Origin of the sequence: Bradyrhizobium sp. AZCC 2262 (genome assembly GCF_036924535.1) — a bacterium.
Lineage (GTDB): Bacteria > Pseudomonadota > Alphaproteobacteria > Rhizobiales > Xanthobacteraceae > Bradyrhizobium.
This window is the reverse complement of sequence record NZ_JAZHRT010000001.1, coordinates 8054288-8111164: the sequence shown is the minus strand read 5'-3', so window position 1 is coordinate 8111164 and position 56877 is coordinate 8054288. Positions and strand designations below refer to the sequence as shown.

Genomic DNA, 56877 nt, shown 5'->3' with positions numbered 1-56877 from the left:
GCAGCTCGCGATGAAGGCATCGGCCTCGCCGGGTGCGACGCCGGCCTTCTGCGGCTCTTCGCCAGTGTTCACTTGAATGAACAATTCCGGCCGTCTGTTCTGGGAATTAATTTCCTTGGCTAACGCTTCGCAAATGCTGGGGCGGTCGACCGAATGGATGGCGTCGAACAGCGCCACGGCCTCCTTCGCCTTGTTGGATTGCAGCGGTCCGATCAAGTGCAACGCAATTCCGGGACAGGCCGACACCAGCGCCGGCCATTTCGCCTTGGCTTCCTGCACACGATTTTCGCCGAACACGCGTTGCCCGGCATCGATGACAGGCGAAATGGCCGCGGCGTCGAACGTTTTCGACACCGCGATCAACGTCACCGACGCGCGCTCGCGGCGCGCTTCCTTGCACGCGCGCGCGATGGCCTGCTCCACCTGAGCCAGACCGTTTGGTAAAGACTTGGTTAGCGGTGTCGCCATTTCTCTCGCGTCATGTCCTGATCTCAGTTGGAAATTTTGCGGCATTTCCTCGAATTTTACCAAGTTCGGGAAAGGCTTTTTGAAACCTTCGCTCTACCCTCCGGTATTGGGGGGCAGGATGTCTGGCGTTACTTTCAACCGCAATCGGGTCAAACTCAAGAAGCTTCTGGGAATCCGGGCGCGACTTGCGATGCTGGCCTTGATGCTGGTGGCGCCCTTGATGCTGGAGCGCGTCCGCTCGCTCGAAGACACCCGCACCAGGCAGATCGCGATCGCTTCCGAAGAATACGCCAATATCACCCACCACAGCGCCGAGACCCAGCGCGAGGTGATCTCCTCCGTCGAGACGATGCTGAAATCGGCCGCCTATATCCGCGCTTCCAGCGGCATCGGGCGAAGTTGCGAAATCCTGCGCGCCAGCCTGCCCGCCAATTTGCCCTGGATCCGCAGCATCATGCTCGTGAGCAAGGAAGGCGTGGTGCAGTGTTCCACCCTGAACATTCAGGTCGGCCTCAACATCGGCGATCGCGACTATTTCAGGAAGGCGCAGGAAACCCGGAATTTCGTCTTCAGCGACTATCTGTTCGGCAAGACCAACAACCGGCCCATCATGATGGCGGCCTATCCGGTCGTCGCGATCAATCCGGAGGAAGAATCGGTAGCCGTCGCCGGCATCAATCTCGACTGGCTGTCGAAGATCATGGCCAACCTCGGCGGACGGCCGGGCATTTCATCGCTGCTGATCGACAGCACCGGCGTGGTGCTGGCGGCGCCACCCGACCAGGCCAGCATGATCGGCCGGCCGCTCGACAACGTGCCGCTGCTGTCGGCCATCACCTACAAGGCGCTCAGCTCCAACTCCGATACCGGCTCGATTGGCTTTACCGCCACCGACGGCTCCAAGCGTACCATCAGTTTCGCGCGCATTCCCGGAACGCAATCGCGCCTGATCGTCAGCGTCGACGAGGCCAAGGTGACGGCCGCGATCAATCGCGACATCCGCACCGCCTATCTTCAATTGGGATTCGTCTGCTTGTTCGTGCTGCTCGGCGCGCTGATCGGGGCGGAGAAGCTCATCATCAATCCGATCGAGGTCATGACCGGCATGGCCAGGCGGTTCGGCGAAGGCGACTGGTCGGCCCGCGTCGCGCGCAGCAAGCTGCCGTTGGAATTCATGCCGCTGGCGCGCGCCTTCAACGCGATGGCCGCCCAGCTCAGCCAGCGCGAGCGCGAACTGGTCGCCACCAACGACCGCCTGACCGTGATGGCTTCGATGGACATGCTGTCGGGTCTCGCCAACCGCCGCGGCTTCCAGAGCCGGCTCGATTTCGAATGGATAAAGGCGCAGCAGCATCGTTGCGAGCTGTCGCTGTTGATGATCGATGTCGATCACTTCAAGCTCTACAACGACACTTACGGCCATCCCGAAGGCGACGCCTGCCTGACCCGGATCGGCGAGACGCTGGCCGGCATCGCCGGCCACACGATGGGCTTTGCCGGCCGCTACGGCGGTGAGGAGTTCTGCCTGCTACTGCCGAACACGAGCCCCCAGAGAGCGCTCGAGATCGGCGAAACGGTGCGCGCGACCGTGCAAGACCTCGGCCTGCCGCATATCACGTCCAGCTACTGCACCGTCACCGTCAGCGTCGGCGTGGCGGCAACGCTGCCGAGCGACACCCAAACCCCCGGCGACCTGATCGAGGCCGCGGATGCCGCCCTCTACGCCGCCAAACACCGCGGCCGCAACACCGTGGTCGAGCACGGCTTTGCCAAACTGGTCGACGAGGCCGGGATGGCGATGGCGGGGTGAGCGGACGCTTCGCGCCTCCGATCAAATAGCCACCTCCCCAACCCGTTGACCCCGCAGCCGCTTTTGTGGCCTAGTCCGCCGTCCTCTGGACCGGACCCGAATCCACAAAAAGCGCTTACGATTCCATGACCTCCGAACGTTACAACGCCCGTGATTCCGAGCCGCGCTGGCAACGCCAGTGGGACGAAAAGGCGATCTTCGCCTCGAAAAACGACGATTCCCGGCCGAAATACTACGTGCTCGAGATGTTCCCCTACCCGTCCGGGCGCATCCATATCGGGCATGTCCGCAATTACACGCTGGGCGACGTGCTGGCCCGCTTCATGCGCGCTAAGGGTTTCAACGTCCTGCACCCGATGGGCTGGGACGCCTTCGGGCTGCCGGCCGAGAACGCCGCGATCGAGCGCAAGGTCGCGCCAAAGGCCTGGACCTACGACAACATCGCCGCGATGAAGAAGCAGTTGCGGTCGATCGGGCTGTCGCTGGACTGGTCGCGCGAATTCGCGACCTGCGATCCCAGCTATTACAAGCATCAGCAGAAGATGTTTCTGGATTTTCTGCGCGCGGGCCTGGCCGAACGCGAGAAGCGCAAGATCAACTGGGATCCGGTCGACATGACCGTGCTCGCCAACGAGCAGGTGATCGACGGCCGCGGCTGGCGCTCCGGCGCCGTCGTCGAGCAGCGCGAGATGAACCAGTGGGTCTTCAAGATCACAAAATATTCGCAGGAACTGCTGGACGCGCTGGATGGGCTGGACCGCTGGCCGGACAAGGTCCGGCTGATGCAGCGCAACTGGATCGGCCGTTCCGAGGGCTTGCTGTTGCGGTTCGCGCTCGACCCTGCGACGACGCCCGCGGGCGAAACCGAGCTGAAGATTTTCACGACGCGGCCCGACACGCTGTTCGGCGTAAAATTCATGGCGATCGCGGCCGACCATCCGCTGGCGCAGGCTGCGGCTGCGAAGAATCCTGATCTGGCCGAGTTCATCGCGGACGTGAAAAAGATCGGCACCGCCCAGGAGATCATCGACACCGCCGAGAAGCAGGGTTTTGATACCGGCATCAAGGCCGTTCACCCGTTCGATCCGAACTGGAAGCTGCCGGTTTACGTGGCGAATTTCGTCCTGATGGAATACGGCACCGGCGCCATCTTCGGCTGCCCGGCGCACGACCAGCGCGACCTCGACTTCGTCAACAAGTACAACCTCGGCAACATTCCGGTGGTCTGCCCCGAAGGCCAGGATCCCAAGACGTTCGTCATCACGGACACCGCTTATGACGGCGATGGCCGCATGATCAATTCCCGCTTCCTCGATGGCATGACCATCGAACAAGCGAAGGAAGACGTCGCAAAGCGGCTTGAAAATGAGATGCGCGGCAACGCGCCCGTCGGCGAGCGGCAGGTGAACTTCCGCCTGCGCGACTGGGGCATTTCACGGCAGCGCTATTGGGGCTGTCCGATCCCGGTGATCCACTGCCCGAAATGCGATGTCGTGCCGGTGCCCGACGATCAGTTGCCCGTGGTGCTGCCGGAGGATGCCACCTTCGACAAGCCCGGCAATGCGCTCGATCATCATCCGACCTGGAAGCACGTCACCTGTCCCAAATGCGGCAGCAAGGCCCAGCGTGAAACCGACACCATGGACACCTTCGTGGACTCGTCCTGGTATTTTGCGCGCTTCACCGACCCCTGGAACGAGAACGCGCCGACCACGCGGGCGGTCGTCGATCGGCTGATGCCGGTCGACCAGTATATCGGCGGCGTCGAGCATGCGATCCTGCACCTGCTGTACGCGCGCTTCTTCACCCGCGCGATGAAGGCCACGGGTCATATCGCTTTCGACGAGCCCTTCGCCGGCCAATACACCCAGGGCATGGTCGTCCATGAGACCTACCGCAAGGCCGACGGCAACTATGTGACGCCGGCCGAGGTGAAGGTCGAAGTCATCGGCGGCGAACGCCGCGCCACCATGATCTATGGCGACGAGGAAGTCTCGATCGGCCCTATCGAGAAGATGTCGAAGTCCAAGAAGAACACCGTCGACCCCGACGACATCATCGCGACCTATGGCGCCGATGTCGCGCGCTGGTTCATGCTGTCGGACTCGCCGCCCGACCGCGACGTGATCTGGAGCGACGAGCGCGTGCAGGGCGCATCGCGCTTCGTGCAGCGGCTGTGGCGGCTGGTCAACGAATCAGCTGAGATCGCCAAAATCGCTCCGGCCGACCGGCCGGCCTCGTTCGGCGCCGACGCGCTCGGCTTGCGCAAGGCCGCCCATGGCGCGCTGGACAAGGTGTCATCCGGGATCGAGCGGCTGCATTTCAACGTCTGTCTCGCCCATATCCGGGAATTCACCAATGCGCTGGCCGAGGTGCTGGGCCGCGACGGTAAGCCGGCGCCGGACCTGGGCCTGGTCGGCCCGGGAGGCCGCCCTCATCCTGGTTCAATTGTTCGCGCCGATGATGCCGCATCTGGCCGAGGAGTGCTGGCAGGTTCTGGGGCAGTCCGGGCTGATTTCGGAGGCCGATTGGCCCCAAATCGAACGCGATTTGCTGGTTGAAGACACCGTGACGCTGGTGGTCCAGGTCAACGGCAAGAAGCGGGGTGATGTTACCGTGCCACGGGTCGCCCAAAATCCGGAAATTGAGGCTGCCGTTTTGGCGCTCGATGCGGTAAAAGTCGCTCTCGGCGGCAAGGCCGTCCGCAAGGTAATCGTTGTTCCCATGAGGATCGTGAATGTCGTTGGCTAGAACCCGGATCGCCGTTCGGCTCATCGCCGTCGCCGCTCTGGCGGCGCTCACGGCCGGCTGTTTCCAGCCGATGTACACCGAACGTAATGACGGCAAGCCCGGCCTGCGGGAAAAGCTGATGGGCGTGGAAATCCCGCCGGTCGACAAGCCCAACGCGTCGCGGGAAGCCCGAATCCAGGTGGAGATCCGCAACGCGCTGGCGTTCAAGCTCTACGGCAACGCCACCGGCATGCCGCCGACGCATCGGCTGGTGTTGCGCTTTGGGACCTCGCGTTCGTCGCTGATGCTCGATCCCGCCACGGCGCTGCCGTCGAGCGAAAACTACGGCATCGACGCGCAGTACAATCTGATCGACCTCGCCACCAACAAGTCGGTCATGACGGGCACGACCTTCTCGCGCGTGTCCTATGACATTCCCGGCCAGTTGCAGCGCTTCGCCCGTGCCCGCGCCTTCCGCGACGCCGAGGATCGCGCCGCCAACGAGATTGCGGAAAACATCCAGACCCGGCTGGCGTCGTTCTTCTACGCCGGCACCTGATCCCGTTGGTCGCGCTCCGCGGAAAAGACATCGACGCTTTTCTCGCCCGGCCCGATGCCGGCCGCCCTATCATCCTGCTTTATGGCCCGGATGCCGGACTGGTCCGCGAGCGCGCTGACGCGCTGATCGCCTCCGCCGTCGACGACCCCAACGATCCCTTCTCGCTGGTGCGACTGGACGGCGACGAACTGTCGGCCGAACCATCGCGGCTGGTCGATGAAGCCATGACGATCCCGATGTTCGGCGGCCGTCGCGCCATTCGCGTGCGCGCCGGCTCGCGCAGTTTCGCCAGCGGCGTCGATACGCTGGCCGATATGCCCTTGAAGGATTGCCGTATCGTGATCGAGGCGGGTGAGCTGCGGCCGGAATCGCCGCTGCGCAAGGCCTGCGAGCGTGCCAAGACCGCGGTCGCCATCGCCTGCTATCCCGATACTGAGCGCGACCTTGCCAGACTGATCGACGAGGAATTGCGGACTTCCAATTTACGGATCGCCGCGGACGCGCGCGCCGTACTGATGTCGTTGCTCGGCGGCGACCGCCAGGCCTCGCGCAATGAACTTCGCAAGCTGGCGCTCTATGCCCACGGCAAGGGCGAGATCGCGCTCGACGATGTCATGACCGTCGTCTCCGATGCGTCCGAGCTGAAGCTGGATCCGATCGTGGATGGCGCCTTTGCCGGCAAGCCGGACCTGGTCGAAAGCGAGTTTGCAAAGGCGATGGTCGCCGGCACCTATCCCGGCGTGATCATCTCCGCCGCGCAGCGCCAGGCGGCATGGCTGCACAAATCGGCACTCGCGGTGGCCGAAGGCACTCCCGTCTCGACCTTGCTCGAAAGCGGCTATCCGCGCCTGCATTTCTCGCGCAAGGGCGCCGTCGAAATCGCGCTGCGTAATTTCAACGCAACACGGCTGGCCGCCATCATCGATCAGCTCGGAACGGCCGCGCTCGACATGCGCAAACAGGCCTCGCTGGCGTCGGCCATCGGGCTTCGGACGCTGCTCTCGATCGCGGCGAACGCGAAGCGGCGGGGGTGAAGCTCGCGACCGCTACTAGCCGTCATTGCGAGGGAGCGCTAGCGAGTCGCCCGTGAAGAATCCTGGATTTTCAGGCTGGATTGACCCCGGGGAAGGTGGCGATGATTTGCCACAACAAGAGCCTGAGCCAGCAGATCAGGCGGCGGAAGTTATAGCCGACGGCGGCGAGGACGGCGTTGATGGCGTCGCCTTCACGATGCCAGAGGTAGTTGCGGCCCATGCGGTGCTCGGATTTGAGGTGGCCGATGACCGGCTCGACGGCGGAACGCCGTCGCAGCTGGCGCTTGATCTGTGGCGTCACCCGCCGTTTCTGTCCTGAGATGAACACCCTGAACTTGTAATCGGGCGGGGCGTTGTGGCCGCGATAGCCCTTGTCGAGGAGCGCGCGCTCGATGGTGTTGCCGATCAGCGCCTCCATCTCGGGGATGACGGTTGCAAGTGTGTGGCCGTCATAGGGGTTGCCGGGCAGCGCCTTCACATGGCTCACGAACTGCCCGCCCTTGGCGTGCGCCAGCGTAGTGGCGACCGAGACCTTGACGCCGAACTCGTAAGGCCGGTGCGCCTTGCCCTTGCCGATGCATTCCACCTCCGGCGCGTGCAGCGAGTAGAGCTTCGGGCCACGCTGGCGCTGCTTCTGCTCGAGCACTTGTCGCGCCCGCGCCAGCATGCGCTCCAACACGACCCCCCCGAGCAAGTCGGCGTTGCCGCCGAGTTTGCGGCCTATGTCGCGGATGATGCGGCCGAGATAGATTTTGAGCTTCTTCAAGGCTCTGTTGGCGCGCTTGAACTGCTTGGCGTGGGCATAACGCTGGTGCTTGATCAGCGCGAACTTGCCCACCCTGGCATAGGACTGGCGCAGCTTGACACCATATCGCTTCGCCAGCCGGACCAGGATCTCGCGGGCGCGGTTCAGCAGCCTGGCATCGGTCGGGAACATCACGTTCTTGGGCTGCACCGTCGTATCAATGATGACCCGATTAAGGTCGGCCGGTTTGATCGCCTCGGTCTTGCTGGCCACCGCAAGGCTCTCCTGCAGCAAGGCCTGCAACTTCTCCTCGCCCATCCGCTGTCGCCAGCGCGTCAGCGAAGAGCGATCGAACACCAACCGGTGCTGGAAGAACTCCTCGCCGCAGAAGAACTGGTAATAGGGGTTCTCCACCCAGCGCTCGCACAACACCTCATCAGAGAGGTCGTAGGTGTGCTTGAGGATCGCGAGTCCCGCCATCAGGCGGGTCGGTAATGGCGGCCGGCCCGGCTTGTCCTCATAGACCGCCCCGAACCGCTGCTCCAGGAACGACCAGTCGATCGTCTGTGCCAGCTTCACCAGCGGGTGGCCCATGTCGATGATCGCGTCCAGCCGCGAGCGCAGAAGATCGGCTTGTCCCGTCTCTCGTCGTTCCCTTGGTCGCATCGCTCCCTCCGATGCGATGACGGAATCACGGCTCGCGATTCGACGGAATCCTCAAAAATGAAATTGCAAGCTTTTGGGCAGTCAAAGCCCCAAAGCTTGCAATCTCAAAGCCAATCTCGCCCGGAAAATCGATTCTTGATCAACCGCTTGGATGGTTCTTCACGGACGACTAGCGACGAAGCAATCCATCCATCCGTTATGCCGCGCGATGGATCGCTGCGCTCCGCTCGCAATGACGCCGAGAGACTTGTGACTTCACTTCCCTTCCAGCCGCCGCATCACTTCGTCGAGCTGTTCGAGGTTGCGATAGCTGATCTGGACGGAGCCGCCGGGGTCGCGGTGGTTGACGGTCACGGCAAGCCCGAGTGCGTCGCTGACGCGCTTTTCCAGCGCGATCGTGTCGGGAGCTTTTGTCTTACCGCCGCCGCTGCTCCGAGCCTTTTGCGGCTTGCGCTCCGGGACGCCCTCTTCATGCGCCAGCGCCTCGGCCTGCCGTACGTTCAGACCTTCCTCGACGATGCGCTTCGCCGCGGCCAGCGGATCGGGCACGCCGATCAGGGCGCGGGCGTGGCCTGCCGACAATTGACCGTTGGAGATAAAGGCCTGTACCTCCGCCGGCAGTTTCGTCAGCCGCATCATGTTGGCGACATGGCTGCGGCTCTTGCCGACTTCCTTGGCGATGTCTTCCTGGCTGCGTTTGAATTCGTCGGCGAGCGCGTGATAGCCCTGTGCCTCTTCCATCGCATTGAGGTCTTCGCGCTGCACGTTCTCGATGATCATGATCTCGAGCGCGTCGCTGTCGCTGACGTCGATCGGAACGATCGGGACTTCGTGCAGGCTGGCGAGTTGCGCGGCGCGCCAGCGGCGTTCGCCGGCGATGATCTCAAAGCGATCCTGCGACCCCTTTACCGGCCGAACCACGATCGGCTGGATCACGCCATGCTGCTTGACGGAAGCCGCGAGTTCGCCGAGCTCGGCATCGGAAAAGGTCCGGCGCGGGTTGCGCGGATTGGGTTTGAGGAATTCGATCGGCACCTTGCGCTGGTTGCGCGGCCGGTCGACATGCGCGGCCTCACCGCCGACATCCCCGATCAGACTTGCGAGACCACGACCCAGTCGCGAACGCGTTTCGTCGGCCATCGCCGCCAACTCCCTAGGATTCACTTACGCCACTCCGGAAACAGAATTCGGTTGATGATTTTGCCGTCATTCCGGGGCGCGTCGTCAGACGCGAACCCGGAATCTCGATGTGACGAAGCAGCTCTGACTTCGAGATTCCGGATCAATCCGCTCGCGCGGATTGTCCGGAATGACGTCGCGTACACTAATGCGTCCTCAGCTCGCGCTCGCGCTGGATCACTTCCGTCGCCAGCTTCAGATAGGCTTCGCTGCCGACGCATTTGAGATCGTAGACCAGCACCGGCTTGCCGTAGGACGGCGCCTCGGAGATGCGCACATTGCGCGGGATCATCGTGTCGTAGACCTTGCCGCCCATGAACTGTCGCACGTCGGCGACGACCTGGTTCGACAGGTTATTGCGCGAGTCGAACATGGTCAGCACGATGCCGTGGATCGACAGGTTCGGATTGAGCGTCGACCGCACCTGCTCCACCGTCTGCAGCAATTGCGACAGACCTTCGAGCGCGAAGAATTCGCATTGCAGCGGCACAAGGATCGCATCCGACGCCGCCATCGCGTTGACGGTGAGGAGGTTGAGCGACGGCGGGCAATCGATCAGCACATAGGTGTATTCGGTATCGGGCGCTGCATTCTTGTTCAGCGCCGCGATCGCATCGCGCAGGCGGAACGCGCGGCCGGGCGTCGCGCCGAGTTCGAGCTCAAGGCCCGACAGATCCATGGTCGAGGAGGCGATGTGCAGCCGCGGCACCGCGGTGGGAACCACCGCTTCGCGCAACGGCGCTTCACCTATCAGCACGTCGTAGGTCGAGCAGTTGCGGTTGCGGCGATCGATGCCGAGACCGGTCGAGGCATTGCCCTGCGGATCGAGATCGACGATCAGCACGCGCTCGCCAATTGCCGCGAGCGCGGTGCCAAGATTGATCGCTGTGGTGGTCTTGCCGACGCCACCCTTTTGGTTGGCCAGCGACAGGATGCGTGGATGGGGCGGTGGAGTTGGTTCCCTATCTTCTTGATATAACTCGTCTAATTCGCTCATGCCCGATCGCCATATGTGATCGCGGAGGGGTTGCGCCGCTCGATCCGATCGAGTTCGACGATCCAGCCGTGCCCGCCCGTGCGGCTGGAATGGAGTCGCGGTTCAATATTCCAATATTTAGTGGCCTCGGTCAATTCAGCCTCTACATCTTGGCCTTTGAGAAACAGAGCTTTCGCGCCATTGCTCACAAATGGTTCCGCGAAACCAACAAGCTGATGTAATGGAGCCAGCGCCCGCGCAGTGACGCAATCGACGCCACTGCCAATTCTATCCACACTATCCCCGATTCCCGCCAAATGCACGGTCGCAGCCGCAGAAGTTATGCGCACCGCCTCGCGCAGAAAGGCCGCCTTTTTGGCGTTGCGCTCGACCAAATGGACATTGGCGCCCGGCGTCTCTGCCAGCGCGCAGGCCAGAGCCACGCCAGGGAAACCGCCGCCACTGCCAAGGTCGACCCAGATCTTCGCCGATGGGACCAGATCCAGGAGCTGCAGCGAATCAGAGACGTGACGGGTCCAGAGATGCGGAAGCGTCGAAGGCGCGACGAGATTGGTTTTTGCCTGCCACTCCACGAGGAGGCTGACGTAGCGATTGAGCCGCGCCTCCGTTTCACGTGAAACGGGGGTGAGGGCGAGCGCTGCCGCTTTGTCACTTGCGGAAGGAAAATGATCTGCCGATTGGACTTTGCCCATGCTGTCTCTTGAGCCGTCATTGCGAGCGGAGCGAAGCAATCCATTTCGCGGTTTGTGGAAGTATGGATTGCTTCGTCGCTATCGCTTCTCGCAATGACGATAGAGAAGCCCCGGCATCTGTTGAAGCAGAGACTTGTCGGCCCCGCCCCCGTTTCACGTGAAACAGATTCTTAAGCCGTCGCCTTCGCTGTCTTCCGCCGCGCTTCCCTTCGAAGATAGGCCGCCAGAATACCCAACGCCGCCGGCGTCAAACCGTCGAGCCGACCCGCCTGCCCCACTGTTCGTGGCCGCGCCGCCTCGAGCTTGGAGCGTGCTTCGTTCGAAAGTCCGGGCACATCCGCGTAGTCGATATCGGCGAGGACCAACCCCTCGTCGCGCCGGAAGGCATCGACGTCGGCGGTCTGGCGCTTGAGATAGACATCGTACTTGGCATCGATCTCGAGATGCACCGCGATCGACGGATCGACGGCCGACAGCTCCGGCCAGATACCGCGCAACACGTCCCACTCGATCTCGGGATAGGCCAGCAACTCAAACGCCGAACGACGATGGCCATCCCGGTTGAGGGCCAGGCCATGCTTGGCCGCTTCGTTGGGAGTCATCGTCAGTGACCTGGCCAATGTCTTGGCCGCCGCCAGCGCAGCCATCTTGTCGCGATGCCGCTCCGAGCGCGCCTGTCCGACGCAGCCCAAGGCGATCCCCTTGTCGGTCAGGCGCTGGTCGGCATTGTCCGCCCGCAAGGTCAGGCGATACTCGGCGCGCGAGGTGAACATCCGGTACGGCTCTGATATTCCGCGGGTCACGAGGTCATCGATCATCACACCGAGATAGCCGTCCGCCCGATCGAACACGATGGGATCGGCACCGCTGGCCATCAAAGCCGCGTTCAGGCCCGCGACGATCCCTTGCGCCGCCGCCTCCTCATATCCCGTCGTGCCGTTGATCTGTCCGGCCAGGAAGAGACCCGGCAGGCGTTTGGTCTGCAGTGTCGGCTCGAGTTCGCGGGGATCGACATGGTCGTATTCGATGGCATAGCCCGGCCGGACCATCTTCACCCGCTCAAGTCCGGGAATGGTCGCGAGGATCGCGAGCTGAACTTCTTCCGGCAGCGAGGTCGAGATGCCGTTGGGATAGACCGTGGAGTCGTCGAGCCCTTCCGGCTCCAGGAAGATCTGGTGGCCATCACGATCGCCGAAGCGGACGATCTTGTCCTCGATCGAGGGACAGTAGCGCGGACCGCTGCTCTTGATCTGACCGGAATACATCGGCGAACGATGCACATTGGCCCGGATGACTTCATGGGTCTGCTGGGTCGTTCGGGTAATCCCACACTGGATCTGAGGGGTCGTAATCCGGTCAGTCATGACGGAGAACGGTTCAGGCGGATTGTCGCCGGGCTGCATTTCGACCGCGGACCAGTCGATGGTCGTGCCATCAAGCCGTGGTGGTGTGCCGGTCTTCAACCGTCCGAGCGTAAAGCCGACCCTTTCGAAGGAGGCCGAAAGCCCCATTGCCGGCGCCTCCCCGACCCGCCCAGCCGGCCAGTTCTTTTCGCCGAGATGGATCAGACCGCGCAGAAACGTCCCGGTAGTGATGACCACGGCACCACCGGAGAGCTCACGGCCCTCGCCCAACCGGATGCCGGTGACCCGGCCATTCGAGACGATCAGTTCGTCCGCCTCGCCTTCGATCACGCTGAGATTGGCAGTCTCCCGGATGGCAGACTGCATGGCGGCGGCGTAGAGCTTGCGGTCCGCCTGGGCCCGTGGTCCGCGGACTGCCGGACCCTTGCGGCGGTTGAGCATTCGAAACTGGATCCCACCGGCATCGGCCACCCGACCCATGAGACCGTCCAGGGCGTCGACCTCGCGGACCAAGTGGCCCTTGCCGAGACCACCGATGGCGGGGTTGCAGGACATCGCTCCCACGGTCGCGAAACGATGGGTCACCAAAGCGGTCTTCGCACCCATCCGCGCAGCCGCGCTGGCGGCCTCGCAGCCGGCGTGGCCACCACCGATAACGATGACGTCGAAGGAGTCCGCTTGGGAATTCATGCCGCGACTTCTATCGCGGAGTTGGAGAGCGCGGAAGCGGGAAATCCGCAAAGACTGCGGTAGGGGTCTCAAATCAAAAATATCGAAAACAACCCCATGCAAAGTAGAATGGCGTTGGCACATTGTTTCACGTGAAACACTGGACCGCTAAAGAACCTTGGAACTGTTTCACGTGAAACACGCCGGTAAGGTTAAGGTTAGGGAAGGGCTACTTACCTACACAGAACTCCCGGAAGATGACGTCCAGGATGTCCTCAACATCCACGCGCCCCAAAAGCCGCCCCAGTGAATGCGCCGCCATCCGCAATTCTTCCGCCGCCAGCTCCTCGCCCTGCCCGACCACCTGAACGCAGCGCCGTAGCGAGGCCGCCGTCTCTTGCAAGTGTTGGCGCTGGCGGGTTCGGCCGATCAGACCGCCCTCGCCGCCGCCAAAGTAATTTTGCGCGAACCCGACCAGGGCCGCGATCAGCTCAGGCAGGCCATCGCCCCGGCTCGCCGAGATCTGAAAAACGCCCTGCCCTGACGTCTCGGCCAATGGCCGACTGTCGGCTTCGAGATCGATCTTGTTTCGCACCATCCAAACCGGGGCCGTGCCGTCATGCTGGATGGCCATCGGCACATCGGTCAGCCACAGGACGAGGTCCGCATCCGCCGCGCGCGAGCGGGCACGACGGACGCCCTCCTGCTCCACCGGGTCGTCCGTCTCTCGAATGCCCGCGGTATCGATCACCGTCACCGGATAGCCGTCGAGATCGAGATGCACCTCGATGACGTCGCGCGTGGTGCCGGCGTGTGGCGAGACGATCGCGACCTCGCGGCGCGCGAGCTGATTCATCAGCGTCGACTTGCCGACATTCGGCGGCCCGGCGATCGCGACCACGAGGCCGTCGCGAAGCCGCTCGCTCCGCCCCTGCCCCGCCAGGACTTCCTCGATCTCGGTTAGCAGCGCTTTGGCCTTCGCCAAGGCCGGTGCGATCAACTCCGCCGGCACGTCGCCCTCATCCGAGAAGTCGATCCCGGCCTCGATCAAGGCGGATGCTTCGATGATCCGCGCGCGCCAGTCGCGCGCTCTGTCGCCAAGCAGTCCCTTCAAATGACGGAGTGCCTGTCGCCGCTGCCGATCGGTGTCGGCATGGATGAGATCGTCGAGACCTTCGGCTTCGGTCAGGTCGAGCTTGCCGTTCTCGAACGCACGCCGGGTAAATTCGCCGGGCTCGGCCGGACGAACATTTTCAAATGCGGACAGCGCCGCGAACAAAGCCACCAACACCGCGCGTCCGCCGTGGATGTGAAATTCCGCGACGTCTTCTCCGGTCGCGCTGGTGGGACTCGGAAACCACAGCACCACCGCATCATCGATCGGCCGTTGGCCGATATCCCGAAGCAACGCGCGGGTAGCCATTCTCGGCGACGGCAATTTGCCGGCCAGCGCCGTCACGATCTTTCCGGCCTGCGCACCTGAGACGCGCACCAGGGCGATCGCGCTCGGCGGCCGGCCCGACGACAGTGCAAAAATGGTCTGATCCCGCGGATGCATGGCCTATTTGTGCGGGAGGGTTTGAAAAGGCAACGCGATTCGAATTCGGAGACTGAATGCAAGGGCAACGCCCCCTGCCCCGACACCCAGATCCAGAGAAATATAATAAAATTCAATATGTTATATAGTTAACCAATCGCTAAGGCCGATTTTCCGTTGCTGCATTCGTTTCACAGCGAGGCCCGCAACATGAAAAAGGCGCCCCGCTTCCACGAGGCGCCCTCTTCAATCCTGGCCTATTGGCTCAGGTGTTCATGGAATCGAAGAATTCCGAGTTGTTCTTGGTGTTGCGGAGCTTGTCGAGCAGGAAGTCGATCGCGTCCATCGTGCCCATCGGATTGAGGATCCGGCGCAGCACGTACATTTTCTTCAGGAGCTGCGGATCGGTGATCAGCTCTTCCTTGCGGGTGCCGGAGCGCGAGATGTCGATCGCCGGGAAAGTCCGCTTGTCCGAGACCTTGCGGTCGAGGATCAGTTCGGAGTTACCGGTGCCCTTGAATTCTTCGAAGATGACTTCGTCCATGCGGCTGCCGGTATCGACCAGTGCGGTCGCGATGATCGTGAGCGAACCGCCCTCCTCGATGTTGCGCGCGGCGCCGAAGAATCGCTTCGGCCGCTGCAGCGCGTTGGCGTCGACACCGCCGGTCAGCACCTTGCCGGATGACGGCACCACGGTGTTGTAGGCGCGGCCGAGGCGCGTGATCGAGTCGAGCAGGATCACGACGTCGCGGCCATGCTCGACCAGGCGCTTGGCTTTCTCGATCACCATCTCCGCGACCTGGACGTGGCGCACGGCGGGTTCGTCAAACGTGGACGACACCACCTCGCCCTTCACCGAGCGCTGCATGTCCGTGACTTCTTCCGGACGCTCGTCGATCAGAAGCACGATCAGATAGCATTCCGGATGATTGGCTGTGATGGAGTGCGCGATGTTCTGCATCAGCACCGTCTTGCCGGTGCGCGGCGGCGCCACGATCAGAGCGCGCTGGCCTTTGCCGATTGGAGCTACGATGTCGATCACCCTTGCAGAAAGGTCTTTTCGCGTGGGGTCTTCGAGTTCGAGGCGGAAGCGCTGATCGGGAAACAGCGGGGTCAGGTTGTCGAAATTGACCTTGTGCTTGGATTTTTCCGGATCTTCGAAATTGAGCGTGTTGACTTTCAACAGCGCGAAATAGCGTTCGCCTTCTTTCGGGCTCCGGATATGGCCTTCGATGGTGTCGCCGGTGCGAAGGCCGAAGCGGCGGATCTGCGACGGCGAGACATAGATGTCGTCAGGGCCGGGCAGGTAGTTGGCGTCAGGCGAACGCAGAAAGCCGAAGCCGTCAGAGAGAACCTCGACGACGCCTTCGCCGATGATGTCGATTTCCTGGATCGCGAGCTGCTTGAGAATCGCGAACATCAGCTCCTGCTTGCGCATGGTGCTGGCATTTTCGACCCCATTCTCTTCCGCGAGCGAGACGAGCTCGGCCGGCGTTTTCGATTTGAGGTCCTGGAGTTTCATTTCCCGCATTGGGGTGGTCCTGTGGAGTGTTCTTTAGGGAAGGGGTGCGAGGTGGCTTAAGGAAAAAGCGGACACGAAAAATGGAAGGTCCGCAGGTCTAAGCAAGGAAAGCGCCGGTGAGGCTTCAAACCTGATGCGGCGGCCGGGTCCAATGAAGAAACCGGAACGCAGCCACATCCGCCTGCGTGGGGTGGGATTTCGCTAATATAGAAAATCGGTCGCTGCTTCGCAAGCAGGGGAAAAATTACCGGGTCGACGAAAGCTGAGGCTAAAACGGCTTCACGATCACCAGAATGACAATGAAGATCATCAGGACGGTCGGCACCTCATTGATAATACGATAGAATTTCTGGCTTCTGGTATTCCGGTCGGCGGCGAAATCCTTCACCAGCCGCGAAAAAAAGCCGTGGACACCCGACAGGATCAGCACCAGCGTCAGCTTGGCGTGAAACCAGCCCGACGTGTACCAGTGCCCGCTCCAGGCCAGATAGAGCCCGGCCAGCCAGGTGACGATCATTGCCGGGTTGATGATCGCCTTCAGCAGTCGCCATTCCATCACCTTGAAGGTCTCGGACTGCTTCGATCCGACCTCGGCCTCGCAATGATAGACGAACAGCCGCGGCAGATAGAGCATGCCGGCCATCCACGAGATGACGGCAATCACGTGCAGCGCCTTGATCCACGGATACGCCGTGATCGTGATCCACTCGTACATTGCAGTCACCAGACCTTGCTCGTCCCTGGAACGTTCCGACCATCTCAGCGTTGCGAAGAAGCTCTGCCAGCCAGGGGACGCAAGACATATCCGCAAAGCACCGCTTCTCTAAACTAATAATTTTAGAATCTTAGGTTTGAGTCTAAGTGACCGTGATTATGACTCATACAAAACGATCCCGCATGTTTGCGAGGCTTGTTCACAGTCCTCCCCAATTCCGGCCGGACATCGCATCATCCTGATAACGCCCCGCGCATCAATTGCTTGCGCCGTTTCGTGGTCAGCTTATGAAGAGACAAATCCACACCTTCCCACTATCATGGCGATGAGCCGGCGGACTTGTCCTCTCGTGTGGCCCTGTGAAGAAAGGTAAGGGTTATCCCTGAGGCGGCGACCCGAGGCCTGATAACACGGTAAAGCTCCACAGGATTCACAGGATTACACAGGGGTTCTGGTGCCCACGACAGGCAATTATTTTCATCTTCATCTGGTCTCCGACTCGACTGGCGAGACGCTGATCACGGTGGCGCGCGCCGTGGCCGCGCAATACGCCAATGTGACCGCGGTCGAACATGTCTATCCGCTGGTGCGCAGCCAGAAGCAGCTCGACCGCGTGCTCGACGAGATCGAGGAGGCACCGGGCATCGTGCTCTTCACGCTGCTGGAAAAGGATCTGGTTGGCCGGCTGGAATCCAAGTGCAGGGGCATCAACATCCCGAGCCTCTCCATCATTGGGCCGGTGATGCAATTGTTCGAGGCCTATCTCGGCGCGGCAACGACGGGGAGGGTAGGCGCCCAGCACGTTCTGAACGCGGAATATTTCAAGCGCATCGATGCCTTGAACTACACCATGATCCATGACGACGGCCAGCACGTCGAAGGCCTCGAAGATGCCGACGTGGTTCTGGTCGGCGTGTCCCGCACATCGAAGACACCGACCTCGATCTATCTCGCCAACCGCGGCGTTCGCACCGCGAACGTGCCACTGGTGCCGGGCATTCCGCTGCCGCACCAGCTGGAGACGTTGAAAAAGCCATTGGTCGTCAGCCTCCATGCGACGCCGGAGCGGTTGATCCAGGTCCGGCAAAACCGGTTGCTGAGCATGGGAGCTGATACGCCCAATGATGATTACATCGATCGTCAGGCGGTCGCCGATGAAGTCGCCTACGCCCGGAAACTGAGCGCCAAATTCAGTTGGGCGCAGCTCGACGTGACGCGTCGCTCGATCGAGGAAACCGCAGCGGCCGTGCTGAAGCTGTTCACCGATCGCCAGCGGCAGCGGCTTCCGGAATGACGCGGATACGATGACCATCTGGCGTGAACAATTTGCGCTGATACTCGCCTCGCAAAGCCGCGCGCGGCAGATGCTGCTTGCCAATGCCGGCATTTCCTTCGATGCCATTCCCGCCGATATAGACGAGCGCGCGTTGCAAAAGAATTCCGGCCTTTCCGCACCCGGCGAAATCGCTGGCCTACTGGCGCGCGAGAAGGCGTGCTTCGTATCGTCAAAAAATCCCGGCCGTTATGTGGTCGGCGCCGATCAGACGCTGGCGTTGGGAAACCGCCTGTTCAGCAAGCCGGCCGGCCGTACGCAGGCGGCAGATCAATTGCGCCTGCTTGCCGGCCATACGCACGAGCTGCACTCCGCCGTCGCGGTCGCCCGCGACGGCAAGATAGTGTTTTCCGATGTCATCGTTGCCAGAATGACCATGCGGCGCCTGGGCGAGAGCGAGATCGAAGCTTATCTGGACCAGGCCGGGCAGGCGGTTACGACCAGCGTCGGCGCCTATCAGCTCGAAGGGCTCGGCGTGCACTTGTTCGAACGCATCGAGTGCGACCATTTTACGATCCTCGGTCTGCCGCTGCTACCGTTGCTGGCGTTCCTGCGCAGCGAGGGGCTGCTCAGTGTGTAAAATCATCTCTTTGGAAACGGCGATCTGATGCGGATACTCGGACTGACCGGCTCGATCGGGATGGGGAAATCCACGACCGCAAAGCTGTTCATTGAGGCGGGCGTGCCGGTTTATGACGCCGATGCGGCCGTCCACAAAGTCTATGAAGGGGAGGCGGCGCCCGCGATCGAGGCGGCATTTCCCGGCACGACCGTCGACGGCAAGGTCGATCGCGCAAGGCTGTCCGCCAGGGTGGTGCATGATCAGGCCGCGATCAAACAGCTCGAGCAGATCGTTCACCCGATGCTCGGCGCGTCCCGCCAGAAATTTCTCGAAGAGGCCGAACGCTCCGGCGCGCCCGTCGTCGTGATGGATATCCCGCTACTGTTCGAAACCGGCGGCGAGAAACGCGTTGATGCCGTCGTCGTGGTCTCGACCGATGCGGCGACCCAGCGCGAGCGCATTCTGGCGCGCGGCACCATGACATCAGAGGCGCTCGACGGCATTCTGGCGCGGCAATTGCCCGATGCCGAAAAGCGCAAGCGTGCGGATTTCGTGGTGGATACGTCGCACGGACTGGACCCGGTGCGCACAGCGATCCGCGACATCCTGGCCGAGCTTGTTAAGATGCCGCAGCGGCGAACGTGATTCGCCTTAAGCTCGGTTCCTGAAATCCATGCGCGAAATCGTTCTCGATACCGAAACCACCGGCCTCGATCCGCTGCGCGGCGACCGGCTGGTCGAAATCGGCTGCATCGAAATCTACAACCGCATGCCGACCGGGCAGACATTTCACCGCTACATCAATCCCGAGCGCGACATGCCGGCAGAAGCATTTAACGTGCATGGGCTGTCCAGCGAGTTCCTTTCCAGCAAGCCGCTGTTCACGGAAGTGGTCGAGGAGTTCCTGGAATTCATTGGCGACGCGCCGCTCGTCATCCACAACGCCTCGTTCGACATCAGCTTCATCAATGCCGAGCTTGATCGCGTCAAGCGGCAGCCGGTTTCACGCGATCGGCTGGTCGATACGCTGCTGTTGGCCCGCCGCAAGCATCCCGGCGTGTCGAACCGGCTGGACGATCTCTGCTCGCGCTATGCGATCGACAATTCCCGCCGCACCAAGCACGGCGCGCTGCTCGACGCCGAGCTATTGGCCGAAGTCTATATCGACCTGATCGGGGCGCGGCAGTCGCAACTGATCCTGGCGTCGGAAACCAGCGTCACGATCAGCAACGGATTTGGCGACACGCCGCGGCGGCAGCGTGAGGTGCCGCTGGCGGCGCGAATCACCGATGCCGACCGCGAGGCCCATCGCGCGTTCATCGCCACTTTGGGCGACAAGCCGATCTGGAACGACTTTCTGCCGGCGACGGCCTAGCGGCTTTTGGCCGCTGGGCTGCTCGAATGCGGCTTTAGCTCGGCTTCGCGCCGGTAGCGGCCTGTGCCGCAGCCTGCCGCTCCATGTTCTGGCGGTACAGACCGACGAAATCGACGGGATCGAGCATCAGCGGCGGGAAACCACCGTCGCGGACTGCGGTCGCGATGATCTCGCGCGCGAACGGGAACAACAGCCGAGGACACTCGATCATGACCAGCGGATGCAGGTTTTCCTTGGGTACGTTGACGATGCGGAACACGCCGGCATAGGCGAGTTCGAAGCTGAACATCACCTTGCCAGCGTTTTCAGCCTTGCCTTCGATCGAAAGCGTCACCTCGAACTCGTTTTCCGCGAGATTGTTCGCGGAAACGTTGATCTGGATGTTGATCGCCGGCTGTTGCTGTTGCGGCGCCAGCGAGGAGGGGGCGTTCGGATTCTCGAACGACAGGTCCTTGGTGTATTGCGCCAGCACGTTGAGCTGGGGAGGGGACTGCTCGGGAGGTGCGCCGTTGCCGTTGGTCATGAAACTCTCTCCTGAAGCTGGCGAGCGGAGCCCGTTTTCGTCTGAATTCGCTCGATGGGCGGGATGCCTTTTCCGGGCGAGTGGCTATCATAGCCCCGCCTCGTTCCACAAGGACGACGGGTGGGCTCATTCCACCCTCGGTGAAATGTGGCAGATATGCCTACCGGTCCCGCAGGCCGCCCAATATGTACCCTAAATAATTGAATATGCGTGATTTCCGGACACGATCGGGTTTCCCCTCGCCGCCAAAACGCGCTACAATTCACCCGCGCCAAAACGCGCCATTGGCCGGGCGTAGTTTCATGCCTACATGCTGCAGTCTCATCGACGATGTAATCTCTACCGTTCTCAGGGAAAACTCGTAAGAGAGCTTCTTATCAGGGAACGCTCGACCGCCGGGCCCGTTGCCGGCGTTAGAACCAGAAAGCGAATACGACGTGGATATTTACACCATCATCTTCCTGGCGCTGGCGGTCTTTATCTTCCTGCGCCTGCGTAGCGTCCTCGGACAGCGCACCGGAAGCGAACGGCCGCCCTACGATCGCGCCGCGCCCAACGTCGTGCAGCGTACGCAGGATAACAACAACGCCGTTCCGATGCCGGGTGCGGTGATCGATCAGGCGCCGCTGGCGCCGAGCGCCGATGTCGCGCCGGCCGACCGCTGGAAGGACGTTGCCGAGCCGGGCACGCCGCTGAGTGCCGGCCTCGATGCCATTGTCGCCCAGGACTCCTCGTTCGATCCCCGGCATTTCCTCTCCGGCGCCCGCAGCGCCTACGAGATGATCGTGCTGGCTTTCGCCAATGGCGACCGCCGCGCGCTGAAGGATCTCTTGTCCAGCGAGGTCTATGACAGCTTCGACGCCGTGATCAAGGATCGCGAGAAGCACGAGCAGAAAACCGAAACGCGGTTTGTTTCGATCGACAAGGCCGAGCTGGTGAGCGCGGAAGCCCGCGACCGCGCGGTGCAACTGACCGTTCGCTTCGTGTCGCAGATGATCTCGGTCACCCGCGACAAGACCGGCGCCATTGTCGATGGCAATCCCGACAAGGTCGCCGATATCACCGATGTCTGGACATTCGCCCGCGACACGAGCTCTCGCGATCCGAACTGGAAGCTGGTTGGCACTGGAAGCGCGGCCTGAGACGCGACGCCTTGCGGGGTTCGCGTTTGGCGTGATCGCTTTGGCGTGTTCGCTGGCTCCGCTGGATGCCCTTGCGGCACGTCATGCGCGTTCGCAAAAGCCTTCGCATCCGCCGTTCGTCCGTCACCTGCCATACCCACAGCTTGAACTCCCGTTTCAGATCAACGGCGGCCAGTATGCGCCGGTCGCCTGGTCCGCGATCGCGGGCTGGAGCGAGGACGATCATCTCGCCGCCTACAATGCGTTTCGGGTGAGCTGCAGGCCGATATCGGCACAACGAACCCCGCCGGCCGATCCGAAGGCGCTCGGCGCCTCGCTGCGCGATCCCTGCCTTGTTGCGAGAGGCCTGGAACTGTCCGACGAAGTGAAGGCAAAAGCTTTCTTCGAGGAGCATTTTCTTCCCTTGCGCATTTCGCGGCTTGGCGAAGGCGAGGGCTTTGTCACCGGCTACTACGAGCCCATCGTCGACGGCTCGCGGACGGAGAACGAGGTCTACAAGGTGCCGGTCTATCGCCGGCCGTCCAATCTGTTCGTCCGCGGCACCACGCAGAATTCGGCCGGCTTGCCCAACAAGGGCCAGGTGTTCCGGAAGATCGGCCGCCGCAAGCTGGTGCCCTATTACGATCGGGCCGAGATCGAGGACGGCGCGATTGAAGGCCGCGGCCTCGAAATCTGCTTTCTGAAGGAACAGACCGACCTGCTGTTCTCGCAGATCCAGGGTTCGGCGCGGGTCAGCCTCGACGACGGCTCGACCGTTCGGATCAATTATGACGCCCATAATGGCTATCCCTACACAGCGGTCGGCCGCATCCTGATCGAGCGCAACATCATCCCCAAGGATCAGATGTCGATGCAGAAGATCCGGGAGTGGATGGAGGAGAATCCGAATGAGGCCGACGAGCTGCGGCGGCAGAACAAGTCCTACGTCTTCTTCCGCGAGGTACAGCTTTCCGACAAGGATGAGGCGGTCGGCGCCCAGGGCGTGCCGCTGACGCCGGGCCGCTCGATCGCGGTCGACAAATCGCTGCATGTCTATGGCACGCCGTTCTTCATCGAGGGCGAGCTGCCGATCGAATCGGTGCTATCAAAGACGCCGTTCCGCCGTCTGATGATCGCGCAGGACACCGGCTCCGCCATCGTCGGTCCCGCGCGCGCCGATCTCTATTTCGGCGCGGGTCTCGAAGCCGGCAAGGTCGCCGGCCGCATGCGCCACAATGCGCGCTTTGTCATCCTGGTGCCGAAGAGCCTCGATCCGGTGGCGCGCGGCCGCAAGCTGCCGGTGCCGGACGATCGGCCGTCGGAGAAGATCGCAAAACTGTTCCCGCAAACCGATCCGAAGAACGCTGCGAAGCCATCCGAAGTTACTTCGGCGACCAACACCAGGCCCACGGCGCAGACGTCGGCACCGCCTTCGCCAGCCGCGGTGCCTTCGCCAGCTCCGACGGTCCAGGCTGCCGTGGCGAAACCGATACCGCTTCCCGAGCCGCGGCCGAAGGTTGAAGCGGTCTCCGTAAAACCGCATCAGCGCCACCTACGCCGATATCGCTATCGTCGATGAAACGCCGGCGATCTAATTTGATTCCCGAATTGCCGGAGCCGCCGCGACGCAAGCGCGGCCTGAGCGAAGAGGAGCGCGCGCTGTGGGAAAGCGTCGCCAAGCAGGTCAAGCCGTTGCGCAAGCGGCGCGCCTCAAAACCATCGGTCGTCTCGACCGAAGCCGATAGCAAAGTCGCGCCGAAACCCGCCGCTTCACCGAGACACGTCGCGCCGGCGCGAATCGTTGCTCCTTCAAAGCCGGAGCCGCCGCCGCTGGCGCCAATCGGCCGCCGCGAGCGGTCGCATCTGTCGCGCGGGCGGAAAGAGATCGACGCCCGGCTCGACCTGCACGGTATGACGCAGACGAGGGCGCATCGCGCGCTGTTCGGGTTTCTGCAGCGCGCCCATCATGACGGGCTGACCTTCGTGCTCATCATCACCGGCAAGGGCAAGTTAGGCGCTGAGTCCGAGCGCGGCGTGTTGCGTCGACAGGTGCCGCAATGGCTGGGCCTGCCGGAATTCCGCTCGCTGGTGGTCGGTTTCGAGGAAGCCCATATCGGCCATGGCGGTGAGGGCGCGCTGTATGTCCGGGTGCGGCGGGCGCGAATCTAAAATGGCCGCACGATGCCGACACGCGGGATCAGGGTCACGATCCATCCGAACGCCATCGTCTTCCGATCATCCATCGATATCGGTGGCGCGTCTTTGGAGGTCGGCAGCATTTTCACAGCGTGCAGGATCAGGAACAGGCACACCACCCAGTTCGAAATCCACCTGGAATAATCGAACACTATCGCGAACATTATGAGGTAGCCGAGAGTAATCACGACAATTGCGGCCGCGACGATGCGGCGATGTGCGTCAACGGAAAGTGCATCGTCGACCAGGCGACGAAAATATCCCCAGAGCGGCGTGTGCAGCCAGATCAGAAACGCAAATACGGGAATGCCGAGCAGGTTGTGCGGCAGGCGCTGCCAGGTATCCAGAATCTCCTTCGACAGCGGTTGATACCAGATATAGCCAAAGCTCAGCAGGTTCGTTTGCGATGGATCAGCCATCCTGCCCTGCAGGTACGCGACGAATTCCGCTTCCGGCACCGACATCGTGCCGTAGAATTGCGCTGCAATGAAGAGCACTCCGACCGCGACGAGCGACGCGATGCCAGCAGCGACGTTCTGCCGGCTCATTCCGTAAGCAAGGTAATAGCGCAGCACCACGATGGCGGCGATGGTCGGCACATACATCAGGAGATGGATGTGGTGAATCAGCACAAGCAGGGCCGAGAGCACTGCCGCGAGCAGCACATAGGCCAGCGAGCGCGCCGGGATCAGCAACAGGCCGATTGCGAACAGGCATCCGTAGATGTCGAAATGCCCGAGCGTATGCATGAAATTCTTCAGGAAGAACGGTGAGCCGGCCATGAAGACGAACAGTGGCAGGTGCTTTTCGTCAAACCCGAATGTCCGCCGGAACAATTGGACGAACAGGCCGGCCGTGATCAGCCACACCGCGCCGCCGAGGGCGAACGCCGCCCACACCGGCAGCTTGGCGTCGAACAGCGAGATGATCGCGCCGATCAACGCGCGCTTGGTGAAGCCAAAATGATAATCGACCAGCAGATGGATATAGGGGACGTAGGGCGGCAGCGAGATCTTGTGCAGGAATACCCCGACCAAAACGGCGGCATTGACCGCAAGCATCAAGCGCCAGGGGTTCTCCCAGACACGCAATTCATCGGCCCCCATCCGTCGTCCCCGCGAATGCAGGGACCCCCCAACGGCCTCAACCGCAAACGGGATAGCGGCCCCAGCCGATGCACACAATAGATACTTGTGGTTATGAGAGCCGTAGTAGCCCGGAGCGTGCCCGGATGGAGCGTGTAGCCCGGATGAAGCGCAGCGTAATCCGGGGCAGGTCGATTTGCTCGCGGCTCAGTCCCCGGATTGCGCTGCGCTCCATCCGGGCTACGAAATGCCTACAGAATAAACCGGCTCAAATCCGCGTTCTTGGCGAGGTCGCCGACGTGCTTCTGCACGTAATCGGCATCGACCTTGATGGTCTCGCCATGCCGGTCCGGCGCGGCGAACGAAATTTCGTCGAGCACCCGTTCCATCACCGTCTGCAGCCGCCGCGCGCCGATGTTCTCGACTGTCGAATTGACGGCGACCGCGACATCCGCCAACGCGTCGATGGCGTCGTCGGTGATGTCGAGCGTTACGCCTTCGGTCTGCATCAGTGCGACATATTGCTTGATCAGCGACGCCTCCGGCTCGGTCAGGATACGGCGCATATCGTCGCGCGTCAGCGCCGACAGCTCGACGCGGATCGGCAGGCGGCCCTGCAATTCCGGCAACAGGTCCGACGGCTTTGCGATATGGAACGCGCCGGACGCGATGAACAGGATGTGGTCGGTCTTGACCGAACCGTGCTTGGTCGTGACGGTTGTGCCTTCGATCAGCGGCAGCAGGTCGCGCTGCACGCCCTCGCGCGAGACGTCGCCGCCGCTACGGCCGTCGCGCACGCAGATCTTGTCGATCTCGTCGAGGAACACGATGCCGTTGTTCTCGACCGCGTTGATGGCTTCCAGCACCAGTTGATCGCTGTCCAGCAGCTTGTCGGATTCCTCGTTGACGAGGATCTCGTGCGAGCTTTCGACCGTCAGGCGGCGCGTCTTGGTTCGCCCGCCCATTTTTCCAAAGATATCGCCGATCGAAATCGCGCCCATCTGTGCGCCGGGCATGCCCGGGATTTCGAACATCGGCATGCCGCCGGACGATTGCGTCTCGATCTCGATTTCCTTGTCGTTGAGCTCGCCGGCGCGCAGCTTCCTGCGGAAAGAATCGCGGGTCGCCGGGCTCGACGCCGGTCCGACCAGCGCATCCAGCACGCGCTCTTCGGCAGCCTGCTGTGCACGGGCCTGCACGTCCTTGCGCTTCCGCTCGCGGACCTGCACGATCGCGACCTCGACGAGGTCGCGGACGATCTGCTCGACATCGCGGCCGACATAGCCGACCTCGGTGAACTTGGTGGCCTCGACCTTGAGGAAGGGCGCGTTTGCCAATTTAGCCAGCCGCCGCGCGATCTCGGTCTTGCCGACGCCGGTCGGCCCGATCATCAGGATGTTTTTCGGCAGCACCTCTTCGCGAAGCGAGCCGGTGAGCTGCAGCCGCCGCCAGCGGTTACGCAGCGCGATCGATACCGCGCGCTTGGCGTCGGCCTGGCCGATAATGAAGCGGTCGAGTTCGGAGACGATTTCACGGGGAGAAAAGTCGGTCATGCGTCCATCTTATACGGAGAGGGTTGGTTGCGGGAGGCGACGCGCGAGCGTCGGGGGTGTCAATTTCAATATCCCGGCACGAAGTGGCTTCCATCCGGCACTGAGCAACAACACGAAGGCGCCGAGGGTCAGGATTGTGAGTGGGGTCGTTATGTCAGAAAGGCCGACTTGGCGGATCAGAGTCCAGAATGCAGCTCCGGCGTAGGCAAGGCCTGACACGAGCAGAGCGCGGCGGTCGATCAAGACCGCGACAAGGCTGAGCGCCAGAAACACCGCCACTACCGCAATAGCCGGTTCGGGTTCGAGTTTCGAGCCCACGTCGAACACGCCGCCAATTAGCGAGTGGACGATAAGAGGCGCTGCAAGCAGATGTAGCCAGAAGGCGATATCGGTTCGGCGGGTCAGCCGTTCCGGATCGGTCATATCAAACCGCATGGCCAAGCCAAAAATCGCGAGGCCGCAAACAAGAGTTACGACGTTGTACGCGCTGTGCGGAAGCTGGGGGGCCAGTCCATATGTCAGTCCGATGATTGCACCCGTCAAGACGCAGCAACCCGCCGCAACGGTTATGGGCACCCGAAAACGCCAGTAATGCAGCGCTGTCAGCGGAACGGTAACAAGGGCCGCGATCGCCAGCACGGTCGGTCGCTCAGGATCGAGATCGAATATGTTGCGCACGACGTCTGCAGGATAATAGTAAAGGGCGCCTCCTCCCAGAAGATGGCTGGCGCCCATGAATACCGCGAACGCAAACACGATCAGCAGGACAATGCTGGGAAGCGCCATCCGTCGCTGGCGGGTAAAAAATTCGGCGAGCAGCCATGCTGTAACGACGATCGCAGTCCACCTGACAGCTGTGCCACCGAACAGCAGGGCGAAATACCCTATCGCCCCAATGAACATGGCAAGTCCGATCGTGACGAACACGTCGCTGAAGCCGCTGATGAAACGAAGCTGTTCATCGTCGGGCGAGGCGGGCAGCTCGCCAACATTTTCCAGGGCACGCAGGCGCTGAGCCTGTTCGGCAGTTATGATGCCTTGCTCAACGCCCCGCGCCAGAATTTCGGTTGCAACCATCGACATCAGACCTCTGAAGTAAAGTAAGCCGTATCAACGCAGTCGCAAGCGGGCGAGCGGACCGATGCTAGATAATCGGCGGCCCACTCTGCCATAGCTTGATCGCCTCGAAGGGGTGAATCAGCATGATGATGTTGAGCGTCAGATTGTCGCGAATGTGCAGCGCCATTACGAGCTCGAACAGAAGTGCAAGGGCTACGGTGATGGCGACCGGGAGCTTTTTCGCCAGCAGGAAGCCGCCGATCATCGCAAGCGTGTCGGAGATCGAGTTGACGATGGTATCGCCGAAATAATCCAGCGAGATGGTGCCGGCGCGATAGCGTTCGATGATCCAGTTGGAATTCTCGACCAGTTCCCAACCGCCCTCGACCAGCATCGCGAGGATCAGGCGGCCCTGCCAGGCGAGGCGCGGGAAGGCGAGGAAGGCCGCGCCATAAAACAGAAAGCCGTGCAGGATGTGCGACAGCGTGTACCAGTCGGCGATGTGCTGCGAGTTTTCAGAACTCTGCACCACGCCGTGCCAGAGTTTTACGTAACCGCAGGCGCAGATCGGCAGGCGTCCCATCGCATACAGGATGGCGGCCTGCGCTGCGAGGATACCGGCCGCGATCAGCGTCCAGTGCCAGGTCGAAAGCGTGCCGAACGTCGGAGCCTTGTCGATACTGCTGGTCGAGGTCATGCGTTGCGGACCATTAATAAAGCGGGGCCATCAGGTGTATCGACCATACCAGCTTTTTCAAAGCCTGCTTTCTCGTAGGCACGAACGGCCCGGGTGTTGGCCGGATCGGGATCGGTGACGATGCGCGGTGCACCGTTTCTTAAGCGCGCGTCGACGAAGGCGCGAATGAACGCCGAACCATGGCCGCGTTCGATCATGGCGCGCTCGCCGATGAACTGATCTATGCCGCGGGTGCCGCGCGGCTGTTCACCAAAGCCGGAATTCCACGCGGTCAGGTCGTAGCACTGCAGATAGGCGAAATCGCTGTTTCCAGCCGAGACGATGAACTGGTCCATCGCAGGTTCATCGAGGTCGCCGCTGACGAGATCATATTGCTCGGACGGATCGCCCCACCATTGCACGACATGCGGCTCCGCCAGCCAGCGCCGAACCAGCGGTAGATCTGCTGATGTCATCGGGCGGAAGACATAGTCCGGCGCCATGATCGGCAGCTTTCTTCAGAGCGTTTCGATCGTGACGTTGCGGTTGGTGTAGACGCAGATGTCGGCGGCGATATCGAGTGCGCGGCGAACAATCGTCTCGGCGTCCTTGTCGGTGTCGACCAGCGCGCGGGCGGCGGCGAGCGCATAATTGCCGCCAGAGCCGATCGCCATCACGCCCGCTTCCGGCTCCAGCACGTCGCCGGTCCCGGTCAGAACCAGCGAGACGTCCTTGTCGGCGACGATCATCATCGCTTCCAGCCGGCGCAGATAGCGGTCGGTCCGCCAGTCCTTGGCGAGCTCGACGGCTGCCCGGGTCAATTGCCCCGGATACTGCTCGAGCTTGCTTTCCAGCCGCTCGAACAGGGTGAAGGCGTCGGCGGTAGCCCCGGCAAAGCCGCCGATCACGTCGCCCTTGCCCAGTTTGCGGACCTTTTTGGCGTTTGACTTGATGACGGTCTGGCCGATCGAGACCTGGCCATCGCCGCCGATCACCACCTTGCCGCCCTTGCGGACCGTTAAAATCGTGGTGCCGTGCCAGACCGGCAGGTTGTTTTCAGATGCTTGCATGGATTGTCCTCGTTCCCGTCAGATTTAGGGGCTGGCGGGGAGGGTTACAATCGCGGCATCCGTAGCGTTTTCGAGCGAAGTGGGGACCGGTTCGCGTAAAGAAAACGCGTCAGAACGGAACGAGCCGGGATTCCGGTCACCATAGATCGAAGTTCAGCCTCCAAAAGCGTCATCCCGCAGTAGCGAAGGTGACATCGGCCTGTTAAAAGGGCCGCGTTTTCGGCCCCCAAGCGGCCAACGGGAAGCAGTTTTCATGCGCACAGCGTCCATCAAGCGCAAGACCAAGGAGACCGACATCGAGGTTGCGGTGAACCTCGATGGATCAGGCGTATCCAAGGTTTCGACCGGTATCGGCTTTTTCGATCATATGCTCGACCTTTTGGCCCGGCATTCCCGCATCGACATCACCGTGAAGGCCGATGGCGACCTCCATGTCGACCACCACCACACCACCGAAGACGTCGGCATCGCGCTGGGACAAGCCGTAAAGCAGGCGCTCGGCACCATGGCCGGCATCACCCGCTACGCCTCGATCCACATGCCGATGGACGAGACGCTGTCGCGCGTCGTGATCGACATTTCGGGCCGGCCGGTTCTGGTGTTCAAGGTCGAATTTCCGCGCGACAAGGTCGGCCAGTTCGACACCGAGCTGGTGCGTGAATGGTTCAACGCCTTCACCATCAACGCCGGCGTGACTTTGCACGTCGAGACCCTATATGGCGAGAACAGCCATCATATCGCCGAATCCTGCTTCAAGGGTCTGGCGAGGGCGCTTCGTGCCGCGGTCGCGATCGATCCGCGTGCGGCAGGCGAGGTGCCTTCCACCAAGGGTCAGCTCGGCGGCTGATTTCTTGTTCGCGTTTTTCGTTCGCGGCGGAGAGGTTCGATGCCGGTCTACACAGTGCATGCTCCCGTAGCCAACGGCGCCGATCTCGCGGCGACCGACAGATTCGTCTTTGTCCGTGACGGCTTCCATTTCTGGGCTGCGGTCGCGAGCGTGATCTGGCTGTTGTGGCATCGGCTGTGGCTGGCGCTGATCGGCTGGATCGTTCTGATGATCGCCATCCAGTTCGGGATGGCGGCGCTGGGTGCCAGCCGCGGCACGATCTTCGTCGTTGATGTTCTGATTGCGATCCTGATGGGCTTCGAAGCGGCCACCTTAAGGCGCTGGACCCTGTCGCGGCGCAAATGGCGCCAGCTCGATATCGTGGTCGCTGACGACGAGGAATCGGCCGAGCGCCGTTTCTTCGATCGCTGGACCGGCCGGCAGCGCGGGCTTACCAACGATCAACATGCGATCGATCGCGGCGGACCGCCGCCGACCCGCAACATTCCGGGCCAGCCGTTCTCCAAACCGCCGCCGCCATTGCCGCAAGGCGGGATCATCGGCCTGTTTCCGGAGCCGGGAGGGCCGCGATGACCGTTGCGATCATCGATTACGGCTCGGGCAATCTACACTCGGCGGCAAAGGCCTTCGAGCGGGCCGCGCGGAGCATGGAAGATCCTCAGAAAGTCGTGGTGACGCGCGATCCCGAGGCAGTGTACCGCGCCGATCGCATTGTGCTGCCGGGCGTCGGCGCTTTCGCCGATTGCCGCCGCGGCCTCGACGCCGTGGACGGCATGCTGGAAGCGATGACGGAAGCGGTACGCGTCAAGGCGCGGCCGTTCTTCGGCATCTGCGTCGGCATGCAGCTGATGGCCACGCGCGGCAAGGAACACGTCGTCACCGAGGGCTTCAACTGGATCGCCGGCGATGTCGAGAAGATCTCGCCGCGCGAGGAAAATCTGAAGATTCCGCACATGGGCTGGAACACGCTCGACATGATCCGCGAGCACCCGGTGCTGGAGAGGTTGCCGCTCGGGCCAAAGGGACGCCACGCCTATTTCGTTCACTCCTATCACCTCAATGCCTCCAACGAGGCGGACGTGCTGGCGCGCGCCGACTACGGCGGGCCGGTGACGGCGATCGTCGGTAAGGACACCGCGATCGGCACGCAGTTTCACCCCGAGAAGAGCCAGCGTTTCGGCCTGGCCCTGATCTCGAATTTCCTGAAGTGGAAGCCGTGATTCTTTTTCCCGCCGTCGACCTGAAAAACGGCCAGTGCGTGCGCCTCGAACAGGGCGACATGGCGCGCGCAACCGTGTTCAACCTCGATCCTGCCGCGCAGGCGCGGTCCTTCGCCGAGCAAGGATTCGAATACCTGCACGTCGTCGATCTCGACGGCGCCTTTGCCGGCAAGCCGATGAACGCGCTTGCCGTCGAGGCGATGCTCAAGGCCGTCACCATGCCGGTGCAACTCGGCGGCGGCATTCGCGATCTCAAGACTGTGGAAGCCTGGCTCGACAAGGGCATCGCGCGCGTCATCATCGGCACCGCCGCGGTGCGCGATCCTCAACTCGTGAAGGGCGCCGCGAAAAAATTTCCCGGCCGCGTCGCGGTTGGCCTCGACGCCCGCGACGGCAAGGTTGCCGTCGAAGGCTGGGCCGAGACCTCGCAGGTGACCGCGCTGGAAATCGCAGAGCGATTCGAGGATGCCGGCGTCGCCGTGATCATCTTCACGGACATCGCCCGCGACGGCCTTTTGAAGGGCCTCAACCTCGATGCGACGATTGCGCTGGCCGAGCGCATCTCGATCCCCGTGATCGCCTCCGGCGGCTTTGCCTCCATCGAGGACGTCAAGGCGCTGTTGCAGCCGCGCGCCAAAAAGCTCGCCGGCGCCATTGCCGGCCGCGCACTCTATGACGGTCGGCTCGATCCGGCGGCGGCGCTGACGCTGATCCGCAACGCACGCGCCGCGGCCTAGAGCCATGGTTAGAACCATGGCTCTACTTTTTTGTTTTGACGCGTTTTCTTCACGCGAACCGGTGCCCGCTTCGCTTGAAAACGCTTTGGGAGTTTTCGCATGTTCAAGGTCCGCGTGATCCCCTGTCTCGACGTGAAAGATGGCCGGGTGGTCAAGGGCGTCAATTTCGTCGATCTGCGTGATGCCGGCGATCCCGTCGAGGCAGCGATCGCATATGACGCGGCCGGCGCCGACGAATTGTGCTTCCTCGACATTACCGCGACCCATGAGAACCGCGGCACCATGCTCGATGTCGTCCGCCGCACGGCGGAAGCCTGCTTCATGCCGCTGACGGTCGGCGGCGGGGTGCGCACCATCGACGATATCAAGACGCTGCTGCGGTACGGGGCCGACAAGGTTTCGATCAATTCCGCCGCGGTCAGCAACCGCGAATTCGTCAAGCAGGCGGCCGAAAAATTCGGCGAGCAGTGCATCGTGGTCGCGATCGACGCCAAGCGGGTCAAGCGCGCCGGCGGCGGTGAGCGTTGGGAAATCTTCACCCATGGCGGACGTAACTCCACCGGGATCGACGCCATCGAATACGCGCAGGAAGTGGTATCGCTCGGCGCCGGTGAAATCCTGCTGACCTCGATGGACCGCGACGGCACAAGGCAGGGGTTCGACCTGCCGCTGACGCAGGCCATCGCCGACAGTGTTCCCGTACCGGTCATCGCCTCCGGCGGCGTCGGCAATCTCGACCACCTCGTCGACGGCATCCGCCAGGGCCATGCCACCGCGGTGCTCGCCGCCTCGATATTCCACTTCGGCGAATTTACCATACGCCAAGCCAAGGAGCACATGGTGCGCGCCGGGCTGCCGATGCGGCTTGATCCCTGACGACTCCCCGTCACAAAAGTGCTAAGTCCCTCTCTGGGACGGCGTCGCGGCCTTCGGCCGGGTGCGAGTGTTGAGTTCGGTTGATGTCGCGTTTCACGATCCATGATCTGGCCGCCACCATCGATGCACGGGCCGCATCGGGAGGAGAGGCGTCCTACACCCGCAAATTGCTCGACAAGGGCGCGGAGCACTGCGCCAAGAAGCTGGGCGAGGAAGCGGTCGAGACCGTGATCGCGGCGGTCGAGAACGATCGGGACCATCTGATCGCCGAGAGCGCCGACCTGCTGTTTCACCTGCTGGTGCTTTTGAAGGCGCGCGGCGTCAAGCTCGACGAGGTCGAGGCCGCGCTGGCGCAGCGGACGTCGATGTCCGGGCTTGAGGAGAAGGCGTCGCGCAAGCGCGACTGACCGAGAGGGCTGCTCATGGATATCCGCACTCCCGACCAGCAATATAACCCCTACCGCATCTTCACCCGAGAGCAGTGGGCCGGCCTGCGCGACGACACGCCGATGACGCTGGAGCCGGGCGAATTCGAGCGGCTGCGCTCGATGCATGACCGCCTCGATATGCGCGAGGTCGAGGACATCTATCTGCCGCTGTCGCGACTGCTGTCGATCTATGTCGATGCGACCGATCGGCTCTACCGGGCGCAGCGCCAGTTTCTCGGTATCCGCGACCGCAAGGTGCCGTACATCATCGGCGTCGCCGGCTCGGTGGCGGTCGGCAAGTCGACCACCGCGCGCGTGCTGCAGGCGCTCCTGGCGCGCTGGTCGCCGCGGCCCAAGGTCGACCTGGTGACGACCGACGGTTTTCTGTTTCCCAATGCCGTGCTCGAGCGGCAGGGGCTGATGCAGAAAAAGGGTTTTCCCGAGAGCTACGATTTGCAGATGCTGCTGTCGTTTCTCTCCGACATCAAGGCCGGGCGCCGGCCGGTGCGCGCGCCGGTCTATTCGCATCTGGTCTACGACATCGTTCCGAACGAATGGATCGAGGTCGATCGTCCCGACATCCTGATCGTCGAGGGCGTCAACGTGCTGCAGACCGGCCGCCTGCCGCGCGACGGCAAGGCGGTGCCCGTGGTGTCCGACTTCTTCGACTTCTCCGTCTATATCGATGCCGAGGAGTCGGTGCTGCGCGAATGGTATGTGCGGCGCTTCCTCGCGCTCCGGGACACCGCGTTCACCGATCCCAAATCGTACTTCAATCGCTACGCCGTCTTGTCGGATGAGGAAGCCACGGCGACCGCGATCGCGATCTGGGAGCGCACCAACCTCGCCAATCTCGAGGACAATATTTTGCCGACCCGGCCGCGCGCGACGCTGATCCTGAAAAAGCGCGCCGATCATCTGGTCGAGACGGTGGCGCTGCGGCGGCTGTGACTTCCGTCGTCCCTGCGAACGCAGGGACCCATACGCCGCGGCGTTTCTTTGGGCAGGTAGGCAAACGACTTTCTTCTTATCACTAGACGCTGTGGTTATGGGTCCCTGCGTTCGCAGGGACGACATCGAGATTGTTTTGGCACAAGGCCAAACGCCGCCTCACGCCGCGATGTGCCGTGACGCGATAAGGCCGGCGAGCGCGTCGGCGAGTTTTTCGCGGTCGAGCGGCTTGATCAAGAATCCGTCCATGCCGGACTCGAAGCAGGCGTAACGATCTTCCACAAGTGTGTTGGCGGTGAGGGCGAGGATCGGCGTCCGGCTGCCCGGCTCGCCGGCCTCAAGGGCGCGAATCCGCTTGGTGGTTTCGATGCCGTTGAGCTGCGGCATCTGGATGTCCATCAGAACGAGATCATAGGGGGTGTCGGCGGATTTCGCCGACAGCCAGGATTCCAGCGCCTCGGCGCCGTTGGTGGTGATGACGGCGTGATGGCCGAGCCGGCCGAGCAGCGAGCGGATCAGCAGCGCATTGATCTGATTGTCCTCGGCAACCAGGATCGACAGGCCCTTCACCGACGGCGCGGCTGATGTCTCGATCGTGTCGATGGCCGGCTCCAGGCTCGGCGCCGCGACTTCCGGCGCGGTCGTCAGGCGCGCCGCGAGCGACGCCGCGCGCAGCGGCTTGACCAGATAGCCGGTGAGGGCGGAGGTGGCGGACGGCTGCAATTCCTGCCGTGTCGCCGGCGTGAACATCACGATACGCTGGGTGGCATGCAGGCGCGCGGCTTCGCCGAGCCGTTCGATGTCGGATAGCCCCAGCGCATGATCGATCAGCACGGCGTGCCAGGGCCGCTCGGGAAGCAGAGCTTCCGCGACATCGGCGTCGGACACCATGCAGGTGTGCCCACCCCAGCGCTGCAGCCGTCGTATGGTCAGCGAAGCCTCGATGCTCTGTGGCGAGACCAGCATGATCGACTGGCCGGAGAGATCGGGCGTCGTAAGGGACGCCTGTTCGCCATCGGCGGCGGCGAGCGGGATCGACACTTCGAATGTCGAGCCGGCGCCCGGCTGGCTCTCCAGCGTGATGCGGCCGCCCATGCGCTTGACGATGCGGTCGGAGATGGAAAGGCCAAGGCCAGTGCCGCCATAGCTGCGCGCGATCTTGTCGTCAGCCTGTTCGAACTCGCGGAAAATGCGCTCGCGTGCCTCGGGCGCGATGCCGATTCCGGTGTCGTGCACCAGGAAACTGATTTCGTTGGGCCAGATGCCGGGCTCGACGATCAGCGCGACGCCGCCGGTCGAGGTGAACTTGATGGCGTTGCCAGCGAGATTGAGCAGCACCTGCCGCAGCCGCGCCGCGTCGCCGATTACGTGCGCCGGCAGCCGATCGTCGACATAGGCGGCGATTTCGATCTTCTTGGCCTCGGCGCGCGGCGCCAGCAATTCGGTGATGTCCTCGATCATGCCCGACAGCGCGAACGGACGATGTTCGAGGTCGATCTTGCCGGCCTCGATCTTGGAATAATCCAGCAGTTCCTCGATCAGCGAGAGCAGCGCGTCGCCGGAAGTCTTCACCGCCTTGACATAGGTGGTCTGTTCCGGCGTCAGCGGCGTATCCATCAACAGCCCGCTCATGCCGATGATGCCGTTGAGCGGCGTGCGGATTTCATGGCTCGCCATCGCGAGGAAGCGCGACTTGGCGCGGCTTGCCGCATCGGCCTGATCGCGGGCTTCGGCCAGCGCGCGCTCGCTTTCGGTGCGATCGGTGACGTCGCGGCCGACGCTTTGCATTTCCGCCGGTCCCCCGGCGTCGTTGCGGACGAGGCCCTCGCGCCACGCGATCCAGCGCGGGCCGAGCGGGCCTGAGACCTGCTGGTCATGAACGCGGGTGCCGGTCGGTTCGAGCGCGGTATCGCCCTGTTCGAGAACTTCAAGCGCAAAGCGGCTGCCGATCAGCGCATCGCTCGGCCTTTCCGCGAGTTCGCAATAGGCGTCGTTGGCATAGGTGATACGGCCCTCGGCATCGCGCAGCACGATCAGATCGCCCTGCGATTCGAACAGGCGGCGGGCGCGCTGCTCGGCTTCCTGCAATTCCCAGTTCCGATCGGCCAGCGCTTCATTGTGCAGGGCGACCTTGCGCATTTTTTTGCGCATCAGGCGAAGCCGGACGCTGAGGGTGGCGAGCGCGACGCAGGCGAGCGCAAACAGGAAGGCGACGCCGATCGCGAAGGCGTGCGGGTCATAGCCGGAATTTTCCGTCTTGCTTCCGGCAATGAATCCGTAGGCGCCGCCGAACACGATCGAGAAGATCATGAAGGAGCGCAGCGTGAAGGTCAGCCAGGGATGCCGGCGGCCGAAACGGCGAAAGCGAAGTTTGATCCGGAAGGTCCGTCCCATCGCCAATGACCCTGAGATTGTTGTTTGAACCAGGTCGGCGGTCGCCGCCTGTCTTGGACAGACGATGCGTCGCTGACATTGCAAAGTGCTTGAGGTTAACCGCGGTTGTCGGCCGCGATGAAAACATGGTGAATGGAGTGTTAACCGAGCATGGTCCGGAAAAGTGGGAACCGGTTTTCCGGAAAGACCATGCTCAAACCTTAAAGTAACGCTGCTTCGACGCGGTGACGCTCGCCGCGGGCGCCGACGATCAGGGCTGCGGCATCGAGCAGCGAGAAGCTCTTCGAGGACACGAAGATCCGGTAGTCGGCCGGCCCATCCCGGGAAAGATAGATCACGGGATCGGAGGGCGCGGGATTGCGGGAGATCGCGACCAGCCGCGGTGGTGCGCTGCTCTCGCAGGCGCCGGCTTCGACGGTGTCGATGTCGTCGATCACGGTGAGGTCGGCGGCTTCCGCGTTGTCGGAAATCTGGACCCGCACCGTCGCGTGGGAGGGATCGTTGGTGAAACCGACGCGCCGGTGCGCCTGCCATGAGAGGGCGGCGATCTGGACGGGCGTGCCTGCTATTTCGATGCAGGCCCGAGGCCCTGCCAAAAACTCGCCGCGCGCGAACAAAGCGACAATTGCCAGCGGAACAACCGAGGCCAGGATCTTCAAACGCAACATGATACGCGACCCACTCAGCACAAGCCCGAGACGTGGGGCTTATGGTTGGCAGAGGGTAAAGGAAATTAGTTACCGAGGTGTTGACGCCGGTTGTTTTGTGTTGGGCCGGCATCCTCGTGGCGAGTCCAGCGAAGCGATCCGGCGTGGCGGAGCGGATGAAATTGTAGCCCGCATGAGCGCAAGCGATATGCGGGTCTTTGTCTGCACGGTCCCCGGGTGTCGCTGCGCTCACCCGGGCTACGGCGGCGTCGCTCCGACGATGCCTGAACCCGTATTACCGCTCCGATCCGGTCGCTGCGAGATATCGCACCAGCTCATCGCGCGGATTGACGCGAAAGCTCTGGCGGTCCCTCAGTTCGGGTGGCGTCCGCCAGCCCGGCTCGATGCCGGTCATGTCGGGCAGTTCATGTGCGATGCCCTTGTGGCAATCGATACAGGTTTTTTCCCCGGTGACGAGAAACTTGCCGTGGATCTCCGCGGCTCGTCGGGTTTGCTTGGTGAAATCCATGGCGACGGCGGAATGGCAGTTGCGGCACTCCAGGGAATCATTGGCCTTCAGCCGCGCCCATTCATGCTTGGCGAGCTCGAGCCGATGATCCTGAAACTTCTGCCTTGTGTCGATCGTGCCGAAGATCTTGCCCCAGACTTCCTTTGAAGCCTGCATCTTGCGGGCGATCTTGTCGGTCCAGTCGTGCGGAACATGGCAGTCCGGACAACTGGCGCGGACCCCCGAACGGTTCGTGAAGTGCGGGGTGTGCTGCAGCTCCTGGAACACGTTGTTGCGCATTTCGTGGCACGAGGTGCAGAACTTTTCGGTGTTGGTGACTTCGAGCGCGGTATTGAAGGCGCCCCAGAACAGGACGCCGCAGACGAAGCCGCCCAATGCGAGGAAACCGAGGCTCAGATGCGCGCTGGGGCGGCTGGCGATGTGCCAGAACCAGATCAGGAGTGACTTGAGCCGCTGCATTGCAGGTTCTCACTTCTTCTCGGGGCCGACGAGAAGCATATCCTTGAACGTGCTGGGAACGAGCGGCTGCGCATCCGTCTGCTGGACGTGGCAGGCGGTGCAGAAGTAGCGCCGGGGCGTCACGTCGGCGAGAACCTGACCGTTGCGGTCCATGAAGTGGGTGATGCTGATCATCGGCGCGCCGGAGCCTTCGGTGAATTGACGTCGATGACAGTCGAGGCAGCGATTGGTCTTGAGCGTAAGCTGGTAGTTATCGATGGAGTGCGGGATGATGGGGGGCTGCTCCGGATAATTGCGCATGAGCCGCTTGTCATCGACGACCGGCCGCGCCAAAGGCGACGCCGGCACGTCCCCCATCGGCGCCGCCGCTCCGGTGACGGGCGGTACGATCTCTGGCGCGTTCTGGGCGTAGATCGCGCCGCAGACGAACACCAGCATGCCGCCGAGCAGGGCGCCTGCGATGGACGAGCGAAACCGCTTCAGGCCGGAATGATCTTGACCGCGCATTTCTTGAAGTCCGTCTGCTTGGAAATGGGATCGGTTGCGTCCAGCGTCACCTTGTTGATGAGTTGGCTGGCATCGAACCACGGAACGAAGACAACGCCGCGCGGCATCCGGTTGCGCCCCTTGGTGTCTATCCGGCTTCGGATTTCGCCGCGGCGGGAAACCACGCGGACCTCCGCGCCCTCATTGATGCCTCGGGCGCGCGCGTCTTCCGGATGCATGAAGACCCTGGCGCCGGGAAACGCCTTGTAGAGCTCGGGCACGCGCATGGTCATGGAGCCGGAGTGCCAATGTTCGAGCACGCGTCCGGTGACCAGCCAGATGTCGAATTCCTTGTCGGGGGATTCGGCTGGAGGTTCGTAGGGCACGGCAATGATCCGCGCCTTGCCGTCCGTGTTGCCGTAGAACTCGACGCCCTTGCCCGGCTTGACGTAGGGATCGAGACCTTCGCGATAGCGCCACTTCGTCTCCTTGCCGTTGACGACAGGCCACCGCAGTCCCCGCACCTCGTGGAGCGTGTCGAAGTCCGCAACATCGTGGCCATGGCCGCGACCGAACTGGGCGTATTCCTCGAACAGTCCCTTCTGCACGTAGAAGCCGAAGGCTTTTGCTTCGCGGTTTTCGTACTCGGCGGGAATTTCGGTCGCCGGGAATTTGTCCACATTGCCGTTGCGGAAGAGAACGTCGAACAGCGTCTTGCCGCGATAGTTGGGATTGGCATCCAGGATCTGCGCCGGCCACACCTCGTCGGTGGTGAAGCGCTTGGAAAATTCCATCATTTGCCAGAGGTCGGAGCGCGCCTCGCCGGGAGCGTCGACGAGTTGCCGCCACACATGCGTGCGCCGCTCGGCGTTGCCATAGGCGCCTTCCTTTTCGACCCACATCGCGGCGGGGAGGACGAGATCGGCGGCCATCGCCGTGACGGTCGGGTAGGCGTCGGAGACGACGATGAAGTTGTCCGGGTTTCGATAGCCGGGATAGGTCTCGCGTGAACTGTTCGGGGCGGCTTGCAGGTTATTGTTCACCTGGATCCAATAGAAGTTCAGCTTGCCGTCGCGCAGCATCCGGTCCTGTTCGACGGCGTGGTAACCGGGCTTTTCCGGGATGATGTCGTGCGGGATACGCCAGATTTCCTCGGCGTGTTTGCGGTGTTCCGGGTTGGTGACGACCATGTCGGCCGGCAGACGATGCGCGAAGGTGCCGACCTCACGCGCCGTGCCGCAGGCGGACGGCTGCCCCGTCAGCGAGAACGGCGAATTGCCGGGCTCGGAGATCTTCCCGGTCAAGAGGTGAAGATTGTAGAGCAGCTGATTGGCCCATACGCCGCGCACATGCTGGTTGAAGCCCATTGTCCAGAGCGACATCACCTTGCGCTTCGGATCGGCATAGAGCTCGGCGAGTTCCTGCAGGAATCCGCGCTCGACGCCCGTAAGGTCCGATACCTTGGCGAGCGTGTAGTCCTTCACAAAGGCGGCATAGGCGTCGAAGTCGATCGGCTGGGTCGCGCCGGCCGTTGCCGCGCCTTTGGCTTTGACCTCAAGCGGATGATCCGGGCGCAATCCGTAACCGATGTCGACCGTGCCCTTCACAAAGGTCGTGTGGTTCTTGACGAAATCCTGATTGACCCGTCCGGTCGTGATGATGTGGTTCGCGATATAGTTCAGGATCGCCAGGTCCGTGCCCGGCTTGAACACGATCGGGATGTCGGCGAGATCAGAGCTTCGGTGCGTGAAGGTCGAGAGCACCGCGACCTTCACGTGCGGATGGCTCAAACGCCGGTCGGTGAGCCTCGTCCACAGGATCGGATGCATCTCCGCCATGTTCGAGCCCCACAGCACGAACGCGTCAGCCGCTTCGAAATCGTCATAGCAGCCCATCGGCTCGTCCATGCCGAAGGTGCGCATGAAAGCGACCGCCGCCGACGCCATGCAGTGGCGGGCATTGGGATCGAGATTGTTGGAGCGGAAGCCGGCTCGCATCAGCTTGGTGGCGGCGTAGCCCTCGAACACCGTCCATTGTCCCGAGCCGAACATGCCCAGCGCCGTCGGCCCCTTCTCCTTCAGCACCGCCTTGGCGCGGGCGGCCATCACGTCGAAGGCTTCGTCCCACGTCACCGGCGTCAACTCGCCGTCCTTCGCAAACACGCCACCCCTCTTGCGCAGCAGCGGCGTCGTCAGGCGGTCGCCGCCATACATGATCTTGGAGAGGAAATATCCCTTGATGCAGTTCAGTCCGCGATTGACCTCAGCGAGCGTATCGCCGTGGGTCGCAACGACCTTGCCGGCCTTGACGCCGACCATCACCCCGCATCCGGTGCCGCAGAAGCGGCACGGCGCCTTCGACCATTTGATCTCCAGCGATCCGACGCCGCCCGCCACCGGCTGCGCGGCCGCGGGAACGACGATGCCGGCGGCCGCGGCGGCGACGGCGGCGGCCTGCGCCTTCAACAATTCGCGTCGCGACAGTGACATGTTCTAATCTCCGATATCGGCTGATCTCTCGACCTGCTCGAACACCATGTTGGCCGAAAGGACGCCTTGCCAGGATGCTATTTCGGCGAGACGGCCGCCCAGGATTCCGCTCTCGGCCGCCTCCATGACGATGACAATTTTCGACGCGTCACGTTGATGGATCTCGACGCCGGGCAGCGCAGCGAGCGCACGCAACACCGCGTCACGATGCTCTGGCAGCACAGAGACGACCGCGCTCGAAATGTGAATGGTGTCTTCCGCGGTCATGACGCGTCTCCGCGGCGCGCAGCGCCCAGCGTGATGGCGTCGCCCGGGCACGCACCGACGCAGTGGCCGCATCCGGTGCAGGCGGCTTCGCTGACGACGGCCTCGGGCGGCAATCCGATGCGGGGACGGAAACGAATCGCCGCATCCGGACATGCGTCGCCGCAGGAGCGGCAGACGATGCCAGCTTCGGCGAGGCAATCCTCGTTGATGACAGCGATCGGCCTGGCGAGAAGTTGACCACGAAGGAGCGCGCGCCGTGAGGGTCCCGGGCTTTCCATGGCGACCTCAGCCTCCCGGAGGGCCGGGAGGGCCCAGGATCAACTGCGACATCCAGATGAGAAAGCCAAATCCGCCGACCACGCCAACGGCGACCACCGGCCAGATGAAGGCGGCGATGATGGCGAATACGAACAGCTCCGCGCGCCGACCGGTCCCAAGCGCCGGCTGCGCATCATGTCTATTTGACGTGTCGCTCATATAACGACCTGCCACTTTCGGAATCGAACATTGCTGAGCCGGCCGCACGCTCCCGTGCGGTGCCAGCTATCTTGCCGTCTGCCATCGTATTTGGATGGTACGGGCGACGTCGTGCCTGCTCCATTGCAGGAAACGCCATTGCGCGCGCGAGCAGGATAACTGCCGCCGATGAAATCCTTCATTGATCTGGATCAAACAAAGAAGGACAAAGGCTTGGACTATTTGATGATCTTTCGGCATCCCTACGCGCCAGACAGGGATCGTGCGATGCTCTATGCCGCACGCCGTAAATCTTCAGCCAGTGCGCGATAGGACTGCGCTCCTGCCAGGTGCAGGCGGCCGATTTTTTCCGTGCCATCGAGATCGGCGAGCGTGCGCGCGACGCGAAGCCCGCGGTGATAGCCGCGGGCGCGGAACAGCCGCCGCGCCGCCAGTGCGCCGTCGCGGATTCGCCGGCGACGGAGGCGATCATCGAGACTTCCAGCAATTCCGACGGCGACGGCAGGTGATTTCGTCAATGGTAACGCGCCTTAGGGGGATTTACGGGGTCGCGTGTCGGGCCCCTTTTTTGCCGACCCCGAGCCCGGCCTCAAACTGCCTGAGCTTAAGGGGCGGCCGTCTTCAAAGTTCGCCAAGCGGTGTTATGTTCCTCCAGGTAGACAATAGAGCATATCAGATATGTAATTAATGCATTCCACATAGGTCAAATCGCCGGATATCGCTTAGATCACGTGGTGCACGCGAGGCCGAGGAGCCCGGAAGGCGAGGCAAAATGACCGAACTGCCAAAATTGGTACGTTCTCCGGAGGCCCTGAAAGCGGCACGACACGCGTTGGATTTGAGCGCTGATGGCTTGGCGCGGATGCTGCGCGTTGACGACGGCCGTAGTGTCCGCAGGTGGGAGGCCGGAGACAGTGCGATACCGGGTCCTGTCACGGTGGTGATGGAAACCGCAATGAGCTATCTCTCCAAGCGAGCAATGATCGTGAACTTCCTCGATATGCTGCGCTCCGGGAGGGATGCTGAAGACGAGGCTGCGTTGAACATTCTGCGGTCAGTTGATGATGCTCTCGAAACTCTAACGAGACAGCCGCAAGCTGATGAAGCAGCGCGTGAGGTCCACTGGTATCATCTGTGGCGTCAACCACCCAGGCACACTCCTCCCGAGAAGGATGATTGGTACATCCCCGGCGAAGTCAGCCCCGAGGCCGCGCTTGTTTACTTCGAGATGCACGAGGGTTTCAGTGGTGGCTTGTCGTTTTGCGACGACTTTGATCTTGCTGCCGAGTTCATTCTTGAAAAGCGAGAGCTGCTGCGAACTCCCCGTGGCAATTCTTCAGGCCTTCGCGCAGGCAGATCGTTGAAGAAGTTTCACGTCAAACGTCGTTCATAGCGTCCATACGCGCCGTGACGTTACGTGCCGTGTCCTCCCTACGGAGTGCCTCCCCAGTCGTTCTCTGTCGTTTCGGGCGGATTTCCGCCTGACGCTCGTTTGCAATCGATTTCAGAAATTCAGTCGGTATTTCCGCGCCCGGCAGGAACAGCGCGATGCGCTTATGCCGCCCGGCGCAGATCTTCCGCGAGTGCGCGATAGGACAGCGCCTCCGCCAGATGCAGGCGGCCGATTTTTTCCGCGCCATCGAGATCGGCGAGCGTGCGGGCGACGCGCAGCACGCGGTGATAGCCGCGGGCGGTGAGCTTCATGGTCTCGGCGGCGTCACGCAAAAGCTTTTGCCCCTGCGCATCCGGCTGCGCAATCTTTTCCAATAGCGAGGCGGGCGCTTCGGCGTTGGTGCGGATATGCGGCAGGCCGGCGGCGGCATAGCGCATGAGCTGGAGATCGCGCGCCGCGGCGACACGCGCGGCGACTTCGGCTGAGCCTTCGGAAGGCGGCGGCAGGATCAGGTCGGCGGCGGTCACCGCCGGCACCTCGATACGCAAATCGATGCGGTCCATCAGCGGGCCGGAGATGCGCATCTGATAGTCCGCGGTGCAGCGGTCGAGCTGCGCGCGCTTGCAGGAATAGCCGGGCTCATAGGCATGGCCACAGCGGCAGGGATTCATCGCCGCGACCAGCATGAAGCGGGCTGGATAGGTGACGCGGTGGTTGGCGCGGGACACCGAGACTTCGCCGTTTTCCAATGGCTGGCGCAGCGAATCGAGCACGCGCGCATCGAACTCCGGCAATTCGTCGAGGAATAATACGCCCTGGTGTGCGAGCGAGATTTCGCCGGGTTTGGCGCGCATGCCGCCGCCGGTCAGCGCAGCCATGCTGGCCGAATGATGCGGGCTGCGGAACGGCCGCCGCGCCGTCAAGGCGCCGTCGCGGATCTCGCCGGCGACGGAGGCGATCATCGAGACTTCCAGCAATTCCGACGGCGACAGCGGCGGCAGGATCGACGGCAGCCGCGCCGCCAGCATCGACTTGCCCGCGCCGGGCGAGCCGATCATCAGCAAATGATGCCCGCCGGCCGCGGCGATCTCCAGCGCGCGTTTGGCGCTCTCCTGGCCCTTGATGTCGCGCAGGTCGAGATGCGTCGCCTCCGGCTCGTGCACTTTCGGCTGCGGGCGCGACAGCACCTGCGTGCCTTTGAAATGGTTGGCGATCTGGATCAGCGATTTTGCCGCGATGATCTGGATATCGGGGCTGGCCCAGGCGGCTTCCGTTCCGCACGCCGCCGGACAGATCAGGCCTTCCTCGCGCGCATTCGCGCCGATCGCGGCCGGCAATACGCCGGCCACCGGCGCGATCGAGCCATCGAGGCCGAGCTCGCCGAGCACCGTAAAACCATTCAGCGCATCCGGCGGGATCGCGCCGATCGCCGCCATCAGGCCGAGCGCGATCGGCAGATCGTAATGGCTGCCTTCCTTCGGCAGGTCGGCCGGCGCGAGATTGACGGTGATCCGCCGCGCCGGCAGCGCCAGCCCCGAGGCGATCAGCGCCGAACGCACCCGCTCGCGCGCTTCCGACACCGCCTTGTCCGGCAGGCCGACAATGGCAAAGGCCGGCAGCCCGGGCGCGACCTGCACCTGCACGTCGACCGCGCGGGCCTCGATCCCCTCAAAGGCGACGGTAGAAACCCGCGCGACCATGCTTTTGCCCCTCGTGGTGCAATCGAAGGTAGCGGGGAACCTTGGGGCAAGTCAAGAACATTAAGGGAACAGAAAGGCGCAAGCCGGGCCGGCGTCCCGCGCAAGCAAACCTGATCGGGCGGCACCGGGGCGGGCCGCAAGACACGATCCTCGGGGAGATATCGTCGCCCCGCTCCGGTTGCGGGATGTGTGATCTGCCTCATTGCAATCTGCGCGAGCGGCATCCTACGCTGTGAGCCTGAGGAGAGCCTGGACTTCCGTGCGAATTCGAAAGCCTCGTCTTCAGCTGCACTGCCTTTGCACGATCTTCGCCCCGTCTTCGGCCTCCGATTCGAGAAATGAGATAATGGACGACGCCTGCGTCGATCCAAAAATATTTCGCTGTTGAGACATTGCCTGGAGAGGATGCAGCCATGGCCCAGACCTGAGTCTTCATTTCATACAATCACAAGGACAAGAGAATCGCCGAAGCGGTGGTGGAATCGCTCACCGCGTTGTCGCCGAATCTCGAAGTTTTCATCGATCATGCCGGCATTGAAGGCGGCGATGATTACGAAACCAAGATTTCGGAATCGATCCAGAAATCCCAGTGGTTCGTCTTCATTTGCAGCGGCGGAGATAAATCCGAAAAGAACATGAGTTGGTGCTTCTACGAGGCAGGCCAGTTCCGGGCCAAGCTGGAAGCTTCGGATCAAAAAAAAGCGATACGTGACCGGATGTGTTTCCTGTACGACAGCGATCGCCCAAGCCAGCTCGCTCGCTACCAGGGTTCGCTGGTATCGACATCGGATCGCAACGACACACCGTTGCCGATCGGAGCCGAAAGCGACGACTCGCTTTCTTACGAAAACACTGAACTGTTCGATTTCCTCGAACTGGTATTGACACGATCCGCAGTCGTCCCTCTTCGCGACATCAGCGACCCGCCCGTCCGTAAGCTGATGAGGAACGGCGTGCGGAAGATCACCTTGGCCTTCGTTCGAAACTGGGTCGACGAACGCATTGACGAGGACGTGTTTCAGCCCCGCATCAGTTTTATTGTTCCGCGCCCCGTCGCAAAATGCCGAGGGCCTGGCGTTGACCACCGTGGTCACGGGAGAATTCAACGCACTGCCCAACATCTTCACCATCGCGGGTACGAGCACGACGTGGGCCGATATCAAGGCCGTAGCAGCCGCGCGAAACGGCAACGAAATGACGCCGCTATGGATCAACGACATGGAGGCGGCGGCAAAGGATGTCCTGCTTGGCAAGGTGCCGAGACAAACCGATTTTCTTTGTCTCGGGAACGACGGCAAGTTTTACCGGCCCATTATCGCCAGAAACGAGAATTTCAGAAGCAAGGCCAAGCGATGCTACGTCGCGTTCATCCCGTCACGGGACCGGCGCTTCAACCTGACGTTCAAGACATCGCTGCTTCTGAGCGCGCTCATTCTGTCGATACGCTTTCGCCAGCGCGTGTTGCCTCTGGTCGACGACCTCGGCAAGGACCTGAAATATTCCGAAAAGAAGAAGGCCGAGTTTTTGCAGAAGCTTCAGCAGGAGATTGTCCTGGTCGAAGCCGAAGCGGAAGAATTCGGCCTCACGCCACCGAAAGACGAGCACGATGACCCGCCGCTCCTCAACGGTTTTCGGGATGGACCGGAAAAGGACTTCCTGCGCGAGGAGATCATCAAGTGGTCAACCGCACGAACGTTGATCTTCGACAAGATAAAGGAGGCGCAAACTCCGACCAAGGAAACAACCTGGTCCGATGCCGCGAACATCGTGACCAGCGTTTTCGTAGGCCTGAAGGCGATCAACAGCACCTTCATCGACAAGCTCTGCAACGAGCTTCTGTACGCGGAAAAAATCGAGGGAGCCAAAGTCTCCGCCGCCGTCGTAACCGCGCTGGCGGCGTCAAGGTGAAAATCTGAAGCATTCGATTGGTTCCGCCGCGGGAGGCTGGCGCCGCGGCGTAACCGGCAGCTTCCGGGGCGGGCCAGACCGGCCGCCCCGGAGCAGTCGCGCTGCCTCAGAGCTCCATTTTCATCGGCTCGGCATAATAATGGAATCCGTCGCCGGTCTTGGCGACGTGACCATAGCCCGGCCAGGCGAAGTGATAGGACATCACCGGGGTCTTGTTGGCCGCGATTGTGTCGAGCAACTTTACCCGGCTTGCGGCCGCCTGTTTCGGATCGGTGTCGTAGGAAAACTCCATCCGCGGCTTTTCGAGCAACAGCACGGCGTGGTGCGTGAGGTCGCCGAGGAAGGCGAAGGATTTGCCGGCAGAGCTTACCATGAAGATGGTGTGACCCACGGTGTGGCCGGGCGCCGCGATCGCCTGCACGCCAGGCAGGAATTCCTGGCCGTCCTTGATGAACACGATGCGATCGCGCACCGGTAACAAATTCCTGCGGGCATGAACCACGAAATCCTTCAAGGGACTGCCGAGCTTGCCTTCATCGGTCCAGAACTCGAAGTCGCTCTGGGTGATGTAATATTGCGCGTTGGGGAATAACGGCTTGTCGTCGGCGCCGACGATGCCGCCGATATGATCGATATGGGCGTGCGACAGCACCACGGCGTCGATATCGCCCGGCTTGATCCCGGCTTCCGCCATGCTCTTCTGCTGGCGGCCCGTGGTCGGCCCGAAAGCTTTCGACGTGCCCATGCCGGTGTCGAACAGGATCAGCTTGTCGCCGTTGTTCACGATCGGCGAGTTCTGCTCGAGCACGACATTGTCGGGATTGAGGAAGTTGTCGGAGAGCATCTTCCTCACTTCTTCATCGGGCACGCCAACGAAGGTGCCCTTGGGAGGGCCGAGCGGCAGCGTGCCGTCGGAAACGATCGTCACTTCGGCGTCGCCGAGGACGAAGCGATGCCAGTAGGGCGTCTGCGTGCCGAGCTTCGGCGCCTTGGCCAGCGCGCTGCCGCCGAGCATCGTTGAAGCGCCAAGACCCGCACCGAGTCCTGCGCCAAGCGCAAGCAAAGACCGTCGCGAAAGATTCGTCGTCATCCGTCTTCCTCCCATTAATTTTATGAATTGCAGTTCGTCGCCCGGACAGATTCATCCGCAGCTACAGGCTGCGCCCGCTTGCCGAAATTGGCAAGTGGGATGAGAGAGCGCGACTGGGATGTAAAAATGCGATGGCGCAGCGCAGCGTTATTGCGCTGCCGCGCCTCCTCGCGATGGTATCCCAGCTTCTTGCTGCGGCCGTTGAGCCGGGCGCTATCTCGAACGCTGCCCTACCAATCGTCGTACATCCACTCCCTTGGGTAGTATCGTGGCCGTGCTCTCGCTTGCGGAGGCTGATACGTCCGTTCGGGCCTGCGCAAGGCCGGAGCCGGCTGCACCGGAGGCGATGACGTCTTGGGCGGGGTCGGCTCGGAAACCTTCGCGAGCGTACGCTTCATCTCTTCCTGGCTGGCCTTGAGTTCGCCTATGGCTTTCGAATTGTCGTTGGCCATTTGCTGCTGGTTCGCCCTGAGTTGTTCGATGTTCCGTTCCAGCGTCGCGAGATCACGTGCGATCTGCTGCAGCAACTGAGCCTGATCCGCAGGCGCTGCGGCGGCTGCTGGCGCGGCATCTTGCGGCGCGGTCTGAGCCTGGGCGAGGGATGTTGCTTGCGATGGCGTTGGCTGCGGTGCGTCTTGTGGTGTTGCCAATGGTGGTGCTGTCTCCGCAGAGGCCCCTGGAACGATGGAGGGCGCGGACTGCGCGGCAAGCGTTGGACTTTCCGGCGGCGATGATGGCGGCGAAGCGAGTTGCGGCGCCCAACGCGCGACGACCCCGCCGTCATAAGCCGACAAGACCAAGGCAGTGACGACGAAACACGCCGCCAAGGCCAAAGCCATGGGGTTCCGGAGCACCGACCTTGCCGGCGATACTTGCGGAGGGGGTGCTTGCGCAGGTGATAATTGCATGGGCGGCTCCGCAGGTGGCGATTGCGGGGCAGGTGCGGCTGCAGGAGGGCGCGGGGCATCGCCCTCAATTTTCGCAAGCCGTTCACTCATTTGCGTGAGCTGTTCATCGGCGCGCTTGATCTCTTCGTAGGCGTGCGCCAGCCGCTCATCGGCGCCTGCGATTGTGGCATCGCCGGGTTCAGGTTCTTTTGGAGCAGGTATGGAATTCATTGGCGTTTCCCTTTTCCGTCCAATGTCATCCGAAGATGGCGGTCCACTATCTATCAGGTCGGCCATCGGCCAGCGCCCCCTCCAGTCTTGTCCAAAGAATGGCCGTATGATGGTGGAACTTGGGATCGGATATGGCGATAGTGTCCTGGAGTTCGACCGGCCACTGCCGGCCTTGCGCCGAGCGAGCCACTTCGACTCTTCGCTTCGGCTCCGCCCAGCCGGTAGGACGTCATTCGCCGACCCGCTCGACAAGATGCGCACGCGAGGGGGCAGGGTCAAACCGGTCGGCGAAATATTGCGTTTCGTTGGCCACCAGTCCTTCGCGGAACTCCATGATGCTCACCGCGTAAGAGGGTATGCCGTCATAGGTAAGCACGAATTCAGTGACCCAGAGATCGCCGCTGCCGGCAATTCGCCGGACCGCAAAGCGCTTCTTGTTCGGCTGGACGAACCGGCTCTCCTGAATGTTGCGCCGTCCACGGATCCGCTCGCCCGACTGCGGATAATCAAGCACGGCATCCTCGCGGTAGATTTCATGCTCGACCTCGAAATCGCTCGCGTCCGAGGCATCCCAATGGCGCTGCAGCGCCAGCCGCACGGTTCGATCATCCATCGCAACCTCCCACCTACGCTTCGGCTACCGTTTCGGGACCGCTGAATTCGTTGTGTGGTACGCCATTCCAAGTCGTGGGCACGCCGGGAAATTATTTCCCGGCGCGCTTCGCCTCGATGCTGTCCCAGATTTTTGCCGCGACATCCGGGCCGTTGAGGCGCTGGATCGCACGGATACCGGTCGGCGACGTCACGTTGATCTCGGTGAGGTTGCCGTCGATCACGTCGATGCCGACGAACAGCAACCCGCGTTCGCGCAGCGCGGGGCCGAGCGTGTCGCAGATCTCGCGTTCGCGCGGAGAGAGTTCGGTGGCCTGCGCGGCGCCGCCGCGAACCATGTTGGAGCGGAGGTCGTCGGGGGCGGGCACGCGGTTGACGGCGCCGGCAAATTCGCCGTCGACCAAAATGATGCGCTTGTCGCCGTGCTTGACCTCGGGAAGGAAGCGCTGGATCACCCAGGGCTCCCTGAAGGTGACCGAGAACATGTCGAACAGCGAGCCGAAATTCATGTCCTGCGGCATGACGCGGAATACCGCCGCGCCGCCATGGCCGTGCAGCGGCTTCATGACGACGGCGCCGTGTTCATCGCGGAACGAATTGATCTCGTCGAGGTCGCGCGAGATCAGCGTCGGCGGCATCAGATGCGGAAAGTTCATCACGAACAGCTTCTCCGGCGCGTTGCGCACCGAAGCCGGATTGTTCACCACCAGCGTCTCGGGGTGGATGCGCTCGAGGAAATGAGTCGAGCTGATGTAGGCGAGGTCGAAGGGCGGATCCTGTCGCAGCAGGATGACATCGAAATTGGTCAGCGCCTCGCGCTTCGCCTCGCCCAACGTAAAATGATCGCCGATCTCGTCGCGCACGGTGAGAAACTGCACCGGCGCCACCAGCTCTTCGCCGCGCAGCGAAAGCTTGTCCGGGGTGTAGTAGGAAAGGCTATGGCCGCGCTTCTGCGCTTCGAGCAGCAGCGCAAAGGTCGAATCGCCGCGGATGTTGATACGCGCGATGGGGTCCATCTGGACGGCGACATTCAATTTCATAGGGAGGGGTCCGGGTCTCTGGAGGGAAATCTCAGGTGCTGGCGTCGAATGCCGCTAACAGATGGCGTGGCAGACGCCGCGGCGCAATCAGGACGGCGTCAAATCTCAGCTCAAATTCGGCATGCTCGGGATGTGCCATCAGCCACCCTTGCGCGGCATCGATGATGCGCCCCTGCTGGCGCGGCGTGACGGCGTAGGCGGCATCGTCCAGGCTGGCGCGCGCCTTGACCTCGATGAAGGCGATCAGATTGCGCTTCTTCGCCACCAGATCGATCTCGCCATGGGGGGTGCGGAAGCGCTTTGCCAAAATGCGGTAGCCTTTGGCTATCAGAAAGGCGGCGGCGCGGGTTTCGGCGGAAAGTCCAGTGCGGAAGGCGGCGACCCGCTCGGGCGCGGCGAGCTTTGCTCCGGCGCGCGGCGGTGACGTGCCGTCAGTCTTCGCCATGGTCGCCTCTGGCTTGTTTCGCGAGCTCCAGCGCGCGGGCATAGACCTCGCGGCGCGGCCGCCCGGAAAGTTCGACGGCATGCGCCACGCTGTCCTTGACGCTGTCGCGCGCCAGCGACGAACGCAGCAAATCGTCGAGATCGTGCTGCGTCATGATCCCTTCATCGACGCGCGGCGGGCCGACCACGAGGACGAACTCGCCGCGGGTTTCCAGTTGATCTGCGGCCTTCGCCAGCTCCGCGATCGGCGCACGCTTGATGTCCTCGTGCAGTTTTGTCAGCTCGCGGCAGATCGCGGCGTCGCGCCCGCCCATGATGTCGGAAAGATCGGCCAGCGTATCCTGCACGCGGTTGCCGGATTCGAACATCACCAGCGTCGCGTCAATTCGGGCAAGCTCGGCGAGCCGCGTCCGCCGCGCGACTTCCTTGGCCGGCAAAAATCCCTCAAAGAAGAACCGGTCGGTCGGCAGTGCAGCGACCGACAGCGCCGTCAGCACCGAGGACGCGCCAGGCACCGCGATCACGGCGTGGCCGGCGGCACAGACCTCGCGCACCAGCTTGAAGCCGGGGTCCGATATCAGGGGCGTACCGGCGTCCGACACCAGCGCGATCGTGGCGCCCTGCGCCAGCTTTTCCAGGATTTTCGGTCGCGCCAGCGCTGCGTTGTGCTCGTGGTACGGCTTGAGCTCTGCCGAGATCGCATAGCGTTCGGTCAGGCGGCGGGTGATTCGGGTGTCCTCGCAGGCGATGATGTCGACACCGGCCAATGTCTCGAGCGCGCGCAAGGTAATGTCGCCGAGATTGCCGATCGGGGTCGCCACCAGATAAAGGCCGGGAACCGGCTTCGGGGCATTCAGGACGTGGCCGCCAATCAAAAATGTTCTGTTGGCCGAACCCGGTTCGGTGTCTGACCCGTAGTTGGAATTGGGTTTTGCGCGCATAATGGCAATCTAAAGAGGTCTTGGTGCAAGCGCTATATCTGCCGGATGGCGGCAATATTGAAGTTCCCCGCGACGCAGGGCGGGCGCGTAATCCTTTTGTTTTGGTTAACTAATTCTCGACAATATGCAGAATCCCCCATTCGGGTTCAGTAGCGGTTCAGGTGCCTCGGCCCAGAAAGCCGGAATCCTGGCCGACGGCGGTCGGTCAAGAGAAGAGACAAGATGGTAGGCCCGCTCAATCCCAAGCCCGGATCTCCGGATCTCCGGCTATCGGGACCGACCCGCCGGACGGCGGTTGGTCTTATTCTCGGCGCGCCGCTGCTCGGCGCCTGCTCGGGAGGCCAGGTTTCGAACCCGTTTGCTTCCCCGCAGAACGAGGGACCCGCAGGCCCGCAGCAACAGCCGCTTGCGGTCGGCACCGGGCAGGTCAAGGTCGGCCTGATCCTGCCGCTCTCGGCCGCCGGCAATGCCGGCGTCGCCGCGCAATCGATGAAGAACGCGGCCGAGATGGCGCTGGCGGAATTCCAGAATCCGAACATCCAGCTTCTGATCAAGGATGACGGCGGCAGCCCGCAAGGCGCCCAGCAGGTCACCCAGCAGGCGCTCGGCGAGGGCGTGGAAATCATTCTGGGTCCGCTGTTTGCGGCATCGGTGGCGGCGACCGCGCAACAGGCGCGCACGCGCGGCGTTCCGGTGATCGCATTCTCGACCGACTCGAGCGTGGCCGGACGCGGCGTCTATCTGCTCAGCTTCCTGCCCGAATCCGACGTCAACCGGATCGTCGATTATTCCGCCAGCATCGGAAAGAAATCTTTCGCGGCGCTGCTGCCGGACAATGCCTACGGCAATGTGGTGGAAGCAGCCTTCAAGCAGGCGGTCGGCCGCAAGGGGCGCATCGTCGCCTTCGAGAAATACGCCTCCGATCGTTCCGCGGCGGCACGGACGGTGGCGCAGTCGCTCGGCTCGGCGGATGTGTTGTTCATCGCCGACGACGGCGATTCGGTCGTGGCAACGGCGGATGCCTTGACCGCGGCGGGCGCGAATCTGCGCAACATCCAGTTGCTCGGCACCGGGCTGTGGGACAATCCGCGCGTCTATGCGAGCCCCGTGCTGCAGGGCGGGCTCTATGCCGCGCCGGACCCGTCGGGCTTCCGTGGCTTCTCCGGCCGCTACCGCGCCAAATTCGGCGCCGATCCGGTGCGCACCGCGCCGCTCGCCTATGACGCGGTCGCACTCGTCGCCGCGCTATCGAAGCAGGGCAGCCAACGTTTTGCGCCGGAAACGCTGACCAACCCGTCGGGCTTTGCCGGCATCGACGGGCTATTTCGGTTCCGCTCCGACGGCAGCAATGAGCGCGGGCTTGCGGTGATGAAGGTCGCCAGCGGCGGCAGCGTGCCGGTTGCGGGCTCGCCGAAGAGTTTTGGGGCTTAGTTATTGTAGCGAACCGTAGCCCGGATGGAGCGCAGCGCAATCCGGGATAAGTCTTTCCGGTGGAGAGGTCCCCGGATTGCGCTGCGCGCCATCCGGGCTACGAAGCTTACGCCGCGAGATCCGCCACCACCGCATCGAGCACGGGGAAACCGTCTTTCGTCACACGCAGCCTGCCGTCGGCGTCGACGATGATGGCGCCTTCCTCGCGCAGCACGGCGATCCGGCTCGGATCGAGCATGCGGCCGGACAGCGCGGCATAGCGTTTGGGATCGATGCCCTCGGCGAGCCGCAATCCCATCAGCAAAAACTCGTCGGCGCGCTCTTCACTGTTGAGGAAATCGTCGGTCACGACGCCGTGGCCATTGGCCTCGACACGCATCAGCCAGGCCTCGGGACGTTTTTCGGTCGCGATCGCGTGCCTCGTGCCGTCGATGTCGAGGCGGCCATGCGCGCCCGGGCCGATGCCGGCATATTCCTCGCCGCGCCAGTAGACCAGATTGTGCTGACATTCGGCGCCGGCGCGGGCGTGGTTGGAAATCTCGTAGGCCGGCAAGCCATGATGCGCGCAGACTTCCTGTGTCACATCGTAGAGCGCGCGGGCAACCGCCTCGTCCGGCGTTTTCAATTTGCCCGCCGCATGCAGGCCGAAGAACGGCGTGCCTTCCTCGATCGTGAGCTGGTAGAGCGAGAGATGTTCGGCGGCTTCCGAAATCGCGAGCTTCAATTCGTCCGCCCACATCTGCGGCGCCTGGTCGGGGCGGGCGTAGATCAGGTCGAACGAGTAGCGGTCGAACGCGGTGCGCGCGATCGCGACCGCATCGAGCGCCTCGCGCGCGCTGTGCAATCGTCCGAGCGCTTTCAGCGAGGCGTCATCGAGCGCCTGCACGCCGAGCGAGACGCGGTTGACGCCGGCTGCGCGATAGCCGCGAAACCTTGTTGCTTCCACACTGGTCGGATTGGCCTCCAGCGTCACCTCGACATTGTCGGCCACGCGCCAATGCTTGCCGATTGAATCCAGGATGGCGCCGACGGTTTGCGGCTGCATCAGCGACGGCGTACCGCCGCCGAGAAAGATCGACGTGACGGTGCGTCCCGGCGCGCGCGCCGCTGTTGTTTCGATCTCGCGCGCAAAGGCGCGGGCGAATCTCTCCTCGTCGATCGGCGCGTGGCGGACGTGGCTGTTGAAGTCGCAATACGGGCACTTCGACAGGCAGAACGGCCAGTGTACGTAGACGCCGAAGGCCTCTTTGAGGCGCGGTCGCTCGCGACTAGCCAAGGCAGATCTCCGCTAGTTTGACGAAGGCACGCGCCCGGTGCGACAGGCCAAGGCCGAGCGGCGGCAGGCCGTGCTTTTCGATCGAGGTCATCTCGCCAAAGGTCCTGACATGCCCGTCGGGCAGGAAAGCCGGATCATAGCCGAAACCGGCGGTGCCGCGCGGCGGCCAGACCAAAGTTCCATCGGCGCGGGCCTCGACCTCTTCGAGGTGGCCGTCGGGCCAGGCGACGCACAGGGCCGAGACGAAATGCGCCTTTCGCTTGTCCGGCGTAGCGGCGCCGCGTTCCTGCAGCAGGCGCTCGATCCGGCTCATCGCGGCCATGAAATCCTTGCCCTCGCCGGCCCAGCGCGCCGAATAGATGCCGGGCGCGCCATCCAGTGAATCGACCACGAGGCCGGAATCGTCGGCAAAGGCCGGCAGTTGCGCGGCTTTCGCGGCCGCGATCGCCTTGATCGCCGCATTGGCGCGAAACGTCTGGCCGGTTTCCTCGGGCTCAGCCAAGCCCAGCTCGCCCGCGGAAACGGCTTCGACGCCGTGCGGCGCCAGCAGTTCCCGCATCTCGGCGAGCTTGCCGGGATTGTGGGTCGCGATCACGAGCTGGCCTGTGATTCGACGGTGCATGCGCGATCAGACTACGCGACGGCCAGCTTCTGCAAGTCCACCAGCCGCGCGACACCCTTGCGCGCCCAGTTCCATCAACGCGAGGAACTCGTCCTGCGAGAACGGGGTCTTTTCGGCGGTGCCCTGCACCTCGATGATGCGACCGTCGCCGGTCATGACGAAATTGGCGTCGGTCTCGGCCTCGGAATCCTCGGCATAATCGAGGTCGAGCACCGGTGTGCCCTGATAGATGCCGCAGGAGATCGCGGCGACGTTGTCGCGCAGCACGTTGGCCTTGATCATGTTGCGGCTCTTCATCCACGCGATGCAGTCCGCCAGCGCCACCCAGGCGCCTGTGATCGAGGCGGTGCGGGTGCCGCCATCGGCCTGGATCACGTCGCAATCGACCGTGATCTGGCGCTCGCCCAGCGCTTCGAGGTCGACAGCTGCGCGTAAGCTGCGGCCGATCAGCCGCTGGATCTCGACCGTGCGGCCGCCCTGCTTGCCGGCGGCGGCCTCGCGGCGGGTGCGCTCCAGGGTGGCGCGCGGCAGCATGCCGTATTCGGCCGTGACCCAGCCGCGGCCCTGACCCTTCAGCCACGGCGGCAGCCGTTCTTCCAGCGTGGCTGTGACCAGCACATGGGTATCGCCGAATTTCACCATGCAGGAACCTTCGGCATATTTGACCACGCCGCGTTCCAGCGACACGGGGCGCAGCTGATCGGGCGCACGGCGGCTTGGCCGCATGGGAAATCCTTTCGAAATCGAGCGAAAATTCGTTCGCGGTGCTTGTAGGTGGGGGCGTGCGCAGCGGCAAGGGCCTTTGGCCCTGTTTGGAGGGAAAGGGAACGCTTGTCATTGGGCCGCCGGAGCGACAAATTAGGGGGTGTCAAGGAGTTAACAGTGGCCCACCACGATCCGATTGGCCTCATCGCGCCGCATGCTGGCCTTGCCCAGCTCAACGAGCGCTCGCGCGACATTTTTCGTCAAATCGTCGAAAGTTATCTCGCCACCGGTGAGCCGGTCGGCTCGCGCAATATTTCCCGCCTGATCGCGTTGCCGTTGTCGCCGGCTTCCGTCCGCAACGTGATGTCGGACCTCGAAGCGCTCGGCCTGATCTATGCGCCGCATACATCGGCCGGGCGATTGCCCACCGAACTCGGCCTGCGCTTCTTCGTCGACGCCCTGATGCAGGTCGGCGACCTCACCGAGCCGGAACGGGAATCGATCCAGAGCCAGCTTGCCTCCGTCGGCCGCGCGCAATCGGTCGAGGCGG

Annotated in this window: 54 protein-coding genes and 4 pseudogenes (2 of these 58 only partly in view); 23 read left to right on the top strand and 35 right to left on the bottom strand. The window is 62.7% G+C overall.

The window, feature by feature from the left end:
- Positions 1-468, bottom strand: partial view of a YggS family pyridoxal phosphate-dependent enzyme gene (locus tag V1283_RS38040; RefSeq protein ID WP_334391709.1) — the 5' portion only. It extends 210 nt beyond the left edge of the window; only the first 468 of its 678 coding nucleotides appear in the window; it begins with the start codon at positions 466-468; the stop codon falls past the left edge of the window.
- Positions 469-586: 118 nt separating this feature from the next.
- Here V1283_RS38040 and V1283_RS38035 point away from each other — a divergent pair, with 118 nt between their 5' ends.
- The 4 genes and pseudogenes from V1283_RS38035 to holA all read left to right on the top strand — a co-directional run bounded on the left by V1283_RS38035 (position 587) and on the right by holA (position 6601).
- Positions 587-2278: a sensor domain-containing diguanylate cyclase gene (locus V1283_RS38035; RefSeq protein WP_334391708.1), complete on the top strand. Its 1692-nt coding sequence runs from the start codon at positions 587-589 to the stop codon at positions 2276-2278.
- A gap of 125 nt (positions 2279-2403) precedes the next feature.
- A pseudogene (gene leuS, locus V1283_RS38030) lies at positions 2404-5029 on the top strand (leucine--tRNA ligase).
- The gene (lptE, locus tag V1283_RS38025; protein WP_334391707.1) at positions 5016-5567 is read left to right on the top strand and encodes an LPS assembly lipoprotein LptE; all 552 of its coding nucleotides are present in this window, start codon (positions 5016-5018) and stop codon (positions 5565-5567) included. Before leuS ends, lptE begins: the two are co-directional and overlap by 14 nt.
- Before the next feature lie 5 nt (positions 5568-5572).
- Positions 5573-6601 carry a DNA polymerase III subunit delta gene (holA, locus tag V1283_RS38020; protein ID WP_334391706.1) on the top strand — a complete coding sequence of 343 codons (1029 nt, stop codon included), beginning with the start codon at positions 5573-5575 and terminating at the stop codon, positions 6599-6601.
- Positions 6602-6671: 70 nt separating this feature from the next.
- On the opposite strand, the gene V1283_RS38015 is transcribed toward holA, so the two are convergent.
- The 8 genes from V1283_RS38015 to hemJ all read right to left on the bottom strand — a co-directional run bounded on the left by V1283_RS38015 (position 6672) and on the right by hemJ (position 16687).
- A complete protein-coding gene (locus V1283_RS38015) occupies positions 6672-8012 on the bottom strand; it encodes an IS5 family transposase (protein ID WP_334387067.1) in 1341 nt (446 codons plus the stop codon).
- Between the two features lie 255 nt (positions 8013-8267).
- On the bottom strand, positions 8268-9152 hold the full coding sequence (locus V1283_RS38010) for a ParB/RepB/Spo0J family partition protein (RefSeq protein ID WP_334391705.1): 885 nt from the start codon (positions 9150-9152) through the stop codon (positions 8268-8270).
- Positions 9153-9336: 184 nt separating this feature from the next.
- Positions 9337-10188 carry a ParA family protein gene (locus V1283_RS38005; protein ID WP_334391704.1) on the bottom strand — a complete coding sequence of 284 codons (852 nt, stop codon included), beginning with the start codon at positions 10186-10188 and terminating at the stop codon, positions 9337-9339.
- A complete protein-coding gene (gene rsmG / locus V1283_RS38000) occupies positions 10185-10880 on the bottom strand; it encodes a 16S rRNA (guanine(527)-N(7))-methyltransferase RsmG (RefSeq protein WP_334391703.1) in 696 nt (231 codons plus the stop codon). The genes V1283_RS38005 and rsmG overlap by 4 nt, the downstream gene beginning before the upstream one ends.
- Before the next feature lie 170 nt (positions 10881-11050).
- Entirely contained in the window at positions 11051-12934 is a 1884-nt protein-coding gene (gene mnmG / locus V1283_RS37995) for a tRNA uridine-5-carboxymethylaminomethyl(34) synthesis enzyme MnmG (protein WP_334391702.1), read from the bottom strand.
- Positions 12935-13142: 208 nt separating this feature from the next.
- Positions 13143-14471, bottom strand: coding sequence for a tRNA uridine-5-carboxymethylaminomethyl(34) synthesis GTPase MnmE (mnmE, locus tag V1283_RS37990; protein WP_334391701.1), 1329 nt, complete (start codon positions 14469-14471; stop codon positions 13143-13145).
- Positions 14472-14715: 244 nt separating this feature from the next.
- Positions 14716-15981: a transcription termination factor Rho gene (rho, locus tag V1283_RS37985; RefSeq protein WP_334391700.1), complete on the bottom strand. Its 1266-nt coding sequence runs from the start codon at positions 15979-15981 to the stop codon at positions 14716-14718.
- 259 nt (positions 15982-16240) lie between these two features.
- Entirely contained in the window at positions 16241-16687 is a 447-nt protein-coding gene (gene hemJ, locus V1283_RS37980) for a protoporphyrinogen oxidase HemJ (RefSeq protein WP_334391699.1), read from the bottom strand.
- A gap of 454 nt (positions 16688-17141) precedes the next feature.
- Here hemJ and V1283_RS37975 point away from each other — a divergent pair, with 454 nt between their 5' ends.
- The 4 genes from V1283_RS37975 to dnaQ are packed head-to-tail and all read left to right on the top strand — an operon-like array spanning position 17142 to position 19957.
- Positions 17142-17981, top strand: a complete 840-nt coding sequence (locus tag V1283_RS37975; protein ID WP_334391698.1) for a pyruvate, water dikinase regulatory protein — start codon at positions 17142-17144, stop codon at positions 17979-17981.
- A gap of 10 nt (positions 17982-17991) precedes the next feature.
- Positions 17992-18600: a Maf family protein gene (locus tag V1283_RS37970; protein ID WP_334391697.1), complete on the top strand. Its 609-nt coding sequence runs from the start codon at positions 17992-17994 to the stop codon at positions 18598-18600.
- A gap of 27 nt (positions 18601-18627) precedes the next feature.
- A complete protein-coding gene (gene coaE, locus V1283_RS37965; protein ID WP_334391696.1) occupies positions 18628-19227 on the top strand; it encodes a dephospho-CoA kinase in 600 nt (199 codons plus the stop codon).
- Positions 19228-19246: 19 nt separating this feature from the next.
- Complete coding sequence (gene dnaQ / locus V1283_RS37960; RefSeq protein WP_334393324.1) at positions 19247-19957, top strand: DNA polymerase III subunit epsilon; 711 nt, start codon at positions 19247-19249, stop codon at positions 19955-19957.
- Positions 19958-19991: 34 nt separating this feature from the next.
- On the opposite strand, the gene secB is transcribed toward dnaQ, so the two are convergent.
- Positions 19992-20480, bottom strand: a complete 489-nt coding sequence (secB, locus tag V1283_RS37955) for a protein-export chaperone SecB (RefSeq protein ID WP_334391695.1) — start codon at positions 20478-20480, stop codon at positions 19992-19994.
- Positions 20481-20917: 437 nt separating this feature from the next.
- Between secB and V1283_RS37950 the strand changes: the two genes are divergently transcribed.
- From V1283_RS37950 to V1283_RS37940, 3 genes are read left to right on the top strand one after another with little or no spacing between them, the layout of a single operon-like run.
- On the top strand, positions 20918-21622 hold the full coding sequence (locus V1283_RS37950; protein ID WP_334391694.1) for a Tim44/TimA family putative adaptor protein: 705 nt from the start codon (positions 20918-20920) through the stop codon (positions 21620-21622).
- Entirely contained in the window at positions 21546-23180 is a 1635-nt protein-coding gene (gene mltA / locus V1283_RS37945) for a murein transglycosylase A (protein ID WP_442895810.1), read from the top strand. The genes V1283_RS37950 and mltA overlap by 77 nt, the downstream gene beginning before the upstream one ends.
- Positions 23177-23770 carry a Smr/MutS family protein gene (locus V1283_RS37940; RefSeq protein ID WP_334391692.1) on the top strand — a complete coding sequence of 198 codons (594 nt, stop codon included), beginning with the start codon at positions 23177-23179 and terminating at the stop codon, positions 23768-23770. Before mltA ends, V1283_RS37940 begins: the two co-directional genes overlap by 4 nt.
- On the opposite strand, the gene V1283_RS37935 is transcribed toward V1283_RS37940, so the two are convergent.
- From V1283_RS37935 to hslV, 6 genes are all read right to left on the bottom strand, one after another.
- Entirely contained in the window at positions 23767-24903 is a 1137-nt protein-coding gene (locus V1283_RS37935) for a hypothetical protein (RefSeq protein WP_334391691.1), read from the bottom strand. The genes V1283_RS37940 and V1283_RS37935 overlap by 4 nt on opposite strands.
- Before the next feature lie 230 nt (positions 24904-25133).
- Positions 25134-26435 carry an ATP-dependent protease ATPase subunit HslU gene (gene hslU, locus V1283_RS37930; RefSeq protein WP_334391690.1) on the bottom strand — a complete coding sequence of 434 codons (1302 nt, stop codon included), beginning with the start codon at positions 26433-26435 and terminating at the stop codon, positions 25134-25136.
- 9 nt (positions 26436-26444) lie between these two features.
- Positions 26445-27518: a hypothetical protein gene (locus tag V1283_RS37925; protein WP_334391689.1), complete on the bottom strand. Its 1074-nt coding sequence runs from the start codon at positions 27516-27518 to the stop codon at positions 26445-26447.
- A gap of 61 nt (positions 27519-27579) precedes the next feature.
- Positions 27580-28191, bottom strand: coding sequence for a DUF2585 domain-containing protein (locus V1283_RS37920; RefSeq protein ID WP_334391688.1), 612 nt, complete (start codon positions 28189-28191; stop codon positions 27580-27582).
- The gene (locus tag V1283_RS37915; RefSeq protein ID WP_334391687.1) at positions 28188-28673 is read right to left on the bottom strand and encodes a GNAT family N-acetyltransferase; all 486 of its coding nucleotides are present in this window, start codon (positions 28671-28673) and stop codon (positions 28188-28190) included. The genes V1283_RS37920 and V1283_RS37915 overlap by 4 nt, the downstream gene beginning before the upstream one ends.
- A 15-nt stretch (positions 28674-28688) precedes the next feature.
- Positions 28689-29240: an ATP-dependent protease subunit HslV gene (gene hslV / locus V1283_RS37910; RefSeq protein ID WP_334391686.1), complete on the bottom strand. Its 552-nt coding sequence runs from the start codon at positions 29238-29240 to the stop codon at positions 28689-28691.
- Between the two features lie 253 nt (positions 29241-29493).
- On the opposite strand from hslV, the gene hisB reads away from it, so the two are divergent.
- From hisB to coaA, 7 genes are all read left to right on the top strand, one after another.
- Positions 29494-30087 (top strand): imidazoleglycerol-phosphate dehydratase HisB, encoded by a 594-nt coding sequence (gene hisB / locus V1283_RS37905; RefSeq protein WP_334391685.1) that lies wholly within the window; start codon positions 29494-29496, stop codon positions 30085-30087.
- Positions 30088-30126: 39 nt separating this feature from the next.
- Complete coding sequence (locus tag V1283_RS37900) at positions 30127-30660, top strand: DUF2628 domain-containing protein (protein ID WP_334391684.1); 534 nt, start codon at positions 30127-30129, stop codon at positions 30658-30660.
- Positions 30657-31307 (top strand): imidazole glycerol phosphate synthase subunit HisH, encoded by a 651-nt coding sequence (gene hisH, locus V1283_RS37895; RefSeq protein WP_334391683.1) that lies wholly within the window; start codon positions 30657-30659, stop codon positions 31305-31307. Before V1283_RS37900 ends, hisH begins: the two co-directional genes overlap by 4 nt.
- Positions 31295-32044, top strand: coding sequence for a 1-(5-phosphoribosyl)-5-[(5-phosphoribosylamino)methylideneamino]imidazole-4-carboxamide isomerase (gene hisA, locus V1283_RS37890; protein ID WP_334391682.1), 750 nt, complete (start codon positions 31295-31297; stop codon positions 32042-32044). Before hisH ends, hisA begins: the two co-directional genes overlap by 13 nt.
- A gap of 99 nt (positions 32045-32143) precedes the next feature.
- Positions 32144-32920, top strand: a complete 777-nt coding sequence (gene hisF / locus V1283_RS37885; RefSeq protein ID WP_108520051.1) for an imidazole glycerol phosphate synthase subunit HisF — start codon at positions 32144-32146, stop codon at positions 32918-32920.
- Positions 32921-33003: 83 nt separating this feature from the next.
- Positions 33004-33327 carry a phosphoribosyl-ATP diphosphatase gene (locus V1283_RS37880; RefSeq protein ID WP_214488182.1) on the top strand — a complete coding sequence of 108 codons (324 nt, stop codon included), beginning with the start codon at positions 33004-33006 and terminating at the stop codon, positions 33325-33327.
- Between the two features lie 15 nt (positions 33328-33342).
- The gene (gene coaA, locus V1283_RS37875) at positions 33343-34299 is read left to right on the top strand and encodes a type I pantothenate kinase (protein WP_334391681.1); all 957 of its coding nucleotides are present in this window, start codon (positions 33343-33345) and stop codon (positions 34297-34299) included.
- Between the two features lie 159 nt (positions 34300-34458).
- On the opposite strand, the gene V1283_RS37870 is transcribed toward coaA, so the two are convergent.
- The 9 genes and pseudogenes from V1283_RS37870 to V1283_RS37830 form a co-directional block, all read right to left on the bottom strand.
- A complete protein-coding gene (locus V1283_RS37870; protein ID WP_334391680.1) occupies positions 34459-36693 on the bottom strand; it encodes a PAS domain-containing hybrid sensor histidine kinase/response regulator in 2235 nt (744 codons plus the stop codon).
- 200 nt (positions 36694-36893) lie between these two features.
- Positions 36894-37361, bottom strand: coding sequence for a hypothetical protein (locus V1283_RS37865; protein ID WP_334391679.1), 468 nt, complete (start codon positions 37359-37361; stop codon positions 36894-36896).
- 274 nt (positions 37362-37635) lie between these two features.
- The gene (locus V1283_RS37860; protein ID WP_334391678.1) at positions 37636-38328 is read right to left on the bottom strand and encodes a cytochrome c3 family protein; all 693 of its coding nucleotides are present in this window, start codon (positions 38326-38328) and stop codon (positions 37636-37638) included.
- 9 nt (positions 38329-38337) lie between these two features.
- Positions 38338-38835 carry a nitrate reductase cytochrome c-type subunit gene (locus tag V1283_RS37855; RefSeq protein WP_334391677.1) on the bottom strand — a complete coding sequence of 166 codons (498 nt, stop codon included), beginning with the start codon at positions 38833-38835 and terminating at the stop codon, positions 38338-38340.
- On the bottom strand, positions 38808-41303 hold the full coding sequence (gene napA / locus V1283_RS37850; RefSeq protein ID WP_334391676.1) for a periplasmic nitrate reductase subunit alpha: 2496 nt from the start codon (positions 41301-41303) through the stop codon (positions 38808-38810). The genes V1283_RS37855 and napA overlap by 28 nt, the downstream gene beginning before the upstream one ends.
- A gap of 3 nt (positions 41304-41306) precedes the next feature.
- Positions 41307-41570 carry a chaperone NapD gene (locus tag V1283_RS37845; RefSeq protein WP_334391675.1) on the bottom strand — a complete coding sequence of 88 codons (264 nt, stop codon included), beginning with the start codon at positions 41568-41570 and terminating at the stop codon, positions 41307-41309.
- Entirely contained in the window at positions 41567-41848 is a 282-nt protein-coding gene (locus tag V1283_RS37840) for a 4Fe-4S dicluster domain-containing protein (protein WP_334391674.1), read from the bottom strand. Before V1283_RS37840 ends, V1283_RS37845 begins: the two co-directional genes overlap by 4 nt.
- A gap of 7 nt (positions 41849-41855) precedes the next feature.
- On the bottom strand, positions 41856-42047 hold the full coding sequence (locus tag V1283_RS37835; protein ID WP_334391673.1) for a nitrate reductase: 192 nt from the start codon (positions 42045-42047) through the stop codon (positions 41856-41858).
- A gap of 272 nt (positions 42048-42319) precedes the next feature.
- Positions 42320-42463: pseudogene (locus V1283_RS37830) on the bottom strand (ATP-binding protein); the annotation flags it as partial.
- Positions 42464-42819: 356 nt separating this feature from the next.
- Between V1283_RS37830 and V1283_RS37825 the strand changes: the two are divergent.
- Positions 42820-43440: a helix-turn-helix domain-containing protein gene (locus tag V1283_RS37825; RefSeq protein ID WP_334391672.1), complete on the top strand. Its 621-nt coding sequence runs from the start codon at positions 42820-42822 to the stop codon at positions 43438-43440.
- 161 nt (positions 43441-43601) lie between these two features.
- Here V1283_RS37825 and V1283_RS37820 read toward each other — a convergent pair whose 3' ends face one another.
- On the bottom strand, positions 43602-45140 hold the full coding sequence (locus V1283_RS37820) for a YifB family Mg chelatase-like AAA ATPase (protein ID WP_334391671.1): 1539 nt from the start codon (positions 45138-45140) through the stop codon (positions 43602-43604).
- A gap of 473 nt (positions 45141-45613) precedes the next feature.
- Between V1283_RS37820 and V1283_RS44845 the strand changes: the two are divergent.
- Positions 45614-45778, top strand: a pseudogene (locus V1283_RS44845) (hypothetical protein); the annotation flags it as partial.
- A gap of 439 nt (positions 45779-46217) precedes the next feature.
- Entirely contained in the window at positions 46218-47048 is an 831-nt protein-coding gene (locus V1283_RS37810) for a hypothetical protein (RefSeq protein ID WP_334391669.1), read from the top strand.
- A gap of 106 nt (positions 47049-47154) precedes the next feature.
- Here V1283_RS37810 and V1283_RS37805 read toward each other — a convergent pair whose 3' ends face one another.
- The 6 genes from V1283_RS37805 to rsmI form a co-directional block, all read right to left on the bottom strand.
- Positions 47155-48138, bottom strand: a complete 984-nt coding sequence (locus V1283_RS37805; protein ID WP_334391668.1) for an MBL fold metallo-hydrolase — start codon at positions 48136-48138, stop codon at positions 47155-47157.
- 230 nt (positions 48139-48368) lie between these two features.
- Positions 48369-48665, bottom strand: a complete 297-nt coding sequence (locus V1283_RS37800) for a hypothetical protein (protein ID WP_334391667.1) — start codon at positions 48663-48665, stop codon at positions 48369-48371.
- 820 nt (positions 48666-49485) lie between these two features.
- A complete protein-coding gene (locus tag V1283_RS37795; RefSeq protein ID WP_334391666.1) occupies positions 49486-49869 on the bottom strand; it encodes a nuclear transport factor 2 family protein in 384 nt (127 codons plus the stop codon).
- Positions 49870-49960: 91 nt separating this feature from the next.
- Entirely contained in the window at positions 49961-50908 is a 948-nt protein-coding gene (gene gshB, locus V1283_RS37790; RefSeq protein WP_334391665.1) for a glutathione synthase, read from the bottom strand.
- Positions 50909-50939: 31 nt separating this feature from the next.
- Positions 50940-51353 (bottom strand): YraN family protein, encoded by a 414-nt coding sequence (locus V1283_RS37785; protein WP_334391664.1) that lies wholly within the window; start codon positions 51351-51353, stop codon positions 50940-50942.
- Positions 51340-52293 (bottom strand): 16S rRNA (cytidine(1402)-2'-O)-methyltransferase, encoded by a 954-nt coding sequence (rsmI, locus tag V1283_RS37780; RefSeq protein WP_334391663.1) that lies wholly within the window; start codon positions 52291-52293, stop codon positions 51340-51342. The genes V1283_RS37785 and rsmI overlap by 14 nt, the downstream gene beginning before the upstream one ends.
- A 222-nt stretch (positions 52294-52515) precedes the next feature.
- Between rsmI and V1283_RS37775 the strand changes: the two genes are divergently transcribed.
- On the top strand, positions 52516-53724 hold the full coding sequence (locus V1283_RS37775) for a penicillin-binding protein activator (protein WP_334391662.1): 1209 nt from the start codon (positions 52516-52518) through the stop codon (positions 53722-53724).
- A gap of 106 nt (positions 53725-53830) precedes the next feature.
- Here the strand turns inward: V1283_RS37775 and hemW are convergent, their stop codons facing one another.
- The 3 genes and pseudogenes from hemW to rph all read right to left on the bottom strand — a co-directional run bounded on the left by hemW (position 53831) and on the right by rph (position 56348).
- Positions 53831-55000 carry a radical SAM family heme chaperone HemW gene (hemW, locus tag V1283_RS37770; RefSeq protein ID WP_334391661.1) on the bottom strand — a complete coding sequence of 390 codons (1170 nt, stop codon included), beginning with the start codon at positions 54998-55000 and terminating at the stop codon, positions 53831-53833.
- Positions 54993-55622, bottom strand: a complete 630-nt coding sequence (rdgB, locus tag V1283_RS37765; RefSeq protein WP_334391660.1) for an RdgB/HAM1 family non-canonical purine NTP pyrophosphatase — start codon at positions 55620-55622, stop codon at positions 54993-54995. The genes hemW and rdgB overlap by 8 nt, the downstream gene beginning before the upstream one ends.
- An 11-nt stretch (positions 55623-55633) precedes the next feature.
- Positions 55634-56348: pseudogene (gene rph / locus V1283_RS37760) on the bottom strand (ribonuclease PH).
- 156 nt (positions 56349-56504) lie between these two features.
- Here rph and hrcA point away from each other — a divergent pair.
- A protein-coding gene (gene hrcA, locus V1283_RS37755; protein WP_334391659.1) for a heat-inducible transcriptional repressor HrcA crosses the window boundary here: on the top strand, positions 56505-56877 show its 5' end (the start). Its footprint extends 716 nt past the window's final position; only the first 373 of its 1089 coding nucleotides appear in the window; it begins with the start codon at positions 56505-56507; the stop codon falls past the right edge of the window.

Excerpts from the sequence above, each read along its gene's own strand:
- rsmG (WP_334391703.1), bottom strand. The coding sequence starts at position 10,880 with ATGGGCAAAGTCCAATCGGCAGATCATTTTCCTTCCGCAAGTGACAAA.
- V1283_RS37870 (WP_334391680.1), bottom strand. The coding sequence starts at position 36,693 with ATGGGACGGACCTTCCGGATCAAACTTCGCTTTCGCCGTTTCGGCCGC.
- V1283_RS37795 (WP_334391666.1), bottom strand. The coding sequence starts at position 49,869 with ATGGATGATCGAACCGTGCGGCTGGCGCTGCAGCGCCATTGGGATGCC.
- lptE (WP_334391707.1), top strand. The coding sequence starts at position 5,016 with ATGTCGTTGGCTAGAACCCGGATCGCCGTTCGGCTCATCGCCGTCGCC.
- V1283_RS38035 (WP_334391708.1), top strand. The coding sequence starts at position 587 with ATGTCTGGCGTTACTTTCAACCGCAATCGGGTCAAACTCAAGAAGCTT.
- V1283_RS38015 (WP_334387067.1), bottom strand. The coding sequence starts at position 8,012 with ATGCGACCAAGGGAACGACGAGAGACGGGACAAGCCGATCTTCTGCGC.
- hslV (WP_334391686.1), bottom strand. The coding sequence starts at position 29,240 with ATGCAAGCATCTGAAAACAACCTGCCGGTCTGGCACGGCACCACGATT.
- coaE (WP_334391696.1), top strand. The coding sequence starts at position 18,628 with ATGCGGATACTCGGACTGACCGGCTCGATCGGGATGGGGAAATCCACG.
- V1283_RS37775 (WP_334391662.1), top strand. The coding sequence starts at position 52,516 with ATGGTAGGCCCGCTCAATCCCAAGCCCGGATCTCCGGATCTCCGGCTA.
- V1283_RS37915 (WP_334391687.1), bottom strand. The coding sequence starts at position 28,673 with ATGGCGCCGGACTATGTCTTCCGCCCGATGACATCAGCAGATCTACCG.
- V1283_RS37840 (WP_334391674.1), bottom strand. The coding sequence starts at position 41,848 with ATGGAAAGCCCGGGACCCTCACGGCGCGCGCTCCTTCGTGGTCAACTT.
- mnmE (WP_334391701.1), bottom strand. The coding sequence starts at position 14,471 with ATGCATCCGCGGGATCAGACCATTTTTGCACTGTCGTCGGGCCGGCCG.
- napA (WP_334391676.1), bottom strand. The coding sequence starts at position 41,303 with ATGTCACTGTCGCGACGCGAATTGTTGAAGGCGCAGGCCGCCGCCGTC.
- V1283_RS38010 (WP_334391705.1), bottom strand. The coding sequence starts at position 9,152 with ATGGCCGACGAAACGCGTTCGCGACTGGGTCGTGGTCTCGCAAGTCTG.
- V1283_RS37835 (WP_334391673.1), bottom strand. The coding sequence starts at position 42,047 with ATGAGCGACACGTCAAATAGACATGATGCGCAGCCGGCGCTTGGGACC.
- V1283_RS37865 (WP_334391679.1), bottom strand. The coding sequence starts at position 37,361 with ATGTTGCGTTTGAAGATCCTGGCCTCGGTTGTTCCGCTGGCAATTGTC.
- hemJ (WP_334391699.1), bottom strand. The coding sequence starts at position 16,687 with ATGTACGAGTGGATCACGATCACGGCGTATCCGTGGATCAAGGCGCTG.
- hisF (WP_108520051.1), top strand. The coding sequence starts at position 32,144 with ATGTTCAAGGTCCGCGTGATCCCCTGTCTCGACGTGAAAGATGGCCGG.
- V1283_RS38005 (WP_334391704.1), bottom strand. The coding sequence starts at position 10,188 with ATGAGCGAATTAGACGAGTTATATCAAGAAGATAGGGAACCAACTCCA.
- mnmG (WP_334391702.1), bottom strand. The coding sequence starts at position 12,934 with ATGAATTCCCAAGCGGACTCCTTCGACGTCATCGTTATCGGTGGTGGC.
- mltA (WP_442895810.1), top strand. The coding sequence starts at position 21,546 with ATGTCTGGACATTCGCCCGCGACACGAGCTCTCGCGATCCGAACTGGA.
- V1283_RS37900 (WP_334391684.1), top strand. The coding sequence starts at position 30,127 with ATGCCGGTCTACACAGTGCATGCTCCCGTAGCCAACGGCGCCGATCTC.
- V1283_RS37805 (WP_334391668.1), bottom strand. The coding sequence starts at position 48,138 with ATGACGACGAATCTTTCGCGACGGTCTTTGCTTGCGCTTGGCGCAGGA.
- rsmI (WP_334391663.1), bottom strand. The coding sequence starts at position 52,293 with ATGCGCGCAAAACCCAATTCCAACTACGGGTCAGACACCGAACCGGGT.
- V1283_RS37920 (WP_334391688.1), bottom strand. The coding sequence starts at position 28,191 with ATGACCTCGACCAGCAGTATCGACAAGGCTCCGACGTTCGGCACGCTT.
- gshB (WP_334391665.1), bottom strand. The coding sequence starts at position 50,908 with ATGAAATTGAATGTCGCCGTCCAGATGGACCCCATCGCGCGTATCAAC.
- V1283_RS37855 (WP_334391677.1), bottom strand. The coding sequence starts at position 38,835 with ATGCGCGGTCAAGATCATTCCGGCCTGAAGCGGTTTCGCTCGTCCATC.
- hslU (WP_334391690.1), bottom strand. The coding sequence starts at position 26,435 with ATGACCGACTTTTCTCCCCGTGAAATCGTCTCCGAACTCGACCGCTTC.
- V1283_RS37935 (WP_334391691.1), bottom strand. The coding sequence starts at position 24,903 with ATGGGGGCCGATGAATTGCGTGTCTGGGAGAACCCCTGGCGCTTGATG.
- V1283_RS37925 (WP_334391689.1), bottom strand. The coding sequence starts at position 27,518 with ATGTCGATGGTTGCAACCGAAATTCTGGCGCGGGGCGTTGAGCAAGGC.
- hisB (WP_334391685.1), top strand. The coding sequence starts at position 29,494 with ATGCGCACAGCGTCCATCAAGCGCAAGACCAAGGAGACCGACATCGAG.
- rho (WP_334391700.1), bottom strand. The coding sequence starts at position 15,981 with ATGCGGGAAATGAAACTCCAGGACCTCAAATCGAAAACGCCGGCCGAG.
- hisH (WP_334391683.1), top strand. The coding sequence starts at position 30,657 with ATGACCGTTGCGATCATCGATTACGGCTCGGGCAATCTACACTCGGCG.
- V1283_RS37845 (WP_334391675.1), bottom strand. The coding sequence starts at position 41,570 with ATGACCGCGGAAGACACCATTCACATTTCGAGCGCGGTCGTCTCTGTG.
- secB (WP_334391695.1), bottom strand. The coding sequence starts at position 20,480 with ATGACCAACGGCAACGGCGCACCTCCCGAGCAGTCCCCTCCCCAGCTC.
- rdgB (WP_334391660.1), bottom strand. The coding sequence starts at position 55,622 with ATGCACCGTCGAATCACAGGCCAGCTCGTGATCGCGACCCACAATCCC.
- V1283_RS37825 (WP_334391672.1), top strand. The coding sequence starts at position 42,820 with ATGACCGAACTGCCAAAATTGGTACGTTCTCCGGAGGCCCTGAAAGCG.
- V1283_RS37940 (WP_334391692.1), top strand. The coding sequence starts at position 23,177 with ATGAAACGCCGGCGATCTAATTTGATTCCCGAATTGCCGGAGCCGCCG.
- coaA (WP_334391681.1), top strand. The coding sequence starts at position 33,343 with ATGGATATCCGCACTCCCGACCAGCAATATAACCCCTACCGCATCTTC.
- V1283_RS37970 (WP_334391697.1), top strand. The coding sequence starts at position 17,992 with ATGACCATCTGGCGTGAACAATTTGCGCTGATACTCGCCTCGCAAAGC.
- V1283_RS37860 (WP_334391678.1), bottom strand. The coding sequence starts at position 38,328 with ATGCAGCGGCTCAAGTCACTCCTGATCTGGTTCTGGCACATCGCCAGC.
- V1283_RS37785 (WP_334391664.1), bottom strand. The coding sequence starts at position 51,353 with ATGGCGAAGACTGACGGCACGTCACCGCCGCGCGCCGGAGCAAAGCTC.
- V1283_RS37820 (WP_334391671.1), bottom strand. The coding sequence starts at position 45,140 with ATGGTCGCGCGGGTTTCTACCGTCGCCTTTGAGGGGATCGAGGCCCGC.
- V1283_RS37880 (WP_214488182.1), top strand. The coding sequence starts at position 33,004 with ATGTCGCGTTTCACGATCCATGATCTGGCCGCCACCATCGATGCACGG.